48 protein-coding genes, 8 tRNA genes and 1 pseudogene (1 of these 57 only partly in view) are annotated in these 57,255 nt (G+C 61.3%); 10 read left to right on the top strand and 47 right to left on the bottom strand.

Annotation, left to right across the window (positions count from 1 at the left end; translation table 11 throughout):
* The 7 genes from rbsD to AAEZ05_RS23700 form a co-directional block, all read right to left on the bottom strand.
* On the bottom strand, positions 1 to 237 hold the 5' portion of the coding sequence (rbsD, locus tag AAEZ05_RS23730) for a D-ribose pyranase (RefSeq protein WP_045057913.1). It extends 168 nt beyond the left edge of the window; 237 of the gene's 405 nt are visible here — the first part of the coding sequence; it begins with the start codon at positions 235 to 237; its stop codon lies off the left edge, out of view.
* On the bottom strand, positions 234 to 1,151 hold the full coding sequence (gene rbsK, locus AAEZ05_RS23725) for a ribokinase (protein WP_350649175.1): 918 nt from the start codon (positions 1,149 to 1,151) through the stop codon (positions 234 to 236). The genes rbsD and rbsK overlap by 4 nt, the downstream gene beginning before the upstream one ends.
* 46 nt (positions 1,152 to 1,197) lie before the next feature.
* Positions 1,198 to 2,211 (bottom strand): LacI family DNA-binding transcriptional regulator, encoded by a 1,014-nt coding sequence (locus tag AAEZ05_RS23720; protein WP_045057915.1) that lies wholly within the window; start codon positions 2,209 to 2,211, stop codon positions 1,198 to 1,200.
* Positions 2,212 to 2,214: 3 nt separating this feature from the next.
* Positions 2,215 to 3,192 carry an ABC transporter permease gene (locus AAEZ05_RS23715; protein WP_205893187.1) on the bottom strand — a complete coding sequence of 326 codons (978 nt, stop codon included), beginning with the start codon at positions 3,190 to 3,192 and terminating at the stop codon, positions 2,215 to 2,217.
* The gene (locus tag AAEZ05_RS23710) at positions 3,189 to 4,742 is read right to left on the bottom strand and encodes a sugar ABC transporter ATP-binding protein (protein ID WP_350649172.1); all 1,554 of its coding nucleotides are present in this window, start codon (positions 4,740 to 4,742) and stop codon (positions 3,189 to 3,191) included. The genes AAEZ05_RS23715 and AAEZ05_RS23710 overlap by 4 nt, the downstream gene beginning before the upstream one ends.
* Positions 4,743 to 4,798: 56 nt before the next feature.
* Complete coding sequence (locus tag AAEZ05_RS23705) at positions 4,799 to 5,755, bottom strand: sugar ABC transporter substrate-binding protein (protein ID WP_122838297.1); 957 nt, start codon at positions 5,753 to 5,755, stop codon at positions 4,799 to 4,801.
* A gap of 176 nt (positions 5,756 to 5,931) precedes the next feature.
* On the bottom strand, positions 5,932 to 6,369 hold the full coding sequence (locus AAEZ05_RS23700; protein ID WP_350649170.1) for a hypothetical protein: 438 nt from the start codon (positions 6,367 to 6,369) through the stop codon (positions 5,932 to 5,934).
* A 353-nt stretch (positions 6,370 to 6,722) separates the two neighbouring features.
* On the opposite strand from AAEZ05_RS23700, the gene AAEZ05_RS23695 reads away from it, so the two are divergent.
* From AAEZ05_RS23695 to AAEZ05_RS23685, 3 genes are all read left to right on the top strand, one after another.
* The gene (locus AAEZ05_RS23695; protein ID WP_045057920.1) at positions 6,723 to 7,817 is read left to right on the top strand and encodes an asparaginase; all 1,095 of its coding nucleotides are present in this window, start codon (positions 6,723 to 6,725) and stop codon (positions 7,815 to 7,817) included.
* 167 nt (positions 7,818 to 7,984) lie between these two features.
* A complete protein-coding gene (locus tag AAEZ05_RS23690) occupies positions 7,985 to 8,254 on the top strand; it encodes a DUF1654 domain-containing protein (protein WP_502947791.1) in 270 nt (89 codons plus the stop codon).
* A 4-nt stretch (positions 8,255 to 8,258) separates the two neighbouring features.
* A complete protein-coding gene (locus tag AAEZ05_RS23685; RefSeq protein ID WP_350649166.1) occupies positions 8,259 to 8,948 on the top strand; it encodes an endonuclease in 690 nt (229 codons plus the stop codon).
* Positions 8,949 to 9,091: 143 nt separating this feature from the next.
* On the opposite strand, the gene AAEZ05_RS23680 is transcribed toward AAEZ05_RS23685, so the two are convergent.
* On the bottom strand, positions 9,092 to 9,457 hold the full coding sequence (locus tag AAEZ05_RS23680) for an SPOR domain-containing protein (RefSeq protein ID WP_205893190.1): 366 nt from the start codon (positions 9,455 to 9,457) through the stop codon (positions 9,092 to 9,094).
* 250 nt (positions 9,458 to 9,707) lie between these two features.
* Between AAEZ05_RS23680 and csrA the strand changes: the two genes are divergently transcribed.
* The gene (gene csrA, locus AAEZ05_RS23675; RefSeq protein ID WP_045057924.1) at positions 9,708 to 9,899 is read left to right on the top strand and encodes a carbon storage regulator CsrA; all 192 of its coding nucleotides are present in this window, start codon (positions 9,708 to 9,710) and stop codon (positions 9,897 to 9,899) included.
* Between the two features lie 85 nt (positions 9,900 to 9,984).
* Here csrA and AAEZ05_RS23670 read toward each other — a convergent pair.
* Together AAEZ05_RS23670 and AAEZ05_RS23665 are read right to left on the bottom strand one after the other, a co-directional pair.
* Positions 9,985 to 10,216, bottom strand: a pseudogene (locus AAEZ05_RS23670) (DUF2214 family protein); the annotation flags it as partial.
* Between the two features lie 33 nt (positions 10,217 to 10,249).
* Positions 10,250 to 10,876 carry a biliverdin-producing heme oxygenase gene (locus tag AAEZ05_RS23665; RefSeq protein ID WP_350649164.1) on the bottom strand — a complete coding sequence of 209 codons (627 nt, stop codon included), beginning with the start codon at positions 10,874 to 10,876 and terminating at the stop codon, positions 10,250 to 10,252.
* 302 nt (positions 10,877 to 11,178) lie between these two features.
* Here AAEZ05_RS23665 and AAEZ05_RS23660 point away from each other — a divergent pair, with 302 nt between their 5' ends.
* From AAEZ05_RS23660 to AAEZ05_RS23650, 3 genes are read left to right on the top strand one after another with little or no spacing between them, the layout of a single operon-like run.
* On the top strand, positions 11,179 to 13,440 hold the full coding sequence (locus tag AAEZ05_RS23660) for an ATP-binding protein (RefSeq protein ID WP_350649162.1): 2,262 nt from the start codon (positions 11,179 to 11,181) through the stop codon (positions 13,438 to 13,440).
* 15 nt (positions 13,441 to 13,455) lie between these two features.
* Positions 13,456 to 13,917 (top strand): response regulator, encoded by a 462-nt coding sequence (locus tag AAEZ05_RS23655; protein ID WP_045057926.1) that lies wholly within the window; start codon positions 13,456 to 13,458, stop codon positions 13,915 to 13,917.
* 30 nt (positions 13,918 to 13,947) lie between these two features.
* On the top strand, positions 13,948 to 16,329 hold the full coding sequence (locus AAEZ05_RS23650; protein ID WP_350649160.1) for a response regulator: 2,382 nt from the start codon (positions 13,948 to 13,950) through the stop codon (positions 16,327 to 16,329).
* A 370-nt stretch (positions 16,330 to 16,699) separates the two neighbouring features.
* Here AAEZ05_RS23650 and AAEZ05_RS23645 read toward each other — a convergent pair whose 3' ends face one another.
* Positions 16,700 to 17,161, bottom strand: a complete 462-nt coding sequence (locus AAEZ05_RS23645) for a hypothetical protein (RefSeq protein ID WP_045057928.1) — start codon at positions 17,159 to 17,161, stop codon at positions 16,700 to 16,702.
* Between the two features lie 243 nt (positions 17,162 to 17,404).
* A tRNA-Val gene (locus tag AAEZ05_RS23640) sits at positions 17,405 to 17,481 on the bottom strand.
* Positions 17,482 to 17,664: 183 nt separating this feature from the next.
* On the opposite strand from AAEZ05_RS23640, the gene AAEZ05_RS23635 reads away from it, so the two are divergent.
* Positions 17,665 to 18,948 carry an NAD(P)/FAD-dependent oxidoreductase gene (locus AAEZ05_RS23635; protein ID WP_045057929.1) on the top strand — a complete coding sequence of 428 codons (1,284 nt, stop codon included), beginning with the start codon at positions 17,665 to 17,667 and terminating at the stop codon, positions 18,946 to 18,948.
* 46 nt (positions 18,949 to 18,994) lie between these two features.
* Here the strand turns inward: AAEZ05_RS23635 and AAEZ05_RS23630 are convergent, their stop codons facing one another.
* The 26 genes from AAEZ05_RS23630 to leuC form a co-directional block, all read right to left on the bottom strand.
* On the bottom strand, positions 18,995 to 19,966 hold the full coding sequence (locus tag AAEZ05_RS23630; protein WP_045057930.1) for an XdhC family protein: 972 nt from the start codon (positions 19,964 to 19,966) through the stop codon (positions 18,995 to 18,997).
* A gap of 1 nt (position 19,967) precedes the next feature.
* Positions 19,968 to 21,203 (bottom strand): c-type cytochrome, encoded by a 1,236-nt coding sequence (locus AAEZ05_RS23625; protein WP_045057931.1) that lies wholly within the window; start codon positions 21,201 to 21,203, stop codon positions 19,968 to 19,970.
* 1 nt (position 21,204) lies between these two features.
* A complete protein-coding gene (locus tag AAEZ05_RS23620) occupies positions 21,205 to 21,744 on the bottom strand; it encodes a (2Fe-2S)-binding protein (protein WP_045057932.1) in 540 nt (179 codons plus the stop codon).
* Positions 21,737 to 24,568: a xanthine dehydrogenase family protein molybdopterin-binding subunit gene (locus AAEZ05_RS23615; protein WP_350649157.1), complete on the bottom strand. Its 2,832-nt coding sequence runs from the start codon at positions 24,566 to 24,568 to the stop codon at positions 21,737 to 21,739. Before AAEZ05_RS23615 ends, AAEZ05_RS23620 begins: the two co-directional genes overlap by 8 nt.
* A 539-nt stretch (positions 24,569 to 25,107) precedes the next feature.
* Entirely contained in the window at positions 25,108 to 27,510 is a 2,403-nt protein-coding gene (locus tag AAEZ05_RS23610) for a TonB-dependent siderophore receptor (protein WP_350649155.1), read from the bottom strand.
* 68 nt (positions 27,511 to 27,578) lie between these two features.
* Positions 27,579 to 28,523 carry a FecR domain-containing protein gene (locus AAEZ05_RS23605; RefSeq protein ID WP_350649153.1) on the bottom strand — a complete coding sequence of 315 codons (945 nt, stop codon included), beginning with the start codon at positions 28,521 to 28,523 and terminating at the stop codon, positions 27,579 to 27,581.
* The gene (locus AAEZ05_RS23600) at positions 28,520 to 29,029 is read right to left on the bottom strand and encodes a sigma-70 family RNA polymerase sigma factor (RefSeq protein WP_045057936.1); all 510 of its coding nucleotides are present in this window, start codon (positions 29,027 to 29,029) and stop codon (positions 28,520 to 28,522) included. Before AAEZ05_RS23600 ends, AAEZ05_RS23605 begins: the two co-directional genes overlap by 4 nt.
* A 270-nt stretch (positions 29,030 to 29,299) precedes the next feature.
* Positions 29,300 to 29,376 (bottom strand) — tRNA-Asp (locus tag AAEZ05_RS23595).
* Between the two features lie 102 nt (positions 29,377 to 29,478).
* Positions 29,479 to 29,555: transfer RNA gene (locus AAEZ05_RS23590), tRNA-Asp, on the bottom strand.
* Positions 29,556 to 29,609: 54 nt separating this feature from the next.
* Positions 29,610 to 29,685 (bottom strand) — tRNA-Val (locus AAEZ05_RS23585).
* Positions 29,686 to 29,935: 250 nt separating this feature from the next.
* Positions 29,936 to 30,703 (bottom strand): SDR family oxidoreductase, encoded by a 768-nt coding sequence (locus AAEZ05_RS23580; protein ID WP_177328522.1) that lies wholly within the window; start codon positions 30,701 to 30,703, stop codon positions 29,936 to 29,938.
* 5 nt (positions 30,704 to 30,708) lie between these two features.
* Positions 30,709 to 31,920 (bottom strand): O-succinylhomoserine sulfhydrylase, encoded by a 1,212-nt coding sequence (locus AAEZ05_RS23575; RefSeq protein ID WP_045057938.1) that lies wholly within the window; start codon positions 31,918 to 31,920, stop codon positions 30,709 to 30,711.
* Between the two features lie 126 nt (positions 31,921 to 32,046).
* Positions 32,047 to 33,552, bottom strand: a complete 1,506-nt coding sequence (gene purF, locus AAEZ05_RS23570) for an amidophosphoribosyltransferase (protein ID WP_045057939.1) — start codon at positions 33,550 to 33,552, stop codon at positions 32,047 to 32,049.
* A 41-nt stretch (positions 33,553 to 33,593) separates the two neighbouring features.
* Entirely contained in the window at positions 33,594 to 34,154 is a 561-nt protein-coding gene (locus AAEZ05_RS23565; RefSeq protein ID WP_045057940.1) for a CvpA family protein, read from the bottom strand.
* A 98-nt stretch (positions 34,155 to 34,252) separates the two neighbouring features.
* Entirely contained in the window at positions 34,253 to 34,930 is a 678-nt protein-coding gene (locus tag AAEZ05_RS23560; RefSeq protein WP_045057941.1) for an SPOR domain-containing protein, read from the bottom strand.
* Complete coding sequence (gene folC / locus AAEZ05_RS23555; RefSeq protein WP_350649150.1) at positions 34,914 to 36,221, bottom strand: bifunctional tetrahydrofolate synthase/dihydrofolate synthase; 1,308 nt, start codon at positions 36,219 to 36,221, stop codon at positions 34,914 to 34,916. The genes AAEZ05_RS23560 and folC overlap by 17 nt, the downstream gene beginning before the upstream one ends.
* Positions 36,218 to 37,138: an acetyl-CoA carboxylase, carboxyltransferase subunit beta gene (gene accD / locus AAEZ05_RS23550; protein WP_045057943.1), complete on the bottom strand. Its 921-nt coding sequence runs from the start codon at positions 37,136 to 37,138 to the stop codon at positions 36,218 to 36,220. Before accD ends, folC begins: the two co-directional genes overlap by 4 nt.
* Before the next feature lie 177 nt (positions 37,139 to 37,315).
* A complete protein-coding gene (locus AAEZ05_RS23545; protein WP_350649148.1) occupies positions 37,316 to 37,942 on the bottom strand; it encodes a phosphoribosylanthranilate isomerase in 627 nt (208 codons plus the stop codon).
* A 63-nt stretch (positions 37,943 to 38,005) separates the two neighbouring features.
* Positions 38,006 to 38,830: a tRNA pseudouridine(38-40) synthase TruA gene (gene truA, locus AAEZ05_RS23540; protein ID WP_122838212.1), complete on the bottom strand. Its 825-nt coding sequence runs from the start codon at positions 38,828 to 38,830 to the stop codon at positions 38,006 to 38,008.
* 183 nt (positions 38,831 to 39,013) lie between these two features.
* Positions 39,014 to 41,674 carry a FimV/HubP family polar landmark protein gene (locus AAEZ05_RS23535; RefSeq protein WP_350649146.1) on the bottom strand — a complete coding sequence of 887 codons (2,661 nt, stop codon included), beginning with the start codon at positions 41,672 to 41,674 and terminating at the stop codon, positions 39,014 to 39,016.
* Between the two features lie 93 nt (positions 41,675 to 41,767).
* Complete coding sequence (locus AAEZ05_RS23530) at positions 41,768 to 42,778, bottom strand: aspartate-semialdehyde dehydrogenase (protein WP_350649144.1); 1,011 nt, start codon at positions 42,776 to 42,778, stop codon at positions 41,768 to 41,770.
* Between the two features lie 119 nt (positions 42,779 to 42,897).
* A complete protein-coding gene (gene asd / locus AAEZ05_RS23525) occupies positions 42,898 to 44,010 on the bottom strand; it encodes an aspartate-semialdehyde dehydrogenase (RefSeq protein WP_045057948.1) in 1,113 nt (370 codons plus the stop codon).
* 69 nt (positions 44,011 to 44,079) lie between these two features.
* Positions 44,080 to 45,162: a 3-isopropylmalate dehydrogenase gene (gene leuB / locus AAEZ05_RS23520; protein ID WP_350649142.1), complete on the bottom strand. Its 1,083-nt coding sequence runs from the start codon at positions 45,160 to 45,162 to the stop codon at positions 44,080 to 44,082.
* A 67-nt stretch (positions 45,163 to 45,229) separates the two neighbouring features.
* Positions 45,230 to 45,997 (bottom strand): class I SAM-dependent methyltransferase, encoded by a 768-nt coding sequence (locus AAEZ05_RS23515; protein ID WP_350649140.1) that lies wholly within the window; start codon positions 45,995 to 45,997, stop codon positions 45,230 to 45,232.
* A 146-nt stretch (positions 45,998 to 46,143) separates the two neighbouring features.
* Complete coding sequence (gene leuD / locus AAEZ05_RS23510; protein WP_350649138.1) at positions 46,144 to 46,788, bottom strand: 3-isopropylmalate dehydratase small subunit; 645 nt, start codon at positions 46,786 to 46,788, stop codon at positions 46,144 to 46,146.
* 11 nt (positions 46,789 to 46,799) lie between these two features.
* On the bottom strand, positions 46,800 to 48,218 hold the full coding sequence (gene leuC / locus AAEZ05_RS23505) for a 3-isopropylmalate dehydratase large subunit (protein WP_045057952.1): 1,419 nt from the start codon (positions 48,216 to 48,218) through the stop codon (positions 46,800 to 46,802).
* A 147-nt stretch (positions 48,219 to 48,365) separates the two neighbouring features.
* Between leuC and AAEZ05_RS23500 the strand changes: the two genes are divergently transcribed.
* Both AAEZ05_RS23500 and AAEZ05_RS23495 read left to right on the top strand, forming a co-directional pair.
* Positions 48,366 to 49,256, top strand: a complete 891-nt coding sequence (locus AAEZ05_RS23500; RefSeq protein WP_045057953.1) for a LysR family transcriptional regulator — start codon at positions 48,366 to 48,368, stop codon at positions 49,254 to 49,256.
* A gap of 66 nt (positions 49,257 to 49,322) precedes the next feature.
* Positions 49,323 to 52,601: an EAL domain-containing protein gene (locus tag AAEZ05_RS23495; protein WP_205893212.1), complete on the top strand. Its 3,279-nt coding sequence runs from the start codon at positions 49,323 to 49,325 to the stop codon at positions 52,599 to 52,601.
* Between the two features lie 144 nt (positions 52,602 to 52,745).
* Here the strand turns inward: AAEZ05_RS23495 and AAEZ05_RS23490 are convergent, their stop codons facing one another.
* From AAEZ05_RS23490 to AAEZ05_RS23450, 9 genes are all read right to left on the bottom strand, one after another.
* The gene (locus tag AAEZ05_RS23490; RefSeq protein ID WP_045057955.1) at positions 52,746 to 53,192 is read right to left on the bottom strand and encodes an Hsp20 family protein; all 447 of its coding nucleotides are present in this window, start codon (positions 53,190 to 53,192) and stop codon (positions 52,746 to 52,748) included.
* A 120-nt stretch (positions 53,193 to 53,312) separates the two neighbouring features.
* Positions 53,313 to 54,272, bottom strand: coding sequence for a tRNA dihydrouridine synthase (locus tag AAEZ05_RS23485; RefSeq protein WP_350649136.1), 960 nt, complete (start codon positions 54,270 to 54,272; stop codon positions 53,313 to 53,315).
* A 129-nt stretch (positions 54,273 to 54,401) separates the two neighbouring features.
* Positions 54,402 to 54,839 (bottom strand): acyl-CoA thioesterase, encoded by a 438-nt coding sequence (locus AAEZ05_RS23480; protein ID WP_205893220.1) that lies wholly within the window; start codon positions 54,837 to 54,839, stop codon positions 54,402 to 54,404.
* Positions 54,840 to 54,883: 44 nt separating this feature from the next.
* Positions 54,884 to 55,717 (bottom strand): alpha/beta fold hydrolase, encoded by an 834-nt coding sequence (locus tag AAEZ05_RS23475; RefSeq protein ID WP_045057958.1) that lies wholly within the window; start codon positions 55,715 to 55,717, stop codon positions 54,884 to 54,886.
* Between the two features lie 31 nt (positions 55,718 to 55,748).
* On the bottom strand, positions 55,749 to 56,288 hold the full coding sequence (locus tag AAEZ05_RS23470) for a TetR/AcrR family transcriptional regulator (RefSeq protein ID WP_122838200.1): 540 nt from the start codon (positions 56,286 to 56,288) through the stop codon (positions 55,749 to 55,751).
* A gap of 184 nt (positions 56,289 to 56,472) precedes the next feature.
* A tRNA-Glu gene (locus AAEZ05_RS23465) sits at positions 56,473 to 56,548 on the bottom strand.
* An 80-nt stretch (positions 56,549 to 56,628) separates the two neighbouring features.
* Positions 56,629 to 56,704 (bottom strand) — tRNA-Ala (locus AAEZ05_RS23460).
* Between the two features lie 53 nt (positions 56,705 to 56,757).
* Positions 56,758 to 56,833: transfer RNA gene (locus AAEZ05_RS23455), tRNA-Glu, on the bottom strand.
* Between the two features lie 79 nt (positions 56,834 to 56,912).
* Positions 56,913 to 56,988 (bottom strand) — tRNA-Ala (locus AAEZ05_RS23450).
* Positions 56,989 to 57,255 lie beyond the last annotated feature (267 nt).

Genomic DNA, 57,255 nt, shown 5'->3' with positions numbered 1-57,255 from the left:
CGTCGGTTGTTTATCGAGAATCTCCTGGGCCAGCACGTGGCTTTCAACCTGCATCTCGCTGAGCACCACCTTGAGGGTGCTGATGAAATCCGGCACGCCATGGGTCAGGGCCAGGTCGATCAGCTCGACGCCGGCGGGCACCGGCAGGCCGGCATCGCCGATCACCACCATGTCGCCATGCCCCAGGGAGGCGATCAACCGCGACAAGGCGACGTTGAGCAAAGGAGTCTTTTTCATGATGGTTTGAACGCCTGCACGTCGGACAAGGTGGGAATCGAAGGTTGCGCGCCGGCACGGGTCACCGACAGCGCCGCAGCCACCTGGCCAAAACGGATCGCTGCGGCTTCGTCCTGACCATTGGCCAGGGCCGCCGCGAAGCCGCCGACGAAGGTGTCGCCGGCTGCCGTGGTATCAATCGCCTTCACGACCGGTGCCGGGAAATGCTCCAGGCGGCTGCCACTGGCGAACAGTGAACCTTGGGCTCCCAGGGTAATGATGACTTTGCCGGAGCCCAGGGCGATCAACCGGGCGGCAGCTACCTTGGCGGAGTCCAGGGAATCCACGGGCACACCGCTCAGGGCCGTGGCCTCGCTTTCATTGGGGATCAGGTAATCGATGTTGGCGTACCAGTCTGCCGGCAGCGGACGACTGGCCGGCGCCGGATTGAGGATCACGGTCTTGCCCAGCTCACGGGCACGATTGAGCGCATGACCGACCGACGCATCGGGTATTTCCAGCTGGCAGATGATCACATCGGCCGCCTGCAATACCGCATCGAAGCAGCCGATGACTGCCGGGGTCAGCGCACCGTTGGCCCCGGCGACAATCACGATGGCGTTCTGGCTGTTGTCGTCAACCACGATCAAGGCCACACCGCTGGAGCCTTCGACGGTGCTGACCGCCTGGCAGTCGATCTGCTCGGCCACCAGTGCGTCGCGCAGCTCCCTGCCGTAAGCGTCGTTGCCGACACAACCGACCATGGACACCTGGGCGCCCAGCCGGGCGGCGGCGACGGCCTGATTGGCGCCCTTGCCACCGGAAACCGTGGCGAACGATTGGCCGATCAGGGTTTCTCCGCCACGGGGCAGCCGTGGCGCCCTGGTGACCAGGTCCATGTTCAGGCTGCCTATTACCGCTACTTTTGCTGGCATTCGTCACTACTCGTCAATTGTGTTTCAGTGATGCGGTTGGTTAGCGCTACTCGACAAAGACTCCCGCCAATGGCGCTGTCGATTCTCGCAGGACAATACTGGGGGTCACGATCCGCTGATCGGTAGCCATGGCCGGGCTGGCGATCCGGCGCAGCAGCACTTCCGCTGCCATTTCGCCCAGTTGCAGGATCGACTGGCCGACGGTGGTCAGTGCCGGGTACACGTAACGACTCATCTGGATGTCGTCAAAGCCGATCACCGACAGCTCGCTCGGTACGCGAATGTTGCGCTCGGCAGCGGCGCGCAGTACGCCGATGCCAATCATGTCGTTGCCGGCGAAAATGGCGCTGGGCGGATTGTTTTCCAGCAACAGCGCCGCCGCAGCGTAACCGCCGGTGCTGGTAAAATCGCTTTCCAGCATGCGCTCGCCCGGCACTTCAATGCCGGCCTCGCTCAAGGCCCTACAGAAACCGGCCAGGCGCATCTGCGCCACGCTGGTACTCGCCGGGCCGCCAATCGTGGCGATGTCCCGATGCCCGAGTTCCAGCAGGTGCCGGGTGGCCAGGTAGGCGCCGTACTCGTGATCGATGCGCACCATGTCGGCGTTCACGCCTTCCAGGCCACGGTCGACGATCACCATCGGCGTGCGCACGGCGGCAAGACCTTGCGCCAGCCCGGCATCACCGCCGGCCGAAGCCACGATCAGGCCGTCGATGCGTTTTTCCAGAAGCACCCGCAGGTAGCTGCGCTGCTTGTCCGGGTTATCGTCGGAGTTGCACAGGATCACGCAGTAGCCATTACGCTCGCAGTAATCCTCAATCCCCCGCGCCAGCTCGGCGAAGTACGGGTTGAGGCTGTTGGGCACCAGCAAGCCGATGGTTGCCGTGGTCTTGGCCTTGAGCGACCGCGCCACCGCGCTCGGCACATAGTCGAGGGTCTTGATGGCGGCCTCGACCTTGATCCGTACCTCTTCGCTGACCGGACGGCTCTTGTTCACCACGTGGGACACCGTGGTGTAGGAGATTCCCGCCAGTGCAGCGACATCCTTGATGGTTGCCATGACTCAGGTCCGCCGGCTTGCGCGCTGACTGCGATAAGTATCGAGCACCACCGCAATCACGATGACCGCACCGGTGATGATGCGTTTGGTTGGCTCGGTGGCGCCAATCTGCGCCAGGCCGGCCGCCAGCACGGAAATGATCAACACGCCAAAGAAGGTACTGATCACCGAACCCCGGCCGCCCATCAGGCTGGTCCCGCCGATCACCACCGCCGCGATCACCTGCAGCTCAAGGCCGGAACCGGCATTCGGGTCCGCCGCTTCCAGGCGCGAGATCTGGAACAGCGCGGCAATCCCGGCCAGCAACCCCATCAGGCTGAACACCAGTATCTTGTACGGCTTGGGATTGATCCCGGCCAGGCGTACGGCTTCTTCGTTGGTGCCGATGCCAATCAGGTAACGACCGAACACGGTGCGGGTCAGCACGGCTTGGGCGATGATAATGATCAGCAAGGCGATGATGAACGAGGGCGAGATGCCGAAGGCGATCGGGTTGGACAGCCAGGCAAAGGCGTCGCCGATGTAGGCGGTGCGCGAACCGGTCATCTGATACGCCACGCCCCGTGCCATCTCCAGCACGCCCAGGGACACGATGAACGACGGGATGCGCCAGGCTACCGTGATCGAGCCGGTAATGGTCCCGGCCAGTGCGGCAATGGCCATGCCGAGCAAGGCCGCCGGCAATACGCTCCAGCCCCAGCCGAGGATCGCCACGCTGACTGCCGATGCGGCCAGCGCCAGCACCGAGCCCACCGACAGGTCGATGCCGCCGATGATCAACACGAACGTCATGCCGACCGCCAGCACCATCAGGTCGGGGATCTGGTTGGCCAGGGTGCTGAAGGTGTCATAGGACAGGAAGTGGCTGCTGAGCACCGAGAACAGCGCGATCATTGCCAACAGGGCACCGGCCAGGCCCAGGTAAGTACCGAGGCCATAGAAGTTGCCACTTCGCTTGCCAACAGGCGTTGCAGTTTTCATTGAAGGTCCCTAGGCGCTGCTTCATTGAGCAACGCATCACGTTTTTGGTAGCCGGCAAAGGCGGCAGCAAGCAAATCATCCTGGGTCCAGGAATCGCGTTCGAACGTGTCGATCAGGCGCCCGGCGGACAGCACGCCGATGCGGTCGCAGATCAGCATCAATTCGCGCAGGTCGCTGGAAACCACCACCAGCGCCTTGCCCTGACGGGTCAATTCTCCCAGCAAGGCATAGATGTCGAACTTGGCGCCGACGTCGATGCCCCGGGTTGGCTCGTCGAACAGCATCACTGAGCAATCGCGCTCGAGCCAGCGGCCGATCACGACCTTCTGCTGGTTGCCCCCGGACAATTGCGACACCAGTTGCGTGGGGCTGGAGCTGCGGATACGCATCGCGTCGATCTGGCGCTGGGCCAGAGACATCTCGTCGCCGTTGTTGACGAAGCCGCCGCGGGAAATCACCGGCATGTTGCCCAGGGCGATGTTCGCGCTGATCGACTGGGTCAGCAGCAGGCCTTCGCCCTTGCGGTCCTCGGTGATCAGCGCAATGCCATGACCGACCGCGTCGGCCGGCGAACGGATACTCACCACCTGCGCCGGCGAACCCAGGGCCACCGTGCCGCTGTCGGCAATATCGGCGCCGAAGATCAGCCGCAGCAGTTCGGTGCGCCCTGCCCCGATCAGCCCGGAAATGCCGTAGATTTCGCCAGCGCGCACTTCAAAGGACACGTCGCGAACCTTGTCGGAACGGGTCAGGCCGCGGACCGTCAACGCCGGTGCGCCGACTTTGCGCGGGCCCATGTCCATGTGTTCGCCCAGCTCGCGCCCGACCATCAACGTGACCAGTTGCTCGCTGTTGTAGTTGGCCATGGGCTCAACGCACACCAGGTTGCCGTCGCGCAGCACCGCGATGCGCTGGGCCACACGGGCCAGCTCTTCGAGTCGGTGCGAGATATAGATGATCGACACGCCGCGTGCCTGCAGGCGTGTGATCTGCTCGAAGAGCATTTCGACTTCCCGGGCCGTGAGCATGGCCGTCGGTTCGTCGAGGATCAGCACGTGGCAGTCGCCGATCAGGTTGCGCGCGATCTCGACCATTTGCTGGTGGCCGATGCCGAGCTCGCCGACCAGGGTGTCCGGGTCGATCGCGTCGAGCCCGACCTGCGCCATGGCCTCGATCGCGGCCTTGCGTAATTGCTTGCGACTGATCCAGCCACCGGTGCTCGGCAGCTTGTGCAGGAACAGGTTTTCCGCCACCGACAGGGTCGGCAGCAGATTGAGTTCCTGCATCACCATGCGGATGCCCCGTTCTTCGGCCTGGGTGCGGCTGCCGGGACGGTAATCCTGGCCCTGGAACTGCATCTGCCCGGTAGTCGGCGTCACCAGCCCGCCGATGATTTTCGACAGCGTGCTTTTACCCGCGCCGTTTTCACCGGTCAGCGCTAGCACTTCGCCGCGCATCAGCGTCAGGTCGATGCCGGTGAGGACAGGCTGGGCGTAGGTCTTGCCGATACCGCTGACCGAAAGGACAGCGTTCACAGCGGAAACTGACATAAAAACTCTCCATGCGCTCGCTCACCAGGAGCGAGCACCTTGCGTCACCAGAAGGACTACTTGGTCACCAGCTCGACCGGGGTTTCGATCACGCCATTGGCGCCGCTGTCGACTTTCTCGCCCTTGATGATCTTCAAAGCAGTCTCGATGCCGAACACCGCCTGCTTGGCGGCAAACTGGTCAGCGGTGGCCAGGACGCGACCGTCCTTGAGCATTGGCTGGATGGCGTTGATGTTGTCGTAACCCACCACCTGGACCTTGCCCGCCTTGCCCGCAGCACGCACCGCAGACACCGCGCCAACGGCCATGCTGTCGTTACCGGCCAGCAGCGCCTTGACCTGCGGATACTCGCTGAGAATCGAAGCGGCTACCTTGTTGCCCTTGTCGATTTCCCAGTCGCCGGACTGCAGTGACACCACCTTGATTTGCGCTGCCTCCATTGCATCCTTGAAGCCTGCGGTGCGGGCCTGGGCGTTGGTAGTAGTGGACACGCCTTCGATGATGCCGACTTCGTCACCGGCCTTTAGCTGCTTGGCCAGGTACTCACCGACCAGGCGTGCGCCTTTGCGGTTGTCCGGCCCGACGAAGGGCACGCTGATGTTCTTGCTCTTGACCACGGCCGGGTCCAGCTGGTTATCGATGTTGATCACGGTGATACCGGCATCGATGGCTTTCTTGATCACCGGCACCATGGCCTTGGAATCCGACGGCGCGATCACCAGGGCATTGACCTTGGCCAGGATCATTTGCTCGACGATACGGGTTTGCCCAGCGGTGTCGGTTTCGTCCTTGATGCCGTTGGAGATCAGGTCGAAATCGGCGGAGTGTTCTTTCTGGTAAGCCTTGGCGCCGTCTTCCATGGTGAGGAAGAATTCGTTGGCCAGGGATTTCATGACCAGCGCGACTTTAGGTTTTTCCGGGGTTTCGGCGAAGGCCGAGGAGATGGGCAATGCGGCGGATGCGGCAGCCAGCATGGCGACAGCGAGAAGGCGTCCAGCGAATGGCAGCTTCATGGGTTCACTCCGATCTTATGATTATTCTGAGCAACGCTTGCGCTGGCGTAGGCTATACAGCGTTCTGTAGGAACAGGCTATCAGAACACTGCGCAAACGTTTGCGAAGACCGAACTATGCGAACCCTGCAAAGATTTGTCAACGCCCGGCAATGCTGATCGCATAAAGGACATAAGTCAGACCGAGGTGCTGACCATACTGCCACTGGTCGAACCCTCAGTCAGCGCCTTGGCCAGCGCGCCCGCCACCTGGGCGATTGCCCCTGCGGTGTCGGCAATGCGCTGCTGAACCGCCATGACCGCGGTCGCCTTGGCTTCTTCGTTGGCAAATTTGGTGGCCTCGGTCGCTGCCAGTTGCTGCTGTTGTTCGCGCAACTGTTGCTGCAGTTGCTTCATGCGCTTGAGCAACATCTGCACCGTAACACTTTGGCTGCTGCTACTGCTCTCGGCTTTTGCGTCTTGCTGGGCAGGCGCCACGCTCAAGGGTTTTTTATCGCCCTCTTCCGGGGTCGCAGCCTGCGCGGTGGCTTCGGCTGTTGTTTTAACAGCGGCGTCCGCAGGCTTGTTGCCAATATTGATCACACGCGCATTCGACAAAGCGACGGTCAACGACATTTCCAATCCCTCTTGAACGATCCATTACAGGGGCATCGACCGGGACTGCGGTTTCTTTAGGGGGGCGAGCAGCAATTGAGCACCTGAACGCGCATTTCAACAGCATGTGCAGGGACTTTCGGTAGACCGAACAAAAAAACCGTCACTGTTCGGAAGCCCGGACGAACTGGTTACGGACGCCTGCGCTCATGACACAAATATTTGTTACATATCATTAGCTTACAAATAGTTTCGTTACACATTACAGCTGGTATGGATCCTGCTCTCTCACTCCCACCCCGGCATTCAGGTGTGCCGGGGCCATTTGGAAGACCTGCAATCAGCACCGTCTCACCACAAGAGAGAAAAAAATAATGACATCTGCTCTTAAGTCCTTCGTTCCGGGCACTTTGGCCCTGCTCCTCCTCCTGCCTACCGCGCTCCAGGCTAAAGAAGCCCAGACCCAGACCGAACAGAAACTGGCCAACGTGGTGATCCTCGCCACCGGCGGCACCATCGCCGGCGCAGGCGCCAGCGCAGCCAACAGTGCCACCTACCAGGCGGCGAAAGTCGGCATCGAGCAATTGATCGCCGGCGTTCCGGAACTGAGCCAGTTGGCGAATGTGCGTGGCGAACAAGTGATGCAAATCGCCTCGGAAAGCATCACTAACGACAACCTCCTGCAACTGGGCCGCCGCGTGGCGGAACTGGCCGACAGCAGCGACGTCGACGGCATCGTCATCACCCATGGCACCGACACCCTGGAAGAAACCGCTTACTTCCTCAACCTGGTGGAAAAAACCGATAAGCCGATTATCGTCGTCGGCTCCATGCGCCCGGGCACCGCGATGTCCGCTGATGGCATGCTCAACCTGTACAACGCTGTGGCTGTCGCCAGCAGCAAGGACGCACGAGGCAAAGGCGTGCTGGTGACCATGAACGACGAGATCCAGTCGGGTCGTGACGTCAGCAAAATGATCAACATCAAGACTGAAGCGTTCAAGAGCGCCTGGGGTCCGCTGGGCATGGTAGTCGAAGGCAAATCCTATTGGTTCCGCCTGCCGGCCAAGCGTCACACCATGGATTCGGAATTCGACATCAAGGACATCAAGAGCCTGCCCGCCGTTGAAATCGCCTATTCCTACGGCAATGTCAGCGACACCGCGTACAAGGCCCTGGCGCAATCTGGCGCCAAAGCCATCATCCACGCCGGTACCGGCAATGGCTCGGTGTCTTCGCGCGTGGTTCCAGCCCTGCAGGCGCTGCGCAAGGACGGCGTGCAAATCATCCGTTCTTCCCACGTCAATGCCGGCGGTTTCGTATTGCGTAATGCCGAACAACCGGATGACAAGAACGACTGGGTGGTGGCCCACGACCTGAACCCGCAGAAAGCCCGCATCCTGGCCATGGTTGCGCTGACCAAGACCAATGACAGCAAAGAACTGCAGCGGATGTTCTGGGAGTATTGATCCCTCCTCGCCCGACCGATTCCGGTCGGGCAGCCCTGACTTCTCCTGAAGGGGTCAGGGGCCTGATAAAAAACCTGCCCCCTTCCTACACCAAAAAGCGAAAACCGCTGTCAGAGGAATTTCTTGAATTTTAAGCAGTTGCGATAATTCCTACAGTTTAATACTGTATGCACGTACAGCTTAATAAGGATAATTCCGTGACCACCGCCTCCTCCGCTCCCGATTCCTACGCACGCATGGGCATGCGCGTTCAGAAAATCATCAATTCCCCCACCGCGCAGAAAGCCAAAGCCGCGCTGATCTTCCGCCTGCCCGACGAACCCGTGAACGAGTGGGAGCAGTTGCTCGAAGAAATCGACGAAAACGATAACGTCACCCTCGCCTACCGCGACGATGGCGGCGTGCAGATTTTTTGGGTTGTGCCGAAGGAAGACTGAGTCGATGAGTGTCCGTTGTTTAGCTTTACTGATGCTGTTCTGCGCCATGGGCGCCCAGGCAGCAGCCCCGCGAACCTTTTCCGAAGCCAAGAAAGTCGCTTGGAAACTCTACGCACCGCAGTCGACCGAGTTCTATTGCGGCTGCAAGTACACGGGCAACAAGGTCAACCTGTCCGCCTGTGGTTACGTGCCGCGCAAGAATGCCAAGCGCGCCGCGCGCATCGAGTGGGAGCATATCGTGCCGGCCTGGCAGATTGGTCATCAGCGCCAGTGCTGGCAGGAAGGTGGGCGCAAGAACTGCACCCGATACGACGCGGTGTACCAGAAGGCGGAAGCCGACCTGCACAACCTGGTGCCGAGCATCGGCGAAGTGAACGGCGACCGCAGCAACTTCAGTTTCGGCTGGCTGCCGGTGCAATCGAGGCAATACGGCTCGTGCCTGACCCAGGTCGACTTCAAGGCGAAGAAAGTCATGCCGCGCCCGTCTATTCGCGGAATGATCGCACGCACTTACTTCTACATGAGCAAACAGTACGGGTTGCGCCTGTCCAAGCAGGATCGGCAGCTCTACGAAGCCTGGAACAAGACCTACCCGGTACAGGCCTGGGAAAGCCAGCGCAACCAGACGGTGGCGTGTGTGATGGGACGCGGCAATGAGTTCGTCGGCCCGGTCGACCTCAAAGCCTGCGGCTGATTGAACACCGAACTTTGTAGGAGCGAGCTCGCTCGCGAAGAACGTCAACGATAACGCGTGAAGCCTGGAAAACGCGGTGCCCGTTGGTTCTTCGTCGGAACGCCGCCTGCGGCAAGCTCGCCCCTGCAAAGTGCATGGGAGTCTTACTGACTCAGCGGACGCTCGATCACCAGCAATTCGATATTCTGTTTTTTCGCCCGCACCAGCGCGGCCTGCACCTCGGCTTGCTTGGCCTTGGCCTCAGCCTCGGAACCATAGGGGCCCATCAGGATACGCGTCTTGCCGTTTTCCCTGACCACGCTGGAAACAAAACTGTGCTCGATCAACCAGCCGCTCAGGTCGCTGACGGCCTGGGTGATCTCGCCCCGAACTTCCAGATCCCACTGTGGCGCGGCAGCTGCGGCGGGCGACGTGGCGACTGTCGGCTTCGGCGGTGGCACGTCGCCGCGCTTGCCTTGATCGCACCCTGCCAACGCCAGTATTGCCACTACCCAGACCCATTTGCGCACGAGTTGTCCCTCTAAATGCTTAAAGCAGGCATTTTAGCATTCATGAATAGTTCTTTAGGGCCGAAAAATCGAGATAAAACAACGAGAATGATGGGTGCGGCCTCTGTATAGTTACGCCTTGGGAATTAATGCTGCATCTGCGCGTCAGAAAGAGGCACCCAAATTGTGAGACTTCGCACTAATCTATACGTACCACCGACCTCTGCACTGTTCGAATCAGGTGCCCTACAAAGCAATCAAGGAGAAGACCATGCTGATACTCACCCGCAAAGTCGGTGAAAGCATAAACATTGGTGATGACATTACGATCACCATCCTCGGCGTCAGCGGCCAACAAGTCAGGATTGGTATCAATGCCCCAAAGGACGTCGCGGTTCATCGCGAAGAGATCTACCAGCGCATTCAGGCTGGCCTGACCGCACCGGACAAGCCACAGAACTGATCTTGCGACACCCAGTAGCCAGCCCGTTCGCCCCTGAGCTTCGGCTGGCTAGAATTCCAGTGCAACGCACCTGAACCAAAGCTGGCTAAGCAAAGGTCACCCCTCGCGCCATACCTGTGGCCACCACCATCAGCAATACCGGCATCGCCTCCACATGACTGATCCGTGCGAACAGCTTTGCACGCCCAGCGTCTACCGCCCCTTCCCCGTGCAATTCGCCATTTGATCAGCGTGATCATCGGCGCCAGTTCCAATAGCAGGATCAGCACGAAGAGCGTCATCTTCAGGTGAAACAACGGCTGGTGGAAATAGTCGGTCTGTCAGTAGTCGTTCCTCGAGGCCAAGCGTGCTTACTCCCCGGCGGGTAACAATACCGAGGCGCTGTCCAACCAGCTTTCGAAGCAGGCGAAGGTATGACGGGCTGCCGTCACTGCGCGGTCACGTGCGGGTGCCTCAAGGGTTGCAGCACCCAGGTGGCCGATGAACTCCCGCCAACGGCGTCCGGTCGCGGCGCCATAGACTTCGAGGAATGCCGCCCCCGTGCTGGCGTCGAGACCCAGCCGGGTCGCGATCTCGCGGCGCAGGATCTGACCACCTAAGGTGGCTCCTTCCAATACATACAGGACTCCCAGACAGTCTGCCCTGGATGTGATGGCGGGGAGCGCGGCGCACTGCGGCAGGTCGGCAATCGCGCTTTCAGTCAGCCCCAGCGCCAGTAAATCGAAGCACAGGGTCGGGGTTTTCAGTCTGTCCGCCAGACCGAATTCGCTGAGGATTTCGGCATGCTCCAGCAGGCGTCGCTCCAGGGGCTTATAAAAACCGCAGTAGGCCTGGATGATTCGCCGGTAGTGTGCAAGGTCCAGCGCCGGGGAAAAGAACGGCAGGCGTTTCTCAAGGGCGATGTGCAGCGTCCCGGTCCCGGAGCGTAAATCCTGGAGCAATGGGCACACGGCAGCACGACCAACAACTGAATTCATGGAGATAAGCCCTGGATTTGGGGCCTGATGCGGCCACAGGTAAAACGATTAACCTCCACTTAAGGGTACACGTCTGGAGTGCTGCGCGTAAAAGCCCCGTTTGGCAAAAATGGCACGCGCGCACCCAGGCGAACAAACGCGCAGGCGGCTGGTCGTAATCTTTACATGAGGACAGCCCGCCGCCACTGCTGGCCGGTTTTTTTTGCTAATGTATCGTGCACTTTTTAAAGCGAATGGATTTGGCGACCTAAAGCTCAGCCAGGTAAACGCCAACCGCTTTTAACGCCTTAAAGGGGAACATTTTGACCACAACCGCAATCGCTGCCGAGCTCCAGGCCGCTATCGACAACTGCGCCCGCGAACCCATAAGGACCCCGGGCAGCATTCAGCCCCAAGGGTTTCTGCTGGTGATCGACGAAGCCAGCATGACGGTGGTGCAAGTCAGCGAGAACGCGACTGACTGGATCGAAATAGCCCCTTCGCAACTGCTGGGCATGCACCTGGATGACCTGGTAAAGAGCGGTTCGGCCTTCGTCGATCAGTTGAGCGACCTGGAAGAGGAACAGCTGCAAGCGTTTCATGTCGGCGACACCACGCTGCTCCAAGGTGACCGGGCCGGTCAGTTGTTCGCGATGATGCTGCATCGTAACGACGGCGTGCTGATTGCCGAGTTCGAGCCCGCCAGTGATGCCTCCAGCGCCCATGGCCGGCTGTACCCGCTGATTCGTTCGTTCATCAGCCAGATGCGTGAAGACGAAAGCGTCGATGAATTGTGCCTGCGCTCCGTCGGGTTCATCAAGCGCATCACCGGCTATGGCCGGGTGAACGCGTACCGGTTCGATAAGGAAGGCAATGGCGTGGTCAACGCCGAACTGGCTGACGAGGGTTACGACAGATACCTGGGGCTATGCTTTCCGGCGTCCGATATTCCGCAGCAAGCCCGCGAACTCTACTGTTCCAACCGCATTCGCATCATCGCTGACGTCAACTACGTACCCTCGCCGATCATCCCCCCGCATAATCGCGCCACCGGTCAGCCGCTGGACTTGAGCTTTGCCACGCTGCGCAGCGTTTCACCGGTGCACCTGCATTACATGCGCAACATGGGCACCGGTGCCTCTATGTCCATTTCCATTGTCAAGGATGGCCAACTGTGGGGGCTGATTTCCTGCCACAACCATGCGCCACGGGATGTGAGTTTCCAGACCCGAACCGCTTGTGAACTGCTGGGCCGGGTGTTGTCGCTGCAGGTCGAGACCAAGGGCGCCCACCTGCGCAGCCAGAAAATGCTCAGCCTGAGAAAGCAGATCGTGCAGATGCTCGGGGCCATGGCCGATCACGACAGCGTGCTCAACGGCCTGAAATCCTTGCCCGACGTGTTCCTGGGTTTCGTCGGCGCCAGCGGCGCGGCAGTAGTGTCCGATACCGAGTGCGACCTGTATGGCCTCACCCCACCGCAAAACCAGATACAGTCTCTCGCCACCTGGCTGAACAATCGCCAGGGCTCGGACGTATTTCAAAGCGACAATGTCGGCCGCGACATCCCGAACCTGCCTGGCCTCGCCAAATCCATTGGTGGTGTGCTGGCGGTATCGATTTCCGAAGTCCACTCCAACTACATCCTGTGGTTCAAGCCCGAGCAGACCCATGTGGTGCACTGGGCGGGCAAGCCGGAGAAAGTGGTGGATGTCAGCGGCTCACTCTCGCCGCGCCAGAGTTTTGCCAAGTGGCACGAGACAGTAGAGGGCTACTCCACGCCCTGGGACGAAACCGAGATCGAAGGCGTCGCCGAGTTGCGCCTCGCGGTGCTGGGCATCGTCCTGCGCAAGGCTGAAGAGCTGGCGCAGATGACCACCGAATTGAAACGTTCCAACAAAGAGCTCGAGGCGTTCTCCTACAGCGTCTCCCATGACCTGCGCGCCCCGCTTCGGCATATCGCCGGTTACGCCGAGCTGCTCACGGACATGGAACAGGACAACCTGACCGAGCGCGGCCAACGCTTCCTCGGCACCATTGGGGAGTCGGCAAAATTTGCCGGGACACTGGTCGACAACCTGCTGAGTTTCTCGCAGATGGGCCGCTCGGCCATGCGCCTTTCCGAAGTCAATCTCGCCGCGATGATCGAGTCGATCAAGCGGGAAATGGAGCCGGAATACCAAGGCCGGACGATTGAATGGGAGACCGGCGAGCTGCCGATCATCGTCGCCGACCCCGCGTTCCTGCACCTGGCCATGCGTAACCTGGTCGCCAATGCCATCAAGTACACCCGCAACGAAGAAGTCGCCATGATTGAAATCACGGCGGCTGAGACCGCCGACACCGTGACTGTAAGCATCAGGGATAACGGAGTGGGCTTCGACATGCAGTACGCCGGCAAACTGTTCGGCGTATTCCAGCGCTTGCACCGCATGGATGAGTTCGAGGGAACCGGTATCGGCCTGGCAAACGTCAGGCGGATCGTTGAGCGCCACGGCGGAACCGTCAAGGCCGAGGGTGTCCTCGACCAGGGCGCCACGTTCTCGATGACCCTTCCAAAAAAACACCTGAGCCCAGTCGCTCGATGACACAGAGAAACCGCCATGCTTAAACCGATCCTGCTAGTAGAAGACGATCCCAACGACCTCGAGCTGACACTGGTCGCACTTGAGCGCAGCCAGCTAGCCAACGACGTAGTCGTCGTCAGGGATGGCGCCGAGGCGCTGGACTACCTGTTCCGCCGCAACGCCCACTCCGAACGTGCCGACGGCAACCCGGCGGTGCTGCTGCTGGACCTGAAATTGCCGAAAGTCGATGGCCTGCAAGTGTTGGAGGCGATTCGCTCGGCTGAAGAGCTGCGCAGCATCCCGGTGGTCATGCTGACTTCCTCCCGGGAAGAGCCGGACCTGTCGCGCGCCTACCAGTTGGGCGTCAACGCCTATGTGGTCAAGCCCGTGGAATTCAAGGAGTTCGTGGGCGCCATTTCCGACCTGGGTATTTTCTGGGCGGTGCTGAACGAACCGCCACCGGGCTCTGTCAGAACCGTGCGCCGCTCTAATTCCTGATCATTCGATGAACATGCACAGCTGAACTACATGCCACTGAACAAGCTGAAAATCCTCCTCATCGAAGACAGTCCTCACGACGCCGAGTTGACTGTATTGACCCTGGAGGCAAGTGGTATCGAGGTCGATTCGACCCTGGTTCACAACCATAAAGGGGCGAAACAGGCCCTCGACCACGGCAGCTACGATGTAGTGTTGTGCGACTACCTGCTGCCGGGGTCTTCCGGCGCAGATGTGCTGCAGATCGCACAGCAAATCGCCCCACAGACCCCATTCATCTTTCTCTCCGGCATGTTCGGTGAACACCAGGCCGTGGAGATGATTCGCCTGGGGGCGGTGGATTACGTCCTCAAGCAAAACCTCAAGATGCTGCCCAAGGCCGTGCGCCGTGCCGTTTCGGAAGTGCGCGAGCGCAAGCAGCGGCTGGTGGCGGAAGCCGCCTTGCAGGAGGTCGAGGCCCGTGCGCGGCTGGCGATTGAGGCGGCAGAGATGGGCGTGTGGGAGCTTGAACCCAGCACCGGCCGGTTGCTCTGGGACGAGCGCTGCAAAGCGCTGTACGAGCTGCCGCCGACTGCGTCGATTGACCTGGCTTATCTGCTGAACCGCTGCCACCCCGACGACCGCTTGCTGGTTGAAGGCAAAGTCCTGGAAGCCATGACCGCCCAGGCGGATTATCAGGTCGAGTACCGGGTCATCCTGCAGGGCGGCCGCCAGCGCTGGATTTTTTCCAATGGCCGCTCGGTGTTCGAGAACGGTCAATGCGTGCGATTCACCGGGGTCATGCAAGACATCAGCGAACGCAAACGCGCGACCGAAGAGCTGGTGGAGCTCAATGAGGCACTCGGGCAGCGGGTCGAGCAGCGCACTCGCGAACGCGACCGCACCTGGGAACTGTCCCGGGAGCTGCTGGCCGTGTTGCGCCTGGACATGACCCCCATTGCGTTCAACCCGGCCTGGAAAGCCGCGCTGGGCTGGTCGCATGAACAGATCAGCCAGATGCGCTTGTGGGAACTGATTCACCCCGAGGACCTCGAGGCGACCGTACGCGAAACTAAAAGCATCGCGCGCGGAAACGTCTCCACCCGCTTCGTCAATCGCATGCGCCACTTGTGCGGCGACTATCGCTGGCTGTCCTGGACCATCGTGCCGGAAAACGGACTGATGTATGCCGCCGTTCGCGACATCACCGAAGAGCGCGCTGTCGTCGACGAACTGGCCGCGGCCAACCAGCGGCTGCGCGACCAGATCCAGGAACGCGAGCGGGTTGAGGCCGCACTGCAACAGATGCAGCGCCTGGAGGTCGTCGGGCAACTCACCGCTGGCGTTGCGCACGATTTCAACAACTTACTGACGGTGATCCTGACCAGCACCGCTTTTGCCATCCGCGACGTCGAGAAAGGCACGCTGGACAAGACCACCCGCCGCCTGCAAAACGTCATCGAGGCCGGCGAGCGTGGCGCCCGGCTGACCGCACAACTGCTCTCGTTCTCGCGCCGGCAACGCCTGGAACCGGTGGTTCTGAGCCTCAACGACACCATTCGCGGCATGGGCAGCCTGTTGGCGCGGGCACTGGGCGGCAGCATCTGGATCAAGAGCGAATTGTGCCCCGAGCTGTGGCACGCCATGGGCGACCCAACCCAGACGGAAATGATCATCCTCAACCTCGCCATCAATGCCCGGGATGCCATGGCAATGGGAGGCACGCTGTGCTTTTCGACCTTTAACGCCGAAATCACCGAGCCTGCGGTTCGCCCTGAAAACCCTGAGCCAGGCCGCTACGCAGTCCTGTCCATCCAGGACTCGGGCAGCGGTATGAGCGATGACACCTTGCTCAAGGCCTTCGAACCGTTCTTTACCACCAAGGAAGTCGGCAAGGGCTCGGGCCTTGGCCTGGCGCAGGTGTTCGGTTTTGCCAAGCAGTCCGGCGGCGGCGTGAGAATCGAGACACAACTGGGTGTGGGCACCAAAGTCATGGTGTACCTGCCCAGCGTGGAAAAAACCGCTGCAGCTGCGGTAGAAGCTCAGCCGGACGTGGCGCATCAAGCCGTGGTGGAGGGGCGCACCGTACTGCTGGTCGACGATGACCCCGCAGTCCGCGCGGTCACCGTGCAGATGCTCGAATCACTGGGCTACAGCGTTGAAGAGGCGAAGGACGGGATACAGGCCCTGGAAAAGCTCGGACCTGGGATTGACGTGGTAGTAACCGACTTCGCGATGCCTGGCATGACTGGCGGCGAGCTGGCGCAACTGATCAGGGAACGCACCCCCGAAGTGCCCGTACTGTTCGTCACCGGCTACGCGGACGTGGACGTACTGGGGCTGGAAGCTTCAGCCGTGGTGCAGAAGCCATTCAGTGGGCGGGAGCTGCGGGACAAGCTGCACCAGGCGTTGAGCAAGGCCCGAATCGACTGAGGCGTGTCGCCCTTTCGTCGCCCACGCCTCTGAGGATACCGAAATGGTCTGCTCGGACAGCCTCAATGTGCAGAAGTTCAACTAGCCTGAGTCTACGTCCCGCCAAGAGGAGTGGTAACGATGATCCTGCGCATGGTGGTTTCAGATTGGGTTTGCCTCGTATTCGCGGGCGCCTGCGGTTTGGCATTGATTTCCATGGTGTTCTGGTGGGATCAATGGCTGGCCCTGATTCTCAATTAACCGAGACTTCCACCCCATACCCTCGGCCCCCACCCAGGTCGCCATCGACGTCGCCTGTACCGGCACCAGAACATCTATCCCACGCGGGTGATAAATAGATTTGTGGCCTTAGGGGTATGCCGGGTCTGTCTTAAGATAAATCTGGCTCTGGGCAGGCCTGGTCGAAACAATCTTTAAGCCGACGAACCGCCGAGAGCTGTTTTTCCTTCTCGTCAGCGCTCAGTGACCGTTCGCAATATTCCCGACTGAGAAAAATAATGACGTCATTACCGTCAGGGTTGTCGGAATAACCAGGGTGATTTGATATCTCTGCCAGCAACGCTTCCGAGACTGGAGCGACATGAAAATGGACGTTGAAACCAGGCGAGAACCCTAGCTTATAGAACACTACTTTGTAGGGTGCGTAGGCCCTTGTCAGCAGAAGCTCTACCGCTTTCATTACCGGACCTAAAGACGCCAGGGCTTCATGACTCAGACCGCCGAGCCCTGATGCCGTCTCTTCTGATGAAATAATCAAATAGCCGTCGTAACGGGCATCTCTTCGATGAGTCACCGTCCAGTGGGTATTATTGAAAACTCTCAGCTCGTCCATATAGCTCCCACCCTCTCGTCAGGTGCAGTCGGGTTGACTAGTCGCCCCCCATCTTTTCAGCTAATTGCCCGCGGTCGGTTTAAGGCCGTCTGCGCTACCATCGGCAACCCACTGTCTGAAGGTGGGCGCCGAACTGGTGTTCTGAGGCGGGACTTTTACAAAAGTTTTGCAAATCCCAGGCAACAAAAAAAGGCCCACCTTTCGGTGAGCCTTTCTAGACCGCCCAGCAGAGCGGATTTTGTTTGGTAGGCGCGATTGGACTCGAACCAACGACCCCCACCATGTCAAGGTGGTGCTCTAACCAACTGAGCTACGTGCCTGCTGTGAGGCGGCATTCTACGGAATTCCGGAGGGGTGTCAACACCTTTTTTCGCGCTAACCCTATGAATATGCAAAATATTTAATTTTGCTGCTGCGAGGAAGATTTTCCGGTGGCTGGCGAGGGTTTTTCAACTCGGGTAGGATCGGGGGACTCGTAAAATATATTAAACAGAGGCAGCAGGATGGCGAACACTCCTTATCCAGAGTCCTATTACGCCGCATCGGCCAATGCGGCTCCGCCGCGCCCGGCTTTGCAGGAGGAAGTAGAGACTGATGTCTGTGTGATCGGCGCCGGGTATACCGGCTTGTCCTCTGCCCTGTTCCTGCTGGAGAACGGTTTTAAGGTCACGGTGCTGGAGGCGGCCAAGGTTGGTTTTGGTGCTTCCGGGCGCAACGGTGGGCAGATCGTTAACAGTTACAGCCGCGATATCGATGTGATCGAACGCACCGTCGGGCCCAAGCAGGCTCAACTGCTGGGGCAGATGGCGTTCGAGGGCGGACGGATCATTCGCGAGCGGGTGGCCAAATATAATATCCAGTGCGACCTGAAGGACGGCGGCGTGTTCGCCGCCATCACGGCCAAGCAGATGGGCCATCTGGAGGCGCAGAAGCGTTTGTGGGAGCGCTTTGGGCATACGCAGCTGGAGCTCATGGATCAGGCGCGTATTCGCCAGGTGGTGGCTTGCGATCAGTATGTCGGTGGCATGCTTGATATGAGTGGCGGACATATTCATCCGCTTAACCTGGCCTTGGGTGAAGCCGCTGCGGTGGAGTCTCTGGGCGGGACTATTTATGAGCAATCGCCGGCGGTGCGGATCGAGCGCGGCGCCAGCCCGGTGGTGCACACGCCGCAGGGCAAGGTCAGGGCCAAGTTCATTATCGTCGCCGGCAATGCCTATCTGGGCAACCTGGTGCCGGAACTGGCGGCCAAGTCGATGCCCTGCGGGACTCAGGTGATTACCACTGCCCCATTGGGCGATGCGTTGGCCAGCAGTTTGCTGCCGCAGGACTACTGCGTGGAGGACTGTAATTACCTGCTCGACTACTACCGCCTGACCGCCGACAAGCGCCTGGTTTTCGGCGGTGGCGTGGTGTACGGGGCGCGGGATCCGGCGAACATCGAGGCGATCATTCGGCCGAAGATGCTCAAGGCGTTTCCGCAGCTCAAGGATGTGAAGATCGATTACGCCTGGACCGGGAATTTCCTGCTGACCTTGTCGCGATTGCCACAGGTGGGGCGACTTGGGGACAACATTTACTACTCCCAGGGCTGCAGCGGCCATGGGGTGACGTATACGCATCTGGCGGGCAAGGTGCTGGCCGAGGCGTTGCGCGGCCAGGCTGAGCGTTTTGATGCGTTTGCCGACCTGCCCCATTATCCGTTTCCGGGTGGGCAGCTGTTGCGCACGCCATTTGCGGCGCTGGGGGCCTGGTATTACGGGTTGCGGGACAAATTCGGGTACTGACTGACGCGAGCAAGCCGGCTCCCACTGGTGTTGTCCCACAGGGCGTTTAGAGTTGATCCCGGGCGATGCCGCTGCGGATTCGCAGGATGTCGGCGAGCACCGCCAAGGCGATTTCTGCGGGTGTTTTGCTGCCTAGGTTGAGGCCGATGGGCGCGTGAATTCGTGCCAGTTCGGCTTCCCCCAGCCCGCCAATGCGACGCAAGCGTTCGAAGCGTTTTTGAGAGGTTTGCACCGAGCCCATAACGCCAATGTAGAACGCGTCGGTACGCACCGCTTCCATCATCGCCAGGTCATCAATGCGCGGGTCGTGGGTTAATGCAACCACCGCCGTATCGCTATGGCAGCCGCCGTCAGCGATGAAGACCGAAGGCAGCTGCCGGCGGATCTCGACGTTGTTAAGCACCACACCTTCAAGCACTTCATCCCGGGGGTCGCAGAGGATCACTTCGAACCCAAGCCCCACCGCAAACTCCGCACAGGCCTGGGCGACACTGGAGTAACCCGCCAGCAACAAGCGCTGGGCAGCGCCGATGCGCACACGAACCCGATCGACTTCGCGCTCGATACGCGCGCCCTGCTCCCGGTCCACGAACACGTCACGGGCGCCGCTGGCCAGATCGATTTCGCGGATCAGGCGACGCTGGCCCAACAAGGCCGATTCCAGCTCCCGCAGATGCGCCTGAACCTCGCAAGCCGGCTCAAGCTTCTCCACCAGCACGTCAAGAATCCCGCCACACGGCAGGCTGATGCGCGAGCGGGGGTCATCTCCTTCGCCGTACCGAACCACGCACACGGCTTGCTCGAATGCGCCTTCGGCGACGCGCTCGAGAAAGTCTTCCTCGACGCACCCACCCGACAGCGAACCTATCCACTGCCCCCCGCCGTTCACCGCCAGCAGCGAGCCCGGCGCGCGAGGCGCCGAGCCGTAGGTGGCGAGCACCGTGCACAGCCAGACCTGCTGGCCGGCGTTTGACCATTGCAGCGCGCGCCGTACCACTTGCAGATCCAGATGCTGCATATCAATGCACCTTGTGTTCGGTTGGAGGGGCGTCCGCTTGTAGCTTCTGCACGTCGCCGATTGTCAGTTCACCCGACTGACCACCCCACCCTTGACGCAGGTAATTGAGCAGGTCGGTCAGCTGGCCAGGGCTGAGTTTGTCGGCAAAGCCCGGCATCGGTTGCATGCGTTCGAAGCCGACAAATTGCTGCTCGCCGATGCCGTCCTCGATCACCCGTAGCAGGTTGCGCGCATCATCCAGGCGCAGCGTGGTGTTGCCACGCATGGCCACTGCGATGTGCGGCTTGCCCTCGCCCTCTACCGCATGACAACCGGCGCAGACGTTGAGGTATTCCTGGCGACCGCGCCGGGCGCTGGCACTCAACTGCTCCAGGGGCACTTCGCTCAGCACTTTCGCCGCTGGCGGTTGATCGCCAAGCAGGTAGGTGGCCATCGCTGCCAGATCCGGATCAGTGAGGCCCTGGGTGCTGTTGTGGAACACCGGGAACATCTCGTTGAACATGGTGCCCTGGGCGCTCATGCCGTGCTTGAGGAACGAACTCAGGTCCTGGTGATTCCAGCCACGGTTTGCCAGGTCTTCGGCCAGCAGGCTGGGCGCCAGGTAGCCATTGAGGACGCCACCGGTCATGCGCTTGTCCTGCTGCATCGCACCGGGCAAACCGCGCGGGGTGTGGCATTCGCCGCAGTGGCCGAGCACGTCGACCATATACTGGCCGCGCTTGAACGCCTCGCTCTTGCCCGCGGTGGGCGACAGCTTGACGTCTTTACCGTACAGCATGTTCCAGCCCGTCAGGCCCAGACGTACGTTGAACGGAAAACTCAGGCTGGTCACCGGCGCCGCGCGCTCGATCGGCTCGACGGTTTTCAGGTAAGCGTGAATCGCGTCGGAGTCGGCCCGGGGCATCAGGTGATAGGAGGTGTACGGCATCGCCGGGTACAGGTTAGCCCCGTCGCGACGCTTGCCTTCTGTGAGCGCAGCGAAGAATTCCTCATCGCTGTATTGACCGATGCCGTGCTCCTTGCTCGGGGTAATGTTGGTGCCATAGATGGTGCCAAACGGCGAAACGATCGGCAGGCCTCCCGCATAGGGAGCGCCACCCGGGGCGGTATGGCAGGCCATGCAGTCGGCCGCGCGGGCGAGGTATTCGCCGCGCTTGACCTGATCGTCGGCGTGCGCCATCAAGACCGGCGCAGCCAGGCCGACCGCCAATGCCAGGCGGGAAAATAGATGCTTCATGTTAGCCCTCCTTGACCAGGCCGAGATCGGTCAGCACGTTGCGCGTGGCGCTGTAGTAACGCACATAGCCGGTGCAGCGGCAGACGTGGTGGCCGAGGCTGTCCTCGATCACCTGTTCCAGCTGGCTCTTGACGATCGGCTGGCGCTGCAGCTTTTCTACCAGCACGGTCGCGGCATTGACGAAACCGGGCGCGCAGTAGCTGCACTGGAAAGCGAACTCATCGACGAAGCGTTGCTGGATCGGGTTGAGCTCAGTGACTTTGCCCTGCTCATCGCGGGTGGCATGGCCTTCGATGGTCCGTACTTTCTTGCCTTCGAAATAGTGCGCACCGGTGATGCAGGTGCGCACTTCCTCGCTGGTGCCGTCGGGGTTGTCGACGATCACCACGCAGGCATGGCAGATGCCCTGGCCGCAGCCCAGGCGGGAACCGGTGAGGTTCTTGTATTCGTGCAGGTAGTCGATCATCGGCAGGTCATCAGGGATGTCCACCGGGCCGACGGTTTGACCGTTGAGGGTCAGTTGAAGCGGACGGTTAGCCATTGAGGGCCTCCTTGATGCGGGCAGAAGTGATAGGCAGGTCGCGAACGCGCTTGCCGATGGCGTGGGCCACGGCGTTACCGATGGCACCCACGACCGGGATCATCACCACTTCGGCGATGCCTTTGGAGGGGTCGCTCGGGGACAGCGGCGGCAGGATTTCCGCCGTCTGCTTCCAGACCGCGACGTGGCGCGCCATGGGCAGGCGATAGCGGTTGAAGTTCCAGTCACCCTCCCCCGGTCCGCCTTCGTACAGCGGCATTTCTTCCAGCAGCGCATGGCCGATGCCCATTGCAATGCCACCTTCAAGCTGGCCCCTGACCAGTTCTTCCACCAATACCCGACCGCACTCGACCCACGAGTGATGGTTGAGCACCTGCACTTCGGCCGAGCCCTTGTTCACTTTCAGCTCAACCAGGGTTGCCACCGGGCTGTAGTAAGTCACTGCGGCGTTGTTCAATTGGGTGTCCGGGTAGTGCACGTTCTGCCGATCAAGCAGATGGAAGCCAGCGCTGTTCATCTGCGCCTTCTTCGCGCTCGGGGCGCCGTCGCCGTACTTCACCGCCAGGCTGTCGAGCGGCAGGCGCTCGCGCACGCCATCGATGCTGAACTCGGCCTCGGCCCAACTCCAGCGGTTAAAACCGTGCACGGTGGCGCCGGTGACCAGACCTTTTTCGTGAGCGTGTCTGGCCAACTGCTCGAAGCTCAGCGGCTGCATGCCGTTGGCGGTGAGTTTGCCGTCGACCCAGTGCGCGTCTTCCCGGCGCACCACGTAGGGGTTGGCCTGGCCGCCATAAGGTCCCTGGCGCCAGATCTGCAGCGCGGCCGGCCACAGGCCGTGGTTGAACAGCACGCGTGCCGCTTCGCGGGTGGCGTGGCTGAAATAGTAGGCCGAGTTGGTGGCCGACGAGGCCGAGGCCAGTTTGCCGACCCAGCGCGGGTTGCGCAGCAAGGTGTCCTGCTCGGCCTGGCTCATGATGTACGGGTTGCCGCCGGTGATCAGCTGCAGCTCTTGCCATTCAGTCTCGCCGGTCTTCACTTCGTGAGCCGGGCTGCCGAGGAAATCGGCCACGACCATGGCTTGGGAGGTGGACATGCCGGTGCCGATTTCAATCCCGATATGGCGCAGGTGAATGCGCCCTTCGGCGTTGAATTCGATGCTCGCCATCGGCGCTTCGGAACCGGTGCCGAAGTCCTTTTGGCAAATGGCGAAGCCGACGCCGTACCAGTGGTCCGGGTCCTGGGCTTCGCGTTGCTGCTTGAGCTTGTCGCGGTTTTTCCAGACCTCGTGCACAGCCGCTTTGTCGAGAATCTCGTGCAGGCGCAAGGCACCCGCCGGCACCGCACCCTGGGTATTTTTCATGCCCGAGACCATGGCGTTTTTCTTGCGCAGGTCGATGGCGTCGATGCCCAGGCGACCGGCAATTTCGTCAACCATCATCTCGGTCGAAGCCATGCTCTGCAGGGTGCCGTAGCCACGCATCGAGCCGGCTTCCACAGCGCGGGAATGGTAGGCCGTGACCTGCAGATCGTTCTGCGGCATGTAGTAGATCGACTGCGCCGCTGTGGCGCCAACCGCCGCTACCGACGGGCTGTAGTTGACGCGTCCGCCACCGTCGACGCTCATTTCGGCGCGGAAAATCTTGAAGCTGTGATCGGTCTTGTCCACCGCCAGTTGATAGCGGATATCGAACGGGTGGCGCTTGATGCCGCTCTGGAACTGCTCGTAGCGGTCGTTGGCCAGGCGCACCGGCACACCAGCCCCGTACAGGGCGGCGAGGGCGGCGTAATAGACAAAAATATTGTGGTCTTTGGAACCGTAACCCACGGTGTAGCCCGGGTGCATGTTGAGGTTGGCCAGGCCGAAACGCGACGGCGCGATCATCTTCGCGGTCTCGGTGGCGGTCTCCAGCGGGCACTGGGTGGCCACCACGAAATGCAGGGTCTTGGTCGCAGGGTCGTACCAGCCGTTGCCGTTGTCCGGCTCCATGGCTGCAGGCTCGATGGACGGCGTCTTGTAGCGCTCGTCGAACACCAGCCAGTTGTCGGGCGGGGTGTCGATCTGCTGCTTCATGCGATCGGCATAGAACAGCCCGCGCTCGGTCAGGTTGCCGTGCAGGTTGGGCTGCGAATCCCAGACCGGACGACGGTTGCGCAGCATCGGGAACAGGATCGAATCCTTGAGGCTGGCGAATTCATCTTCGTCCGCCGAAGTCGCACCGCCGACCCGCACGTAGCGGAAGCTGCCGTAGGGATCACCTTCGTAGTACGGCACCTGGGCACCGTAGCGAATGGCATTGTCGTTGAACTTGAGTTTGGCCTTGGCCTGGCGGAAGCGCTCGAAGTCATTCCAGATGAGTATCGCGACCGGATGACCGATGAACATCGGCACCTTGCCGACTGGCAGCAGCGGGTCCGGGGCATGCTCTTCGGGGAAGACGATGCCGTCTTTCTCCAGGTCTTCTGCGGTGACGATACGGTCCGGCTGCAAGTCGGCACCGAGCCACGCCAAGTCATAACCGGCGTATAGGCGGTCGGCCTTGGTGATTTTCAGCAGCATGGCGTGACCTTGCTGTTCGGGCCAGCCCGGCATGTCCTTGGCGCGGATGTCGCGAGCAAAAACCTTGCTGCCGCACACCTTGGACAGGGCATCGTTACGCGAGCGCGCCTTGCCGTTGTTGCCGAGCCATTGCTCGGACGGCACGGTCACGCTGTTCTCCATCAAGGCGGCCAGGGCCTGGGAGCTGAGCGGCGTAAGCGTCACGCTCACCCCCGCCACCAGCCCGCCCTGTAGGAACGAGCGCCGGGATATATCACGGTTGGACATGGATCATCCTCTGAGCGGTTATGGGCCCGCCCTTCTGGTTATGTTCTGGGAATCTCGAGTCTTGCAGGAACCCTTTTAGGACGGAGCAAAGGGCTGTGGTGACAGTGCAAAGCTGACCGAAAGGTTAACTTTAAAGGTTTATGCGCTCGGGGCAAACAACCAGTTACAAAAAACTGACTGGAAGATCAAAATTTCCGGATTTGCGGGGGTGTCTGGGCAGTCAAATTGCTGTCGGATGCACCATCGTCTTCGCGGGCAAGCCCGGCTCCCACAGAGATATCTGCCGTACATAAATGCTGCGCCCACCACCAATACCTGTGGGAGCGGCGGTGCGACGATTCGACTTGACCGCGATGGCAATCTTCCTGCCACATCAATGTCGAATATGCAGATGCCATCGCCAGCAGGCTGGCTCCCACAGTGGTCTGCGCCGAACACAAATACTGCGTCCACCACCATTCCACTGTGGGAGCAACTGTCTTCCCCCTGCCGATGACACCTGAACCGGGGTCATCGCAGGCAAAGGCGCGTGAGCGATCCTAGAAATCCACTGTCGCCGAAAGCAGGTACGTGCGTGGCGTGGATAGCGTCAAGCCAGGCTCGCTGTCATCTGAGGCGCCTGCGGAGCTCCAGTAGCGTTTGTCCGCGACGTTCTCGACGTTGCCGCGCAGGGTGATGGTCTTGTCGTCGACCTTGAACGCGTAGCGGGCGCCCACGTCGAAGCGTTCCCAGGAGTCGATTTCCTTGTTGTTGGACTGGTCCAGGTACTGCGAGCTGGAGTAGATGCCACGCGTGGTCAGGGTCAGGCCCTGGACGGTGGGCACGTCCCACTCGGCACCGAGGTTGACGTTGTATTTGGGCGTTGCGGGCGCGCGGTTGCCGTCGAAAGCGCCGTTGGTGGTGTGGGTCAATTCGCTGTCGATGTACATCACCCCACCGAGCAGGCGAAAGCCATCCAGGGGTTCGCCGAACACACTCAGCTCCACACCTTTGTTCTCGCGTTTGCCGTTCGGGCCGAAGACCCGTGTGGTCGCGTTGGTTTCGTATGCCGGCTGCTTGATGCGGAAGACCGCCGCCGTAACCGCGAACGGGCCGGCGTCGTATTTGGCGCCGACCTCGACCTGGCGGCTGACAAAGGGCGGGAAGATTTCGTCTTCGTTGACCGAGGTCGACGGGGCGATCTTGCCCTGGCTCAGGCCCTCCATGTAGTTGGCGTACAGCGACAACTTGTCAGTGGCCTTGAACAGGATACCGCCCGACGGCGAAACTTTTTCTTCGTCATAGGCAGTGGCGCCCTTGATGTTGTCGGACCAGTCATCGACCTTCACCCGCTGCCACCGCGCGCCGAGGGTCAACAGCAGGCGATCCTCGAAGAACCCCAGGGTGTCGGACAAGGCCACACCGCTGAAGCGGTTCTCGGTGTAGACCTTGGCATCCTGGCGGGTTGGCCTGGCCGGGGTGGGGGTTTGCACCGGATCGTAGAGATTGCTGGGCGCGGCAGCATAACGGGCGCCGCCGTTTTCGAAATCCATGTAGAAGTAGCTGGCCGCGAGATTGACCTCGTGGCTGACCGGGCCGGTTTTAAACCAGTTACGCACGCCGGCCGTGGCCGTGCGCACATTCTCGTCGCGGGTGAAGTCGCGGGGTTGGACGCTGAAATCGCCAGCATCGTTGGTGACCGAAACCGCATGCCGGAGGAAGTCATGATTACTTTTGCGTGCGCCAACTCCGCCATACAGCATGACCGAATCGTTGACGTCGAACTCGCCATTGACGGTGCCGAACGTGTCTTCGGTGCGCGCCTTGCTCCAGGCCTGCGCGTAGTTGTGGCGGACATCGCCTGCCTGCGGGACCTGGGCATTGACGCCAACCTGCACCCGTTCCTGGGGCGCATCGGTATTGCGCTCGGTGTGGCCGATGTCTGTCGAGAGCCGCAGGCGCTCTGCGCGAAAGTCCAGGCCGAGTACGGCCATCTCGCGGTCGATGCTCTGGTGATCCCACTCGGTGTCGCCGGACTGTTTCACGCCGTTGAAGCGCAGGCCGAACTTGTCGTCTTCACCGAAGCGTCGACCGACGTCCACCGCGCCACCGAGCTGGTTGTTGGACGCGTAGCTGCCGGTGAATGAAGTGATCGGCTTGTCGGTGGCACGCTTGGGTACCACGTTGATCCCGCCCCCCACGCTGCCCCGCGGCGAGATGCCGTTGATGAGCTGGCTGGGGCCCTTGAGGATGTCCACGCGATCAGCCATTTCCATGTCGATGGTGTAAGTGGGCAATACGCCATAGAGGCCGTTGTAGGCGACGTCACTGTTGAACAGGCTCAGCCCGCGAATGGTGAATTGCTCGTAACGCCCGCCGGCAGGGTTAGTGGCGCGAACCGATGGGTCGTTGGCGATCAGGTCACCCAAGGTCCGGGCTTGCTGGTTCTCGATCACCTCGCTGGTGTAGGTGGTCATGCTGAAGGGCGTTTCCATGAAGTCTTTCGAGCCGAGCAAGCCTTGGGACCCGCGACGCGCAACCTGGCCGCCGGCGAACACCTCGCTGCCCTCCCCGCCGGTGGCGCCGAGAATCGAGGTGGGGGCCAGCTGCAAGCTGCTGTTTTCCGGGGCCGGGGTGAGAATGTACGCTTGCTCACCTACCGCCTGCAGTTGCAGACCGGAACCCTGCAACAACCGGGCAAAGCCCTCCTCGACGGCGAACTCACCGGACAGCCCGCCACTGCTGCGGCCGCTGACCAGGGCCGGGTCCACCGACAGATTGACCCCGGACAGACCGGCAAACCGGGTCAATGCATCGCTCAAGCTGCCGGCCGGCACCTGATAGCTGCGCCGGTTACCGTCCTCGGCCCAGGTTGGGGAGATCAACCATGGACTGGCACTCAGGCCCAGCATCAGGCTGAGGTGCAACAACGGTCGCAGGCGCGGGGAAGAAGCGTTAGGCATTTGAATAGGCTCTCTTGATTCGTTCACATGCCTTCAATGACAGGCGAGTCGAAAAAAGGGGCCAGGGTTTACACACTATTTTTGCGCGGCAGCAACGTGACCCAGTAGCGAGTCCGGGAATGCACCTCCAGGGGCAGACTGGCGGCGAGCAGCGCGAGTACCCGGTCAGTGTCGTCCAGACGGAAGCTGCCGGTGACTCGCAGGGTTTCCAGCTCCGGCTCCCAGCGCAGGACACCCGGTCGATAGGTGCTCAGTTCACGCAGGAAGTCCCCCAGCGGCTGGTCCTTCGCCATCAGCACGCCCTCGCGCCAACCCGGCGCCAAGGTGTCGAATGCGCTGATGGATCCGGCACCGGCGGCCTGCAGGCTGACCTGCTGGCCCGCGCGCAAGGCCAGGGCCGCCCCATGCAAAGGCTGTAACTGGACGGCGCCGTTGTAGACCGAAACCCGACAGCCGCGTGCGTCCTGGCGAACGCAGACTTCACTGCGGCTGACGATGACATTGCCAAAACGGGTCTGGATCGTCAGCGGCGAATCACCGGGCACTGTCAGGGACATTTCGCCCTCGATCAGCTTGACGCGGCGTGCCTGCAGGTCCACATCGACCGCGCTGGCCGTGTTGAGCTGCAGCGCGCTGCCGTCGGCAAGCCGGGTCTGCTGACGCTCGCCGGTGGCGGTGTGCAAATCGGCGCGCCAGGCATCCAGCGGCAGTTGCCGACTGATCAGCCACGCCGCCGGCACCAGGGCCACCGCGCCCAGGGCGCGCTTGAGCACTTTGCGCCGCGCCGGATCCGGACGATCCAGGCTGCTCAGTGCCAGCCCCGATGGCAGGTCGGCAAAACGCTGGCGCAGCGCCTGGGCTTTCTGCCAGGCCTGCTCGTGGGTGGCGCAGGTATCACGCCAGCGCTGCAAGTTCACGCGATCCTGCTCGTTGGCACCGCCTGATTCCAGAAACGCAAGCCATTGCGCGGCTGCACGAACGGCCTGGCGCGAGTCGGACGCCTGAGTGTTCACAGGTCCACCAACAGGCAATGTTCATAAGCCTGAGCCATGTAACGCTTGATGGTACGTTCGGACACTTGCAGGCGTTCCGCGATTTGCCCGTAGGTCAGGCCTTCGAGCTGGCTCCACAAAAACGCCCGGCGCACCGCCCGCGGCAAGCCGTCGAGCAGCTCATCCAGCGCTTGCAGCGTTTCCAGCAGCAGCCAGCGTTGCTCGGGGGATGGCGCACAGTCCTCCGGCATCGCCGCCAAGGCGGCGAGATAGGCCTGTTCCAGGCTCCGGCGCTGATAGAAGTTGCTCAGCAGGCGTTTGCCCACAGTCAGCAGATAGGCACGGGGCTCTTGCAGGTCCGCGATCCGCTGCGAACTGGCAAGCACCCGCAGGAAAGTGTCCTGGCTCAGATCAGCCGCATCGCAGCCGTTGCCCAAGCGCCTCCCCAACCAGGTTTCAAGCCAGCCACGGTGATCGCGGTACAGGTCGTGAAGCGTTGGCTCCTTCGGCATCACTGCATCACTCATCTAGAAGCCCTGTGCCAGGAGTTATCGTAAATGAGAGTGATTCTAATTAATGTCGGTGCCGGGAAGGAAGCTCTTTATGCATTGAGCGCGCAGAAAGGCCCTCCTGCAGGGGCGAGCTTGCTCCTACAGGACGGGGGCAGCAGTTCAGGAAAATGGCAAATCGCAGACACAAAAAACCCCGGTCTTTCGACCAGGGTTTTTGCTATCGACTCGAAGTCACCAACGGCTTCTTCGTAGCTCCAAGGCGTTCAGTGGGCCTTGTAGCAGATATGGCGCAGCGGACGGGACTCGAACCCGCGACCCCCGGCGTGACAGGCCGGTATTCTAACCGACTGAACTACCGCTGCGTATCGCTTTGGACTTGCGTCCTAACTCGTCTGATCAGAAGCTCCGAGATTTTTCAATCTCTCTTTTGATCTCGAATCAGGTCAGACCTGACTCGGAAAATATGGCGCAGCGGACGGGACTCGAACCCGCGACCCCCGGCGTGACAGGCCGGTATTCTAACCGACTGAACTACCGCTGCGCGTCGGTGGAGGCTTTTAAGGCTTCCATCTTGCTTTCGCAAGACTCTCGGAAGTGGTGGGTGATGACGGGATCGAACCGCCGACATTCTGCTTGTAAGGCAGACGCTCTCCCAGCTGAGCTAATCACCCGTTTGCATCTCCGAGGCCGCGAAATTTACGCAGGTAGCGAACCTAAGTCAATAGCAGGATTGAAGTTTTTCTGAAAAAGACAAAATCGTGTCAGTGGCGAATGGTTATGCCGTCAGACCGCTTTCGCGAGCAAGCCCGCGCCCACAGCGGATTGTGAGTGAACACAGGCTATGGGTCCGACACAAAGCCACTGCGCGAGCGGGCTTGCTCGCCAAAGCTGCAGAGCATCCAGCATCAATGCTGCTGCCGGTCACTCGCTGTAAATCATCTTCTTGGTCATGCCGCCGTCCACCACAAACTCCTGCCCCGTGACAAAGCCGGCGTTCCTCGACAGCAACCAGGCCACCATTGCCGCGACATCCTCCACCGTCCCTACCCTGCCCGCCGGATGCTGGGTATGGTCGGCGTCGGACAACGGCTCGGCGCGGCGCGCTGAAGGGTCGCGTGCATCGATCCAGCCCGGGCTGACGGCATTGACCCTGATCTCCGGCCCCAGGCTGATCGCCAGCGCATGAGTCAGGGCCAACAGGCCGCCCTTGCTCGCCGCGTAGGCTTCACTGTCGGGTTCCGACTGGCTGGCGCGGGTCGAGGCCAGGTTGACGATCGAGCCGCTGTGAGCACGCAGGTACGGCGCACAGTGCTTTGCCAGCAACATAGGGCCACTGAGATTGACCGCCAGCACCCGATTCCAGTAGGCCAGATCGAGACTTTCCAGGGTGATGTTGTGTGGCTCGGCTACTGCCGCGTTGCACACGAGCGCATCGAGCCGCCCGAACTGCCCGAGCACCTCGGCCACCCCCAGCGCTACCTGACCCTCGTTCGAGACGTCCATGGCGATGAACCAGGCGTTATCACCCAGCACCTTCGCCACTTTCGAACCACGGACCCGATCCAGGTCGGTCAGCACGACTTGCCAGCCTTCGCTAATCAACCAGGCCGAAATGCCCAGGCCGATGCCGCGCGCAGCACCCGTGACCAGCGCGACGCGGCCATTGGTGCCCGTGCCGGGCGCAGACATTTCGATCACAGCGCAGCCAGGCCGCGCGTCAGATCGGCTTGCAGGTCCGCCACGTCTTCCAGACCCACCGCGACGCGGATCAGGCTGTCGCGGATCCCTGCGGCTTCACGCTCCTGCGGCGCCAGGCGGCCGTGGGAGGTGGTGCTTGGGTGGGTAATGGTGGTTTTGCTGTCCCCCAGATTGGCGGTGATCGAGATCAGGCGAGTCGCATCGATAAAGCGCCACGCACCCTCTTTGCCCCCCTTGACCTCAAAACTCACCACCGCGCCAAAGCCCTTCTGCTGGCGCAAGGCCAACTCATGCTGTGGATGGCTCTTGAGACCGGCGTAATGGACTTTCTCGATACCGTCCTGCTGCTCCAGCCATTCGGCCAGTTGCTGGGCGTTGGCGCAGTGCGCCTTCATGCGCAGGCCGAGGGTTTCCAGGCCCTTGAGGAAGATCCAGGCGTTGAACGGGCTCAGGGTTGGCCCGGCGGTGCGCAGAAAGCCGACGACTTCTTTCATGTGCTCGCCGCGACCGGCAACCACGCCGCCCATGCAACGCCCCTGGCCATCGATGAACTTGGTCGCCGAGTGCACGACGATGTCCGCGCCCATCTTCAGCGGCTGCTGCAACGCCGGGGTGCAGAAACAGTTGTCCACGACCAGCATCGCGCCCTTGGCATGGGCGATTTTCGCCAGTTCGGCGATGTCCACCAGCTCTGCCAGCGGATTGGACGGCGACTCGACGAACAGTAATTTGGTATTGGCCTTGATGGCCGCATCCCAGCCGGACAGTTCCGCCAGGGGCACGTAATCGACCTCTACGCCGAAACGCTTGAAATATTTTTCAAACAGGCTGATGGTCGAACCGAATACGCTGCGCGACACCAGCACATGATCACCGGCGCTGCACAGGCTCATGACCACAGCCATGATCGCTGCCATGCCGGTGGCAGTGGCCACGGCTTGCTCGGCGCCTTCAAGCGCGGCAATGCGCTCTTCGAACGCACGCACGGTCGGGTTGGTGTAGCGCGAGTAAACGTTGCCCGGCACTTCCCCGGCAAATCGCGCCGCGGCGTCGGCAGCGGTGCGGAAGACGTAGCTGGAAGTGAAGAACATCGGATCACCGTGTTCGCCTTCCGGCGTGCGGTGCTGGCCGGCGCGTACGGCCAGGGTATCGAACGCTACGCCTTCGAGGTCGCTGTCCAGCCGACCGGCATCCCAATCCTGACTCATGCTGTCACTCCTTGCCTTACTCGGTAATGGATACTAAACCGGCCTGTGGGAACAACGCTCGCCCGCGATGGCGTCTTTACAAACGCCATCGCGGGCAAGCCTTGCTCCCACAGGCCGGCCAGTTACTCAGTTGTTGTACAGATCAATGATCGCGCTGACTGCCTGGGTCTTGACCTTGGAGGCATCGTTGCGTGCCTGCTCGATCTTGTTCAGGTAAGCCTCGTCGACATCACCTGTGACGTACTGGCCGTCGAACACCGCGCAATCGAACTTGTCGATCTTGATCTTGCCGCCACCGACCGCTTCGATCAAGTCAGGCAGGTCCTGGTAGATCAGCCAGTCAGCACCGATCAGGTCAGCCACGTCCTGGGTCGAACGGTTGTGGGCGATCAGTTCGTGCGCGCTCGGCATGTCGATGCCATACACGTTCGGGTAACGAACGGCCGGTGCCGCGGAGCAGAAGTAGACGTTCTTGGCGCCGGCTTCGCGGGCCATCTGGATGATCTGCTTGCAGGTCGTGCCGCGAACGATCGAGTCGTCCACCAGCATGACGTTCTTGCCGCGGAATTCCAGTTCGATGGCGTTAAGCTTCTGGCGTACGGATTTTTTCCGCGCTGCCTGGCCCGGCATGATGAAGGTCCGGCCGATGTAGCGGTTCTTCACGAAGCCTTCGCGGAATTTCACGCCCAGGTGGTTCGCCAGTTCCAGGGCCGCGGTGCGGCTGGTGTCCGGAATCGGGATGACCACGTCGATGTCGTGATCCGGACGCTCGCGCAGGATCTTCTCGGCCAGCTTCTCGCCCATGCGCAGGCGGGCCTTGTAGACCGATACACCGTCGATGATCGAGTCCGGACGCGCCAGGTAGACGTGTTCGAAGATGCACGGGGTCAGGGACGGGTTGTTTGCGCACTGGCGGGTGTGCAGCTTGCCGTCTTCAGTGATGTAGACCGCTTCGCCGGGTGCCAGGTCGCGAATCAGGGTGAAACCGAGCACGTCCAGGGACACGCTTTCGGAGGCGATCATGTATTCGACGCCCTCGTCGGTGTGACGCTGGCCGAAGACGATCGGACGGATGCCGTGCGGGTCACGGAAACCGACGATGCCGTAGCCGGTCACCATCGCCACGACCGCGTAGCCACCGACGCAACGATTGTGCACGTCTGTGACCGCGGCGAACACGTCTTCTTCGGTTGGCTGCAACTTGCCGCGCTGGGCCAGTTCGTGAGCGAACACGTTGAGCAGTACTTCCGAATCGGAATTGGTATTGACGTGGCGCAGGTCAGATTCGTAAATCTCCTTGGCCAGCTGTTCAACGTTGGTCAGGTTACCGTTGTGCGCCAAGGTAATGCCGTAAGGCGAGTTGACGTAGAACGGTTGAGCTTCGGCCGAAGTCGAGCTGCCAGCGGTCGGGTAACGGACATGGCCGATACCCATGTGACCGACCAGGCGCTGCATGTGACGCTGATGGAACACGTCACGCACCAGGCCATTGTCCTTGCGCAGGAATAACCGGCCATCATGGCTGGTCACGATACCGGCAGCGTCCTGGCCGCGGTGCTGGAGGACGGTTAGCGCGTCATACAGCGCCTGATTGACGTTCGACTTACCGACGATACCGACGATGCCACACATGCGACGCAACCCCTACTTAATGGATCTGAACTGAGCAACACTCACTGCGGCGTTTTGGCCGTCGGCAAGAGTTGCTCCTTGAACGGTATCTCAGCGGGTACGCTGATACCGCTGGCAAGCCACTGACTGCTCCACCCGAGAATCAGGTTCTTGGACCAGTCTGCGACCAATAGAAACTTTGGTACGAGCTGTGATTCTTTCCACCACCCGTCCTGCTGTACCGGCCCCAGGCTCAACAGCCCGACCGCCACGACCACCAGCAACACGCCACGCGCAGCGCCGAAGGCCATGCCGAGGAATCGATCGGTCCCGGATAACCCGGTGACACGTACCAACTCGCCGATAAGATAATTGATCATTGCGCCTACTATCAAAGTGGCGACAAACATGATGGCACAGCCCGCGATCACGCGAGCCGATGGCGTTTCGATGTATCCGGCGAGGTACTCGGACAATGAACCACCGAACATCCAGGCGACGACTCCTGCGATGATCCAGGTCACCAGCGATAATGCTTCCTTGACGAAGCCGCGGCTAAGACTGATCAATGCGGAGATGGCGACAATTGCAACGATCGCCCAATCAACCCAGGTAAATGGCACAGTGCAGCCTACAGACGGATAAGGCGGCGCATTTTAGCAGAGCGCATGCCTGTCGGTAAGCTGCGATTAGCAGTGCATTTCAATCGCAGCGATAGTTTTTAACCGCGCTCGGGCTGGAAACGCACCACAAACCCCTTGAGGTTCTGCTGGCGGCTCAACAAATCGCGCAAACGGTCGGCCTCGGCGCGCTCGATCAGCGGCCCGACAAATACCCGATTCTTGCCATCAGCGGTGCGAATGTAGGCGTTATAGCCCTGGGCTCGCAGGGATTTCTGCAGGCTTTCGGCACTGGCACGGTTCGACAGGCTGGCCAGTTGCACCGACCAGCTGACCGACAGGCCATTGGCATCGACGCGGCTTTGGCTGGTGTCCGGCTTGCCGGGCGTCGCCGTGATTGGCTGGGCCGGTGGCGTGCTTGGCTTGGCGGCCAATGCCGGCACGGGTGCCGGGGCTGGCGCGACTGGCTTGGCTGCCGGGGCCGGCGCAGGGGCGACGGGCACCACAGGGGCGATTGGCGTCGACGGCGCTTGCTGCTCGGCGATTTCTTCGTCGCTCGGCACCGGCTCCTGCGGCAGCACCTGAGGCTCAGGTACGACCACCGGCTCGATCTGCACCTGAGGCACCGAAGGCGCTTGCGGGGCAGCAGGCGCCTCGACAGTCACCTGGCGCTGCTCATCCTGACGGGAAAACAGCATCGGCAGGAAAATCACTGCCAGCGCGACCAGCACCAGGGCGCCGACCATGCGTTGTTTGTAAGCCTTATCCAGCAATGCCATTTGCCGCTTCCTCCGTGGAGCGCCGGGCCAACCACTCAAGGGCCTCGGCGACACAATAAAATGATCCGAACAACAGAATTTCGTCGTCGCTCGTCGCTCGTGCGCACTGCCCTTCCAGGGCGGCGGCCACGCTGGCATAGGACGTTACTGAAGCGCCAAGGTTCTGCAGCACCTCTTCTAAATCAGCCACCGGGCGCGCCCGGGGCGAATCCAGCGGTGCAACCGCCCAATGCTCGACACTGGCATTCAACTGGCCAACGACACCGTCCAGATCCTTGTCCGCGAGCAAGCCGAACACTGCCAGACGCTTGCCGACTGGCGGACGACTGGACAGACGGCGAGCCAGGTATTCGGCCGCATGAGGATTATGCCCCACGTCGAGCAACAGGTGCAGACGTTTGCCCTGCCAGTCGAACGCCCGACGTTCCAGGCGCCCCACCACGCGAGTCGCCTTCAAGGCTTCAATGATCTGTGCCTCTACCCAATGCAGACCCAGCAGCAGATAAGCCTGCAAGGCCAGCGCAGCGTTCTCCATCGGCAGGTCCAGCAGGGGCAGGTCCCGCAGTTCGACTACCCGGCCCTGGCTGTCAAGACCGCGCCATTGCCAGTGGTGATCGGTGACACCCAGGTCGAAGTCACGCCCACGCAGGAAAAACGGGCAGGCCAGCTCGCGGGCTTTGTCCAGCAGAGGTTGCGGAGGATCCAGATCGCCACAGAGCGCGGGGGCGCCCTGGCGGAAGATGCCGGCTTTTTCGTAGGCCACGGACTCGCGGGTATCACCCAGGTAATCGGCGTGGTCGACGCCGATGCTGGTGACCAGCGCCATGTCCGCGTCCACCACGTTGACCGTATCCAGGCGCCCGCCCAGGCCGACCTCGAGCACCACGGCATCCAGCCCCGACTGCTGGAACAGCCAGAACGCCGCCAGGGTGCCCATTTCGAAATAAGTCAGGGAGGTATCGCCACGGCCTGCCTCGACTGCCGCGAAGGCCTGGCACAGCTCGGCGTCAGTCGCTTCGACGCCGTTGACCTGCACCCGCTCGTTGTAACGCAGCAGGTGCGGAGAATTGTAGACACCGACTTTAAGGCCCTGCGCGCGCAGCAATGAAGCCACGAACGCACAGGTAGACCCCTTGCCGTTGGTGCCGGTGACCGTGATCACCCGAGGCGCCGGCTTGCCCAGTCCCATGCGGGACGCTACCTGTTGCGAGCGCTCCAGCCCCATGTCGATGGCCGAAGGGTGCAACTGTTCCAGGTAGGCGAGCCACTCGCCAAGGGTACGTTGGGTCATATGTTGGCAGGCACCGGCGGAACCACGATTGGCTCGATTGGCGCGGCGACGAACTTCGGCGTCGGCAGGCCCATCATCTGTGCCAGCAGGTTGCCCAGGCGTGGACGCAGTTCCTGACGGTGAATGATCATGTCGATCGCACCGTGCTCCAGCAGGAATTCGCTGCGCTGGAAGCCTTCCGGCAGTTTTTCGCGCACGGTCTGCTCGATCACGCGCGGGCCGGCGAAGCCGATCAGGGCCTTTGGCTCGCCGACGATCACGTCGCCCAGCATCGCCAGGCTGGCGGAAACACCACCGTACACCGGGTCGGTCAGTACGGAGATGAACGGAATGCCTTCTTCACGCAGACGCGCCAGTACCGCGGAGGTCTTGGCCATTTGCATCAGGGAAATCAGCGCTTCCTGCATCCGCGCGCCACCGGAAGCGGCAAAGCAGATCATCGGGCATTTGTTTTCCAGGGCGTAGTTGGCGGCGCGAACGAAGCGCTCGCCCACGATGGCACCCATGGAACCGCCCATGAAGGAGAATTCGAACGCCGAAACCACCACCGGCATGCCCAGCAGGGTGCCGCTCATGGACACCAGCGCATCTTTCTCGCCGGTGGCTTTCTGGGCTGCGACCAGGCGGTCCTTGTACTTTTTGCCGTCGCGGAACTTGAGACGGTCCACTGGCTCCAGGTCAGCGCCCAGTTCGGCACGGCCTTCAGCGTCGAGGAAGATGTCGATGCGTGCGCGTGCGCCGATACGCATGTGGTGATTGCACTTTGGGCAAACATCCAGGGTCTTTTCCAGCTCCGGACGGTAAAGCACCGCCTCGCAAGATGGGCATTTGTGCCATAGACCTTCAGGCACCGAGCTCTTCTTGACCTCGGAACGCATGATCGAAGGGATCAGTTTGTCTACCAACCAGTTGCTCATGCTTTCTTTCTCCAGTACCGGCGGCTCGAACGCTTTGGTTCGCAGCCCCGCGTATGCCCTTGAGCTAAATTCATATGTGCGGCGATGATCCATGGATGGCCGGATCAGAGAATCGTGACCTGCGTACCACCCAAAAACCCTCAGCCATGCCTGTGGACGGCGGCAGTCTGCCAGCCGTCACATCAACGTGCCGCGTACCGCGTTGATGAATGCGTGAATCCTTGCGTGATCCTTGATGCCTTTGCTCGCTTCCACCCCGCCGCTGACGTCCACCGCGTAAGGCCGCACTCGGCTGACCGCCTCGGCGACGTTATCCGGTGTCAGGCCGCCCGCCAGGATGATCGGCTTGCTCAGGCCTTGGGGAATCAGAGACCAGTCGAACGCCTGCCCGGTTCCGCCCGGCACGCCTTCGACATAGGCATCGAGCAGAATACCGCTGGCGCTCGGAAATGCATTGCAGGCTGCCGCAATATCATCGCCGGCCTTGACCCGCAGCGCCTTGATGTACGGTCGATGCCAGCCCTCACACTCGGCCGCGGTCTCATCGCCGTGGAATTGCAGCAGGTCCAGCGGCACGGCGTCGAGGATTTCCCCCAGCTCGCAGCGACTGGCGTTGACGAAAAGGCCAACGGTGGTCACGAACGGAGGCAGTGCCTGGATGATCGAGCGTGCCTGCTGAAAGGTAACGGCGCGCGGGCTCTTGGCATAGAACACAAAACCTATGGCATCCGCCCCCGCCTCGACCGCTGCCAGCGCATCCTCTAAGCGGGTGATCCCGCAAATCTTGCTGCGAACGGCTGACATGTCGATATAACCCCAAGCTAATTCCGGGAAAGTCCCGGATGGTAACAAATGCGTTCGAGGGCGTCAGCCGTCAAGTTCGGCGAAACCGGTAAGGAAGTGTGGGCCAATGTAACGCTCGGGCAACTGGAACTCGTCGCGGTATTCCACCTGCACCAGATACAGCCCGAACGGATGTGCTGTTACCCCGCCAGAGCGACGGATGCGGCTTTCCAGCACTTCCTTCATCCACTCCACCGGACGCTCGCCGGCGCCAATGGTCATCAACACGCCGGCAATGTTGCGCACCATGTGGTGCAGGAACGCGCTGGCACGGATGTCCAGCACGATCATCTTGCCGTGGCGAGTGACGCGCAGGTGGTGCAGTTCCTTGACCGGAGACTTGGCCTGGCACTGGCCGGCGCGGAAGGCGCTGAAGTCATGAGTGCCGACCAGGTATTGCGCCGCTTCGGCCATGCGTTCGACGTCCAGCGGCCGGTGGTTCCAGGTGATCTCTTCGTTCAGGTGGGCCGGGCGGATCTGATCGTTGTAGATAACGTAGCGATAGCGCCGGGCGATGGCCTTGAACCGCGCGTGAAAATGCGCAGGCATGACCTTGGCCCAGCTGACGCTGACGTCGTGGGGCAAGTTGATGTTGGCGCCCATGACCCAGGCTTTCATCGAGCGCTCGACCTGGGTGTCGAAGTGCACCACCTGGCCACAAGCGTGCACACCGGCATCAGTGCGCCCGGCGCAGAGCAGCGAGACTGGCGAGTTGGCGACTTTCGACAGGGCATTTTCCAGGGTTTCCTGCACGGTGAGCACACCGGATGCCTGGCGCTGCCAGCCGCGATAGCGCGAACCTTTGTACTCGACGCCCAGTGCGATGCGGAAAAAACCTTCAGGCACCATTTCGGCGGCCGGATTATCTATATTTGCCAAGGGGTGACAGCCTGCTGATGTGCGCAAAGGCGGGCATTATAAGGCTGTGGGACGGGGATGCCAGCCAAAGTCAAAAGATCGATCTTTTGATTTTCTTCCAACAACAAAAAACGGCAGCCTCAATGGCTGCCGCTGTTGTTCACGCCCTATTCATCAAACCAGCCGCGACAGCATGTCCTTCGCTTCGCTCTTCTGCCCGTCATCGCCTTCGCTCACGACCTCATTGAGGATATCGCGCGCACCATCGCTGTCGCCCATGTCGATGTAGGCCTGGGCCAGGTCGAGCTTGGTTGCGACTTCGTCGGTGCCCGAGAGGAAATCGAACTCGGGCTCGTCGTCTGCGGAAACCAGCGCGTCGTCGGCGGTAAAGGTCGGCGCGCTGATATCCCGGGACAGACGATCCAGTTCGGCGCTCAGGTCGTCCGGTTCGGCAGGCAAGGCTTCAGACGTACCCTGCGCATCCATCTCGTCAGCCAGCGACAGGTCGAAGTCATCCGGCAGTTCCAGGTCGTCCTGCGGCACTTCGGGAGTACCTGGCACGTCAGCGACAGGCAGGTCCTTGGCGCCTTCGTCCAGGTCCAGGAGGAAGTCATCCTCGGCCAGGATCGCCGGGGAGGTATCACCGCCGAGGTCCATGTCCAGATCGAAATCCGACAGGTCGTCGAGGTTTTCCTTGATCTCGGTCTGCTGTTGCAACACCGACTGGAAGCTCAGGTCATCGTCGGACGGGAATTCGTCCAGCTCACCGAGGGCATCCGGCTCAATTTCGGGTGCAACCACTGCTGGAGAGGCGGCTTCCCGGTCATCCAGGCTCAGGTCGAAGCTTTCGTCCAGCGCCTCATCAGCCACCGGCGCCGGCTCTGCGGCTGGTTCCTGTGGCTCGTCCAGCATCAGGTCCTTGACGTACTGCGCATCCATTTGCGCAGCCAGGGCTGCGGCAGCAATACCGCCTGCGGCGACCATCGCCATGGCCGGGAAGCGGCTTTTGAGCTGTTCGACCTGGGCGTAGTTATCGCCATTGGCTACCAGCTTGCGCTCCTGAGCGACGAAGGCTTCGCGATCGCCCTGCCGGCCGTAGATTTCCATCAGCTTGAGGCGCAAGTCGCTGCGCTGAGGCTCTTGCTTGATGCCGTCTTCCAGTAACGCGCCCGCCTGGTTGAACCGACCGGCGTTGATATGCGACTGAGCCCGGGGCAAGACGTCGTCGGAGTGCTCTGCAGCTGGCGAGATCAGTGGCGCTGCGATGGGTGGAGTAACGATCACCGGAGCGATTACCGGCGCGGGTGCAGGTGCTGGCGCCGGAGCCGGCTCTGGCATGGTCGCCATTTTCACGCTCGGCGGTGGAACTTCCAGGCCTTCGAAGCTGCTTTCCGGCAGATCGTGATCGACCGAGAACTCTTGCTCTTCGGACAAGGCGCGAGCCATGCGCAGGTGTTTCTCAGCTTCCTGCTGGGCCTTGCGGCGACGGGCCAGCAGCAACAGCAGGAGCAGCAGAACGATTGCCCCACCGCCAACCATGCCCAGAAGCCACGGGTTGGTCAGCAGGTCGTTGTATTTCTGCTCGTCCGTGGCAGTCGCTGGTGCAGGCTCGACCGGCTTGTCCTCGACCACCGGTGTAGCTTCGGGGGTCGCTGCGGGTGCTGGTGGCACGGTTTCTGGTGCCAGGCCCTGTTCCGGAGCAGTCACTGCAGGATCGGTGGCCAGTTCGGCGTTGATCGCCGGGGCAGCCGCCACATCCGCAGGCGCGTCCTGACCTCCTTCTGCCTGCAACTTGGCCAGCTGATTGTTCTTCAGTTCGATCAGCTTCTGCAGCTTGTCCAGCTGGCTCTGCAGATCGGCCATGCGGCTTTTCAGTTCTTCGTTGTCCCGACGGGTGGTGTCGAGGCTTTCCTGAGTCACCGCCAGCTTGTTGCTCAAATTCTTCGCGTCGCCCCCCGCGCCTTTCGCACCGGCCTTGCCGGCTTCGGCCGAGACCAGGCTGAGGTTATCCCGGGCAGCCTGCGTTGAAGGAGCGTCACCGCGAGGACGATTGGTCGCGTCGAGCTGCTGCTGCCCGGCACCGGGCTGCGGCGCATAACGACGGCCCTGACGCCAGGCGGTGTTCTGCGCGGCGACTTCGGCGATGGCTTTGGATTGCGGCAGGCTGGTGCTCTGCCCCTGGTCCGGCAGACGCAGCACCTGCCCGGTTTTCAACCGGTTGATGTTGCCGTCGATAAACGCATCCGGGTTGAGCGCCTGGATCGCCAGCATGGTCTGCTGCACCGAACCGCCATTGCGCGCCTTCGCGGCGATTTCCCACAGGGTGTCGCGGCGAGTGGTGGTGTACTCGGTCGGCTTGGTCGCACCCGTGACCGGTGCGGTGACAGTTTGGCTCGGCGCTGGCTGCGCAGCGGCATCAGCGGTCTGCGGAGAGAACTTGGATGGGTCGAGCAATACGCTGTAGTCGCGCAGCAAGCGGCCGTTGGGCCACATGACCTGCACGAGGAATTTCACCATCGGCTCGGACAATGGCTTGCTCGACGTGACGCGCAGGATGCTTTTGCCGCCGGGGTTGAGCACCGGGGTAAAGGTCAGGTCGTTGAGAAACGCCTGGCGATCGACCCCGGCCTTGGCGAAATCTTCTGCCGAAGCAAGGCTAGGCACCACTTCGGCCGCTGTCAGCTCCTTGATATCGAGGAGCTCGATCTCCGCGACCAGCGGCTGGTTCAGGGTGGACTTCAGGGTCAACTCCCCGAGCCCGAGGGCATGCGCCATACCGGAGGACAGCGCCGAGGCGGCCGCTATTGCTAACACCAGTTTGCGAACTTGAACCATAGCCTCATCCTTAGTTTGAACCGCGCTGTCGACCACTGCGGGCAAGCATAGCGCCCGACAGCATTCAGTCGACAAATTATTGGCAAGTATCTTTTACGAAAGGTCTTTTATCAACAATTCGGCCACCTGCACTGCATTGAGGGCCGCACCTTTGCGTACGTTATCTGACGTCAGCCACAGATTTAGTTCCGACGGGTCGTCGATTCCCCGGCGAACCCGGCCGACATAGACAACGTCCTGCCCTACTGCGTCACCGACCGCAGTCGGGTAATCACCGGCCTCGACCAGCTCAATCCCGGGCGCATCGTCCAGGGCCGCGTTGACTTGCGCCAGATCGACCTCGCCTGCAGTCTGCAGGGTCACGCTATAGCTATCGCCGAAAAACACCGGGGCTTGAATGCAGGTGACGGAAATTTTCAACGAAGGCAGCGCCATGACCTGACGCACTTCGCGTACCAGGCGTTTTTCCAGCTGCGTGTGGCCCTGCTCGTCAGGCTTGCCGACCTGGGCCAGCAGGTTGAATGCCATCTGCCGATCAAAGAAGCTGGGCTCCAGAGGGCGCACATTGAGCAGCTCGGCGGTCTGCCGGGCCAACTCGGTGACGGCTTCGCGGCCCTGGGCTGACACAGCGAGGCAAGCGGTCAGATTAATGCGCTGCAGGTCGATAATGCCCAGCAAGGGTGCCAGCACCACGGCCAGCGTGGTGGCCGACGGGCTAGGGCTGCTGACCTGAAACGGAGTTTTCATCCCGTCGAGCAGGTGGACGTTGGCTTCGGGCACCACTTGCGGAGCCTGATCGGCCGGCAAGGCGCCGGACAAGTCGATCACCGAGCACCCGGCAGCCGTGGCGCGCGATGCGAAACTGAGGGTGACAGCGGGGCCGGCGGCGAAGAACACCAGTTGGACCTTGCTGAAGTCGAACTCGTCGACTTCACGCACCCGCACGTTCTTGCCGCGAAACGGCACCGAATGCCCGGCTGACTCGCTGCTGGCGAGCAGGTGCAGGTTGCCCACCGGGAAGTCGCGCTCTTCGAGGATCTGCACCAGCGTTTCGCCGACCGTTCCGGTGGCGCCAATTACGGCAATATCAAAGGACTGGGTCATGGTGCTACCTCTGGCGGAACGGGGGGAGCGGCACTTTACCGGGTGGTGGGGGCGCAGGCAATTTCATAAAAAAACCCGCACCTCTTTCAAGGCACGGGCTCTTTGTTTACTTCAGTCGATCAACGCTCAAGCAGGATCCGCAGCATGCGACGCAGCGGCTCCGCGGCGCCCCACAACAGCTGGTCGCCCACGGTGAATGCGCCGACGAACTGCGAACCCATGTTCAGCTTGCGCAGACGGCCCACCGGTACATTCAGGGTGCCGGTGACCTTGGTCGGGCTCAGTTCCTGGATGCTGGCTTCACGGTTGTTCGGCACCAGCTTGACCCACGGGTTGTGCTGGCTGATCAGCCCTTCGATATCGGCGATCGGCACGTCTTTGTTCAGCTTGATGGTCAGCGCCTGGCTGTGGCAGCGCATGGCGCCGATGCGCACGCAGATGCCGTCCACCGGGATCGGGCTCTTGAAGCGACCGAGGATCTTGTTGGTCTCGGCCTGGGCTTTCCACTCTTCACGGCTCTGACCGTTCGGCAGTTCCTTGTCGATCCACGGGATCAGGCTGCCGGCCAGCGGTACGCCAAAGTTTTCGGTCGGGTACGCGTCGCTGCGCATCGCTTCGGCCACACGACGGTCGATGTCGAGGATCGCGCTTGCCGGGTCAGCCAGTTGATCGGCGACAGCGGCGTGGGTCGCGCCCATCTGCTTGATCAGCTCACGCATGTTCTGCGCGCCGGCACCGGAAGCCGCCTGATACGTCATGGCGCTCATCCACTCCACCAGGCCGGCTTCGAACAGGCCGCCCAGGCCCATCAGCATCAGGCTGACTGTGCAGTTGCCGCCGATGTAGTTCTTGGTGCCCGCATCGAGCTGCTGGTCGATGACCTTGCGATTCACCGGGTCCAGCACAATCACCGCGTCATCCTGCATGCGCAGGCTGGAAGCGGCGTCGATCCAGTAACCCTGCCAGCCGGCTTCGCGCAGTTTCGGGAAGACTTCGCTGGTGTAGTCGCCACCCTGGCAGGTCAGAATCACGTCGAGGGTCTTCAGCTCTTCAATGCTGTAAGCGTCCTTGAGCGGAGCAATGTCCTTGCCCACGGACGGGCCTTGGCCACCGACATTCGAAGTGGTGAAAAACACCGGCTCGATAAGATCGAAATCCTGCTCTTCCAGCATCCGCTGCATGAGCACGGAACCGACCATACCGCGCCAACCGATCAGACCTACACGTTTCATCGCAACTACACCTTCTTTAAAAAGTGGGCCGCTGCTTTCGAAGTTGAAAGTGGCAGCGGGCCCGAGAGATTACAGATTCCGCAGCGCGGCGACTACTGCGTCACCCATTTCCTGCGTTCCGACTTTAGTGCAACCGGTCGACCAGATGTCGCCGGTGCGCAGCCCCTGGTCCAGAACCAGGCTGACTGCTTTTTCGATGGCATCGGCCGCAACCTGCTGGTTGAAGCTGTAACGCAGCATCATCGACACCGACAGGATGGTCGCCAACGGGTTGGCAATGCCTTGGCCTGCGATGTCCGGCGCCGAACCGTGGCAAGGCTCGTACATGCCCTTGTTGTTGGTGTCCAGGGACGCCGATGGCAGCATGCCGATGGACCCGGTGAGCATCGACGCCTGGTCGGACAGGATGTCGCCGAACAGGTTGTCGGTGACGATCACGTCGAACTGCTTGGGTGCGCGCACCAGCTGCATGGCAGCGTTGTCGACGTACATGTGGCTCAGCTCGACTTCAGGGTAGTCCTTGGCCACTTGCTCGACGATTTCACGCCACAGCTGGCTGGATGCCAGAACGTTGGCCTTGTCCACCGAGCACAGCTTCTTGCCACGCACCATGGCCATGTCGAAACCGACACGGGCAATACGGCGGATTTCGCTTTCGCTGTATGGCAGGGTGTCGTAGGCCTGGCGCTCGCCGTTTTCCAGGGTGCGGGTGCCGCGTGGCGCGCCGAAGTAGATGCCGCCGGTCAGTTCGCGAACGATCAGGATATCCAGGCCCGCGACGACTTCCGGCTTCAGGCTCGAAGCCTCGGCCAGTTGCGGGTAGAGGATCGCCGGGCGCAGGTTGCCGAACAGGCCCAGTTGCGCACGGATTTTCAGCAGGCCGCGCTCAGGGCGGATGTCACGCTCGATGGTGTCCCATTTCGGGCCGCCCACGGCGCCCAGCAGCACAGCGTCGGCCGCGCGGGCACGCTCCAGGGTTTCGTCAGCCAGGGGCACGCCATGCTTGTCGATGGCAGCACCGCCGATCACGTCGTGGCTCAGCTCGAAACCCAGGTTGAACTTGTCGCTGGCCAATGCCAGGACCTTGACCGCTTCGGCCATGATTTCCGGGCCAATACCGTCACCTGGGAGAATCAGAATCTGCTTGCTCATGCTTTCCTCTTGTCATCAGTCGGTGCGCCCTTGGAGCACACCCGGAAAAATTCTATCGTTGCGTGACTCATTTTTCGGCGAACAGCACCAGCACGTCGGTGCTGAACGAACCATCCGCCTCAATCTCGAAATACTCGCGCACCTCGCTGCCCATCGCCTGCTGCAACTCGCGGATCGCGGCGCGCATCACCTGGGGTGTGCGCATGCGCTCAACCCAGCTGCTGTATTCCAGGCGCAGGCGTTGACGCGTTGTGCTGCGGGTGTGCAACCCTGCCTCGCTGACCTGGCGCAACCACTCGCCGGCGGAATAATCGCGCACATGGCTGGTGTCGCGCAGCACTTCAACGCTTTGCAGGTAAGTGTCGAACAACGGACTGCCCGGTGACAACACATCGATGAACGCGGCCACGCCACCCGGTTTCAGCACCCGCCAAACTTCCCGCAACGCCACACCGAGATCGCTCCAATGGTGCGCCGAGTACCGACTGAAGACGAATTCGAACTCGCCATCGGCAAACGGCAGGCGCTCGGCGGCACCATTGACGGTGGTGACATTGCCCAGACCACGATCGACAGCCGCGGCGGTGACCACATCGAGCATTTGCTGCGACAGGTCGTACGCCACTACTTCCTTGACCAGTGGCGCCACCTGGAAGCTGACATGACCGGCACCGCATCCCAAGTCCAGCACGCGGGCGTTGCCCTGCCCCGCCAATTCAGCCTGTAGCAAAGCGAATTCAGTGCCTTGAGCGTGGACGGCGCTACTCAGATAGGCCGAGGCCTGTTCACCGAATTGCTTCTGGACTACCTGGCTGTGCTGGGCGGTGCTGGTCATGGGGACTTCCTTTTTGGGATGAGTCTTTGTGTTGTTTATTCGGGCCTCATCGCGAGCAGGCTCGCTCCCACAGGGTTTTGTGAACGCCGCACATCCAATGTGGGAGCCAGCCTGCTGGCGATGGCGTCATCACGCCTTACGCAAACTTATGCGTCGCGAAACAACCAAGGCTGGCTCGCGCGGTGCTTGGCTTCAAACGACGCAATTGCCTCATGGTCCTGCAAGGTCAGGCCAATATCGTCCAGGCCATTGAGCAGGCAATGCTTGCGGAACGCATCGATCTCGAAGCTCAGCACCTTGCCATCCGGGCGAGTCACCGTCTGCGCTTGCAGATCAACCTGCAACTGGTACCCAGGGTTGGCTTCAACCTGCTGGAAAAGCTCATCGACTTCAGCGTCGCTCAAGATGATCGGCAACAAGCCATTCTTGAAGCTGTTGTTGAAGAAAATGTCGGCGTAGCTCGGCGCGATGATGCTGCGAAAGCCATATTCTTCAAGGGCCCAGGGCGCGTGTTCACGGCTGGAGCCGCAACCGAAGTTCTCACGGGCCAGCAGTACACTCGCGCCCTGATAACGTTCGGCGTTAAGCACGAAGTCCTTGTTCAACGGTCGCTTGGAATTGTCCTGATACGGCTGCCCCACATCCAGGTAGCGCCATTCGTCGAACAGGTTCGGGCCGAAACCCGTGCGCTTGATCGACTTGAGGAACTGCTTCGGGATGATCTGATCGGTGTCGACGTTGGCACGATCCAGAGGCGCGACAAGTCCAGTGTGCTGGGTAAAAGCTCTCATTCTGCGCTCCTTTAGATCAATTCACGGACGTCGACGAAACGACCGTTTACTGCGGCGGCGGCGGCCATGGCCGGGCTCACCAGGTGAGTACGACCACCGGCACCCTGACGGCCTTCGAAGTTGCGGTTCGAGGTGGACGCGCAATGCTCGCCCGACTCCAGACGGTCCGGGTTCATCGCCAGGCACATCGAGCACCCTGGCTCGCGCCATTCAAAACCGGCCTCGAGGAAAATCTTGTCCAGGCCTTCGGATTCAGCTTGCGCCTTCACCAGGCCCGAGCCTGGCACCACGATGGCCTGCTTGATGGTCGACGCCACTTTGCGGCCCTTGGCGATCACGGCAGCGGCGCGCAAATCTTCGATGCGCGAGTTGGTGCAGGAGCCGATGAACACGCGGTCCAGCTGGATATCAGTAATCGCCTGATTGGCAGTGAGGCCCATGTATTTCAAGGCGCGCTCGATGGAGCCGCGCTTGACCAGGTCCGGTTCCTGAGCCGGGTCTGGCACGTTCTGATCAACGGCCAGGACCATCTCCGGCGAAGTGCCCCAGCTGACTTGCGGCTTGATCTGCGTGGCATCGAGCTCGACGACGGTGTCGAACTTCGAGTCCGCGTCAGACACCAGGTCTTTCCACGCCTCGACAGCCAAGTCCCACTCCGCGCCTTTCGGAGCAAATGGACGGCCCTTGACGTAGGCCACGGTTTTTTCATCCGCCGCCACCAGGCCCACGCGTGCGCCGGCTTCAATGGACATGTTGCAGATGGTCATGCGCCCTTCAACCGACAGGTCGCGGATCGCGCTGCCAGCGAACTCGATGGCGTGGCCATTACCGCCGGCCGTGCCGATCTTGCCGATCACGGCGAGCACGATGTCCTTGGCCGTCACGCCGAACGGCAATTCGCCTTCGACCGACACCAGCATATTCTTCATTTTCTGGGCGACCAGGCACTGGGTGGCGAGCACGTGCTCGACCTCGGAAGTGCCAATACCGTGAGCCAAAGCGCCGAATGCGCCGTGGGTCGAGGTGTGGGAGTCGCCGCAGACCACCGTCATGCCCGGCAAGGTGGCGCCCTGCTCCGGGCCGATGACGTGGACGATACCCTGGCGCACGTCGTTCATCTTGAACTCGACAATGCCGTATTCATCGCAGTTGTCGTCGAGGGTCTGAACCTGCAGACGCGAGACCTGGTCCGCAATCGCTTCGATGCCGCCCTTGCGCTCCGGCGTGGTCGGTACGTTATGGTCCGGGGTCGCGATATTGGCATCGATGCGCCAAGGCTTGCGCCCGGCCAGGCGCAGGCCTTCGAAGGCTTGCGGCGAGGTCACTTCATGGATGATGTGACGGTCGATGTAGATCAGCGCAGAACCATCGTCGCGCTGTTTGACCAAATGCGAATCCCAGAGCTTGTCGTAGAGCGTTTTGCCGGCCATCAGACGGTTTCCTCATCATTTGTTTCTATGCCCCGGGTTTTGAACGACTCAATAACCCTTTGGCTTGTGAGGTCGATCCTAGGGGGTTACATTAAATAACTCAAATTCATATTTTTTATGCTTTGGATAACCATCTGGAATACCGCAATGGACCTCGCCAACCTTAATGCTTTTATCGCGATTGCCGAGACCGGCAGCTTCTCTGGCGCGGGAGAACGACTGCACCTGACGCAACCGGCGATCAGCAAACGCATCGCCGGGCTGGAACAACAGTTGAAAGTGCGGCTGTTCGATCGGCTGGGCCGCGAAGTCGGCCTGACCGAAGCTGGCCGCGCCCTGTTGCCGCGGGCTTACCAGATTCTCAACGTGCTGGACGACACCCGCCGCGCCCTGACCAACCTGACCGGCGAAGTCAGCGGGCGCCTGACCCTGGCCACCAGCCACCACATCGGCCTGCACCGCCTGCCGCCTTTATTAAGGGAGTTCACCCGACGCTACCCGCAAGTAGCGCTGGATATTCAGTTCCTCGATTCGGAAGTGGCCTACGAAGAAATCCTCCATGGCCGCGCGGAACTGGCGGTCATCACCCTGGCCCCCGAACCTCACTCCCTGGTCAAAGCCACCCCGGTGTGGGACGACCCGCTGGATTTCGTGGTCGCACCGGAACATTCGCTGATCAGCAATGGCGCGGTGAGCCTGGCAGACATCGCCCTGCACCCGGCGGTGTTCCCCGGCGGCAACACCTTTACCCACCACATCGTCCAGCGCCTGTTCGAGGCTCAAGGGCTGACGCCGAACATCGCCATGAGCACCAACTACCTCGAAACCATCAAGATGATGGTGTCCATCGGCCTGGCCTGGAGCGTGTTGCCGCGCACCATGCTTGATGAGCAGGTGGCGCGCATCCCTTTGCCGGGCATACAGCTCACTCGCCAGCTAGGCTATATCCTGCACACAGAACGGACGCTGTCGAACGCGGCACGGGCTTTCATGGCTTTGCTGGACGCACAAATCGATCAGCCAGGGACACATGGCTAACTTGTGCTACTCCTATAGTGCCGCGAGACCCAGCGCCTAACGCCCTATTCAGTCTAAGGCTTGCCAATGCCGAAATCTGTTGACCGTATTCCGCCGATGCCGCGTATCCAGGCGCTGGACCCCAAACGGTCCGAGCAAAGTTGGGAAAGCGCGCCACAGTTGCTCGCGGCCCTCAACGGTGCCCGCCTGGGCGCCTGGTATTGGGACATCGAGCGTGGGCAGATCAGTTGGTCTCGGGGTACCCAGGCGCTGTTTGGCTTCGACCCCCATACGCCGCTGCCCGCCGACCTGGAATACCTCGACCTGCTGCCGCCGGAAGACCGGGCAAAAACCGTGCGCGCCTTCCATGCAGTGATCGCCGGCGCGCCGCTGGAGCAGGCGATGCACCACCGCATTCGCTGGCCCGATGGCAGCCTGCACTGGCTGGAGATCAATGGCAGCCTGCTGCCAGACAAGGACGGCCGCCCGCGAATGATCGGCGTGATCCGCGAAATCACCCACCAGCGCCAGCGCGAACAGGCCCTGAGCAGCTCGGAGAAACGTTTCGCGACGCTGTTTCACCTGTGCCCGAACATGGTGCTGCTGACCCGCCAGGAAGACGGCCTGATCACCGAGGCCAACCAGTATTTTGAAAGCCTGTTCGGCTGGCCGGTACAGAACGCCATCGGCCGAACCACCCTGGAGCTGGGCCTCTGGGTGCATCCCGAGCAGCGCGAGCGACTGGTCAAGGCGACCAAGGCCAAAGGGGAACTCATCAGCATGGAGGTGCAGTTTCGCGCCAGCAACGGGCAGATCCACGACGGCATTCTCAGCGCGCAGAAGGTCGAACTCGAAGGCCAACCCTATCTGCTCAGCACCTTCCTCGACACCACCGAACGCAAAGCCGCCGAGCTCGCCCTCAAAGACAGCCAGGAGCGCCTGGACCTGGCGCTGGATTCGGCGCAACTGGGTACCTGGGATTGGCACATCCCCAGCGGCATGCTCTATGGCTCGGCACGCGCTGCGCAGTTGCACGGGTTGGAGGCAATCCCTTTCCACGAGTCCTTCGACGAGTTTTTCGAAGGCGTACCCGATGAAGAGCGCGGCAGCATGCGCGACGCCTACCGCAGCTTGCGCGAGGGCCCGGCCGGCAATTATCAGCTGACCTACCGGGTGCAACTGGCCGACGGCAGCTCGCGCTACCTGGAAAGCCGCGCGCGGCTGTACCGCGACGAAAACGGTGCCCCGCTGCGCATGGCCGGCACCCTGCTCGACATCACTGATCAGGTGGAGCGTGAGCAACAGCTGGTAGCGTCGGAAGAGAAATTTGCCAGCCTGTTCCAGGTCAGCCCCGATCCAATTTGCGTCACTCGCCAGGACAGCGGCCAGTTCATCGAGATCAACTCCAGCTTCACCCAGGCATTTGGCTGGAGCGCCACCGATGTGATCGGGCACAGCGCCGACGAAATCGGCCTGTGGGACGCCTCGGCGAAAAGCCTGCACCGCATTGAACAGGTGATCCGCGAACAGGGCCTGAGTAACGTGGCCATCCAGGTCCAGCACAAAGATGGGCATTCGCTCACCTGTGTGATCTCCAGCCGCCAGATCAGTGTCAGCGACCATCCCTGCGTGGTCACCACCCTGCGCGACATCACCCAGCAGCAGCGGTCTGAAGCGGCACTCAAGGCCAGCGAAGAGAAATTTGCCAAGGCGTTCCACTCCAGCCCGGACGCCATCACCATCACCGAGCGCGACACCGGACGTTACCTGGAGGTCAACGACGGCTTCTGCCGCCTCACCGGCTACCAGGCCGATGAAGTCGTCGGGCGCACGGTGTATCAGGTCGGCATCTGGGCCGAGGAGAAACAGCGCTCCTCACTGCTGGCCGAACTGCAGCTCAACGGCCGGGTGCATCACCAGGAAATGCTCGGGCGCAACAAGCGCGGCGAGTTGCTCACCGTTGAAGTGTCGGTAGAGCCCATCACCCTCAACGAAACCGCCTGCCTGCTGCTGACCGCCCGGGACGTCAGCCTGCTGAAAAACGCCGAGGCGCAGATTCGCCACCTGGCCTACCACGACCCCCTGACCAACCTGCCCAACCGCGCATTGCTGATGGACCGCCTGAGCCAGCAGATCGCCCTGCTCAAGCGCCACAACCTGCGCGGCGCCCTGCTGTTTCTCGACCTCGACCACTTCAAGCACATCAATGATTCCCTCGGGCATCCCGTGGGCGACACCGTACTGAAAATCATCACCGCGCGCCTCGAAGCCAGCGTGCGCATGGAAGACACCGTGGCACGCCTGGGGGGTGACGAGTTCGTGGTGCTGCTCAGCGGCCTGGAAGGTTCGCGCGAGGAGGTCAGCACCCAGGTGCGCAGCCTGGCTGACACCCTGCGCGAACTGCTGTCGGAGCCCATGTTCCTCGACGGACAACGCCTGCAAGTCACGCCCAGCATCGGCATCGCACTGATTCCCGACCACGGCTCGACCCCCACCGACCTGCTCAAGCGCGCCGACATCGCCCTGTACCGGGCCAAGGACTCAGGCCGCAATACCGCGCAGATGTACCACAACACCATGCAAAAGGCCGCCAGCGAACGCCTGCGCATGGAAACCGACCTGCGCCTGGCGCTGTCGCGCAACGAATTTCGCGTGCACTTCCAGCCCCAGATCGACGCCCGGGACAACCGCATCGTCGGCGCCGAGGCACTGGTGCGCTGGAATCACCCCGCACTGGGTGCCCAGTCACCCAGCGAGTTCATCAAGGTGCTGGAGGACAGCGGACTGATCCTGGAGGTCGGCAGCTGGATCATCGACGAAGCCTGCCGCGCATTCCAGCACCTGATGGCCGAAGGTCTGATCGACCCGCTCGACTTCAGCCTGTGCGTCAACATCAGCCCGCGCCAATTTCGCCAGAACGACTTCGTCGAACGCGTCGAACACAGCCTGCGCAGCCACGGCCTGCCCTGCTCGCTGCTGAAACTGGAAATCACCGAAGGCATCGTCATTCAGAACCTGGAAGACACCATCAGCAAGATGTGCCGCCTGAAGAAACTCGGCGTGAGCTTCGCCATGGACGATTTTGGCACCGGCTACTCGTCCCTGACCTACCTCAAGCGCCTGCCGGTCGACACCCTGAAAATCGATCAGTCCTTCATCCGCGACGCCACCACCGACCCCAACGACGCCGAAATCATCCGTGCCATCGTCGCCATGGCCCGCAGCCTGGGGTTGAAGGTGATCGCCGAAGGGGTGGAAACCCTGGAGCAGCTGGAGTTTCTGCAGGGACTGGGGTGTTATTTTTACCAAGGGTATCTGCACAGCCGGCCGTTGCCGGTGGAAGCCTTCCAAAAGCTCCTTCAATAACCGCTGAACGTGTAGGAGCTGCCGCAGGCTGCGAACTTTTGATCTTGGCCTGCCAAAAAATCAAAAGATCGCAGCCTGCGGCAGCTCCTACGGGGGAACGCGCATAAAAAAGGGCGCCAATGGCGCCCTTTTCATTGCTCGGCCTTAGTGCTGCAAAGCCGGCTTTTCCATCCCGTTGATCGGGATGCGTTTGGCTTTCGCCTCCTCCGGAATCACCCGCAGCAAATCAATGCTCAGCAACCCGTTACGCAGGTCAGCGGCCTTGATTTCGATGTGATCCGCCAGGCGGAACGACAGCTTGAAAGCACGTTGGGCGATGCCCTGGTGCAGGAAGGTCACGCCTTCGGTAGCGTCGCGTTTGCCGCCACTGATGGTCAGCACGCCCTTCTCGACTTGCAGGTCCAGGTCTTCTTCCTGGAACCCGGCTGCGGCGACCACGATGCGGTATTGGTCGTCACCGTGTTTTTCCACGTTGTAGGGCGGATAGGTGCTGCCTGGCTCATTGCGCAGGGCGGTTTCGAACAGGTCGTTAAAACGGTCGAAGCCTACCGAGGAACGGAACAGTGGGGCCAGGGAAAATGCAGTACTCATGATTCAAATCTCCTGAAAACAATCAGCAAGGTTTATGTCTCCGCGACCCGAATTCGGCATCGCGTACCCCTTAGATAGGGACCGCTGATTACATTTCAAGAGATTATCTGAAGATTTTTTTCAGGCCGCTTCGGACACCTGAAGACCCAGTAAACGCGAGACATTATCCAGCTCTGTCTCGCGGCGCAGCACCGTAAACAGCTCGATCGCTTCCGGATAATTGCGGGTCAGCATTGCCAGCCACTGCTTCAAACGCCCCGGCGATTGGCGCGCTGTCATTTGCGCCTTGGCGTGCAGCCAGAAGTCCTGGATCAACGGCAACAACTCGGCCCAGGTCATTTCGACCACCTCCTCACCCGCCCGCGCCGCCGCGATTTGCCGCGCCAGGTCCGGGCGCGAGACAAGACCGCGACCGAGCATGATGTCTTCGACGCCGCTGATTTCGCGGCAACGACGCCAGTCTTCGACATCCCAGATATCGCCGTTGGCAAACACCGGCACCTTGACCACCTCTTGCACCCGCGGGATCCACTCCCAGTGGGCCGGTGGCTTGTAGCCATCGGTCTTGGTGCGCGCATGCACGACGATATGCGCCGCGCCACCTTCGGCCAGCGCGGTGGCGCAGACCAGCGCGCCGTCGGGGCTGTCGAAGCCCAGGCGCATTTTTGCGGTCACAGGAATGTGCGCCGGCACCGCGCGGCGCACGTGCTCGACGATCTGGTTGAGCAGTTCCGGCTCCTTGAGCAATACCGCGCCACCGCGGGACTTGTTCACGGTCTTGGCCGGGCAGCCGAAGTTCAGGTCGATCACCTCGGAACCCAATTCGCAAGCGAGCGCGGCATTTTCTGCCAGGCACACAGGGTCCGAGCCGAGCAATTGCACGCGCAGCGGCACGCCAGAGGCCGTGCGCGCTCCGGTCAACAATTCAGGGCCGAACTTGTGGAAATAGGCAGGCGTGAGCAGCTGGTCGTTGATGCGGATGAACTCGGTCACACACCAATCGATACCACCGACACGAGTGAGCACGTCCCGCAGGATGTTGTCGACCAACCCCTCCATGGGCGCCAAGGCAATTTGCATGAAAAACACACTCTACGAAAAACGTGCGGCAGTTTACAGGTTTCCCCATGTAGGAGCTGCCGAAGGCTGCGATCTTTTGACTTTGATCCTTAGATCGTCCTATCGCGGCCAGAGCCTTCGGGACGGATGTCAGGCGGGGACTTGCAACGCCGGGCCATAGCCGTCGATGAACTCCGCTGGCATGCGCTTGGGCTTGCCCGTGGAGAGTTCGATACACACGAAAGTGGTCTGCGCACGCAGCAGCGTGGTGTTGTCGCTCGGGCGCTTGAGCTGGAAGTGCCGAGTCATTTTCAGGCGTTGGTCCCAGTCGACGATCCAGGTCGCCAATTGCAAGCCGTCGCCTTCGTAGGCGGCCGCCAGGTAATCGATTTCGTGCCGCACCACCGCCATTGCCCGATCCAGGCGTCGATACTCGACCAGGTCCAGGCCCAGGCGCTGGGAGTGGCGCCAGGCGCAGCGTTCGAGCCAGGTGACATACACCGCGTTATTCGCGTGCCCCAGCCCGTCGATGTCCTCGGCGCCCACTTCCAGGTCAATGATGAACGGCGTTGCCCGATCCCAGCCCATGCCCCACTCCAGTCAGATAGTCACCTGGGCAGTGTAACGGATGCTCAGGCCGATTGGCGCGATTGCAGGCTGCGGCCCGCCAGCAGTGACAGCACGCCATCAATGACTCGTGGGTCGGCCAGCACCCGCTGATGACCGCCTTCTTCAAGGCGCAGCAGACGGCTGTCGAACCAGGCCTCGTTGATCAGCTGGGACTCCTTGACCGAGACCAGACGGTCATCTTCGGCATGCACGATCAGCCCGGGCATATCGAGCTGATAGTGCGCGACATCCAGCGTCGCGGCGCGCATGCCGACGTCTTGCTCGACCTGGCGAATGAACGCCGAACGGGCCTTGGGCGGCAGGCCCACATACCGGGCAAATCCGCGCAAAACGCCGAGTATTCGCGATGGCGCGGCAATGGTCACCAGGGTTTCGGTACGCAGACCCAACTGCACTGCCAGCATCGCACTGGCGCCGCCCATGGAGTGGCCGATCACGGCTTGCAGCGGCGGCAGCTCGGCGGCGGCTTCAAGCATGGCGCGGGCGAACAGGACAACATTCGCTTCGCTGCCCGGCGAGCGCCCGTGGGCGGGACCGTCGAGGGCGACCACGGTGTAGCCGGCGTCCACCAGTGCGTTAATCATGCTGGCGAACTGGGTTGGGCGCCCTTCCCAGCCATGCATCAGCAAGACCGTCGGCCCTTTTCCCCAGCGCAGTGCCGAGAGACCGAAGCGCAAGGTGATGCGCTCCGACCTGGCCAGCAAGGGCAGCTCCCAATCCCGCGGGGGCAGCTCTCGCGGAGTCATGAACGCCAGTCGCATCCTGCTTGCGACCAGTTGAGGGGCAAACCAGCCCAAAGTGCCGTTGACGCCACGAACCCACTTTAACCCGCTCATCGCTCTCACTCCCCAGGCCCAGGCCTTCAGGTCATAGCACCGCCGATTTGGCGGCGCGCAACAGTCGATCGGATAACTCTCCTGGCCCCAGCGCCCGCGCCAGTGCCAGGCCACCCACCATCAAGGCCATGTCGGCCAGGGCCTTGTCGGTTTCTTCCGGGCTGGCCGCCAACTGCGCGACCATCATTTCCACGTGCTCATTCAAGGCCACCCGAAACTCATCGGGCAGCCGGCCCAACTCGCCGACAGACGCCGGGATTGGGCACGCGGAGTCAGACGAATCGCGGTGCTTGCGTGACAGGTAGAACGCGGCCACCAGGGCGCGGCGCTCTTCGCCGGTCAGTTCGGCGTCCATGTCGGCGATCAGGCCACGACGGTGACCCAGCAACTGCTTGAACGCTTCCAGCATCATTGCGTCCTTGCTTTCGAAGTGCGCATAGAAGCCGCCAACCGTCAGGCCGGCTGCGCCCATCACTTCGCCCACGCTCGGTTCGGCCGGGCCGCGCTGGATCAGCGCTGCACTGGCGGCCTTGAGAATGCGTTCGCGGGTTTGAGCTTTTTTATCGTTCATCGTTGCCTCCGAATATTACGACTAGAATATTATTCTCATAATAATTTTCCGCAAGTCGTGGATGTGACCGCTGGTCTGAAGATCAGTTTGAGGTAGAGAGGGGGATTTGGCCAAACGCCAGACAAACAAAAGGGCCATTCAATAATTGAATGACCCTTATAAAATCCCGCAGAGCGGGTAATCGTGGCGTCCCCTAGGGGACTCGAACCCCTGTTACCGCCGTGAAAGGGCGGTGTCCTAGGCCACTAGACGAAGGGGACGCAAAACCTTCTATACAACTGATCAGTGCTGAGTACTGATCGATTCAAGGCCGGTGTGGCCAGACCTTGAACTGTAAAATTGGTGGAGCTTAGCGGGATCGAACCGCTGACCTCCTGCATGCCATGCAGGCGCTCTCCCAGCTGAGCTAAAGCCCCGGATTTTTCGCCTCGCGGCGGAGTGACGTCTTGCAACATCACTTCTGTAAAACTGGCGTCCCCTAGGGGACTCGAACCCCTGTTACCGCCGTGAAAGGGCGGTGTCCTAGGCCACTAGACGAAGGGGACGTAAACCCTTCTATACAACAGATCAACGCTGAGTGTTGATCGCTCCAAGGCCGGTGTGGCCAGACCCTGAAGTGTAAATTGGTGGAGCTAGACGGGATCGAACCGTCGACCTCTTGCATGCCATGCAAGCGCTCTCCCAGCTGAGCTATAGCCCCTCATCGCTGAGGACGGGGCGAATCTTAATGGCGGATCGAAAGGCTGTCAAACTTATTTTTAAAATATTTCAAAGTTTTTTGCCGGGATAACAATCACTTACCGCTCCCCCCCATAAAATGGGGGTACTGGCAACAGCCAGATCAAAAGATCGTCCGATCGCGGCCCGAGCCTTCGGCAGCTCCTACGGGATGAACTGACCCCCAAATGTTGGACGGTCTTTGTTGCTAGCCAGCGGACTGTGTTCTGTATTCCACAGGGCTCATTCC

The sequence above is a fragment of the Pseudomonas sp. HY13-MNA-CIBAN-0226 genome (assembly GCF_040310305.1).
Lineage (GTDB): Bacteria > Pseudomonadota > Gammaproteobacteria > Pseudomonadales > Pseudomonadaceae > Aquipseudomonas > Aquipseudomonas gregormendelii.
This window is presented reverse-complemented; position numbering and strand designations above follow the sequence as displayed.

Bases quoted from the DNA above. Each gene is read 5' to 3' on its own strand.
- rbsK (WP_350649175.1), bottom strand. From the start codon at position 1,151: ATGCCAGCAAAAGTAGCGGTAATAGGCAGCCTGAACATGGACCTGGTC.
- AAEZ05_RS23720 (WP_045057915.1), bottom strand. From the start codon at position 2,211: ATGGCAACCATCAAGGATGTCGCTGCACTGGCGGGAATCTCCTACACC.
- AAEZ05_RS23715 (WP_205893187.1), bottom strand. From the start codon at position 3,192: ATGAAAACTGCAACGCCTGTTGGCAAGCGAAGTGGCAACTTCTATGGC.
- AAEZ05_RS23710 (WP_350649172.1), bottom strand. From the start codon at position 4,742: ATGTCAGTTTCCGCTGTGAACGCTGTCCTTTCGGTCAGCGGTATCGGC.
- AAEZ05_RS23705 (WP_122838297.1), bottom strand. From the start codon at position 5,755: ATGAAGCTGCCATTCGCTGGACGCCTTCTCGCTGTCGCCATGCTGGCT.
- AAEZ05_RS23700 (WP_350649170.1), bottom strand. From the start codon at position 6,369: ATGTCGTTGACCGTCGCTTTGTCGAATGCGCGTGTGATCAATATTGGC.
- AAEZ05_RS23695 (WP_045057920.1), top strand. From the start codon at position 6,723: ATGACATCTGCTCTTAAGTCCTTCGTTCCGGGCACTTTGGCCCTGCTC.
- AAEZ05_RS23690 (WP_502947791.1), top strand. From the start codon at position 7,985: ATGCACGTACAGCTTAATAAGGATAATTCCGTGACCACCGCCTCCTCC.
- AAEZ05_RS23685 (WP_350649166.1), top strand. From the start codon at position 8,259: ATGAGTGTCCGTTGTTTAGCTTTACTGATGCTGTTCTGCGCCATGGGC.
- csrA (WP_045057924.1), top strand. From the start codon at position 9,708: ATGCTGATACTCACCCGCAAAGTCGGTGAAAGCATAAACATTGGTGAT.
- AAEZ05_RS23665 (WP_350649164.1), bottom strand. From the start codon at position 10,876: ATGAATTCAGTTGTTGGTCGTGCTGCCGTGTGCCCATTGCTCCAGGAT.
- AAEZ05_RS23655 (WP_045057926.1), top strand. From the start codon at position 13,456: ATGCTTAAACCGATCCTGCTAGTAGAAGACGATCCCAACGACCTCGAG.
- AAEZ05_RS23650 (WP_350649160.1), top strand. From the start codon at position 13,948: ATGCCACTGAACAAGCTGAAAATCCTCCTCATCGAAGACAGTCCTCAC.
- AAEZ05_RS23645 (WP_045057928.1), bottom strand. From the start codon at position 17,161: ATGGACGAGCTGAGAGTTTTCAATAATACCCACTGGACGGTGACTCAT.
- AAEZ05_RS23635 (WP_045057929.1), top strand. From the start codon at position 17,665: ATGGCGAACACTCCTTATCCAGAGTCCTATTACGCCGCATCGGCCAAT.
- AAEZ05_RS23630 (WP_045057930.1), bottom strand. From the start codon at position 19,966: ATGCAGCATCTGGATCTGCAAGTGGTACGGCGCGCGCTGCAATGGTCA.
- AAEZ05_RS23625 (WP_045057931.1), bottom strand. From the start codon at position 21,203: ATGAAGCATCTATTTTCCCGCCTGGCATTGGCGGTCGGCCTGGCTGCG.
- AAEZ05_RS23620 (WP_045057932.1), bottom strand. From the start codon at position 21,744: ATGGCTAACCGTCCGCTTCAACTGACCCTCAACGGTCAAACCGTCGGC.
- AAEZ05_RS23615 (WP_350649157.1), bottom strand. From the start codon at position 24,568: ATGTCCAACCGTGATATATCCCGGCGCTCGTTCCTACAGGGCGGGCTG.
- AAEZ05_RS23610 (WP_350649155.1), bottom strand. From the start codon at position 27,510: ATGCCTAACGCTTCTTCCCCGCGCCTGCGACCGTTGTTGCACCTCAGC.
- AAEZ05_RS23600 (WP_045057936.1), bottom strand. From the start codon at position 29,029: ATGAGTGATGCAGTGATGCCGAAGGAGCCAACGCTTCACGACCTGTAC.
- AAEZ05_RS23580 (WP_177328522.1), bottom strand. From the start codon at position 30,703: ATGTCTGCGCCCGGCACGGGCACCAATGGCCGCGTCGCGCTGGTCACG.
- AAEZ05_RS23575 (WP_045057938.1), bottom strand. From the start codon at position 31,920: ATGAGTCAGGATTGGGATGCCGGTCGGCTGGACAGCGACCTCGAAGGC.
- purF (WP_045057939.1), bottom strand. From the start codon at position 33,552: ATGTGTGGCATCGTCGGTATCGTCGGTAAGTCGAACGTCAATCAGGCG.
- AAEZ05_RS23560 (WP_045057941.1), bottom strand. From the start codon at position 34,930: ATGGCATTGCTGGATAAGGCTTACAAACAACGCATGGTCGGCGCCCTG.
- folC (WP_350649150.1), bottom strand. From the start codon at position 36,221: ATGACCCAACGTACCCTTGGCGAGTGGCTCGCCTACCTGGAACAGTTG.
- accD (WP_045057943.1), bottom strand. From the start codon at position 37,138: ATGAGCAACTGGTTGGTAGACAAACTGATCCCTTCGATCATGCGTTCC.
- AAEZ05_RS23545 (WP_350649148.1), bottom strand. From the start codon at position 37,942: ATGTCAGCCGTTCGCAGCAAGATTTGCGGGATCACCCGCTTAGAGGAT.
- truA (WP_122838212.1), bottom strand. From the start codon at position 38,830: ATGGTGCCTGAAGGTTTTTTCCGCATCGCACTGGGCGTCGAGTACAAA.
- AAEZ05_RS23535 (WP_350649146.1), bottom strand. From the start codon at position 41,674: ATGGTTCAAGTTCGCAAACTGGTGTTAGCAATAGCGGCCGCCTCGGCG.
- AAEZ05_RS23530 (WP_350649144.1), bottom strand. From the start codon at position 42,778: ATGACCCAGTCCTTTGATATTGCCGTAATTGGCGCCACCGGAACGGTC.
- asd (WP_045057948.1), bottom strand. From the start codon at position 44,010: ATGAAACGTGTAGGTCTGATCGGTTGGCGCGGTATGGTCGGTTCCGTG.
- leuB (WP_350649142.1), bottom strand. From the start codon at position 45,162: ATGAGCAAGCAGATTCTGATTCTCCCAGGTGACGGTATTGGCCCGGAA.
- AAEZ05_RS23515 (WP_350649140.1), bottom strand. From the start codon at position 45,997: ATGACCAGCACCGCCCAGCACAGCCAGGTAGTCCAGAAGCAATTCGGT.
- leuD (WP_350649138.1), bottom strand. From the start codon at position 46,788: ATGAGAGCTTTTACCCAGCACACTGGACTTGTCGCGCCTCTGGATCGT.
- leuC (WP_045057952.1), bottom strand. From the start codon at position 48,218: ATGGCCGGCAAAACGCTCTACGACAAGCTCTGGGATTCGCATTTGGTC.
- AAEZ05_RS23500 (WP_045057953.1), top strand. From the start codon at position 48,366: ATGGACCTCGCCAACCTTAATGCTTTTATCGCGATTGCCGAGACCGGC.
- AAEZ05_RS23495 (WP_205893212.1), top strand. From the start codon at position 49,323: ATGCCGAAATCTGTTGACCGTATTCCGCCGATGCCGCGTATCCAGGCG.
- AAEZ05_RS23490 (WP_045057955.1), bottom strand. From the start codon at position 53,192: ATGAGTACTGCATTTTCCCTGGCCCCACTGTTCCGTTCCTCGGTAGGC.
- AAEZ05_RS23485 (WP_350649136.1), bottom strand. From the start codon at position 54,272: ATGCAAATTGCCTTGGCGCCCATGGAGGGGTTGGTCGACAACATCCTG.
- AAEZ05_RS23480 (WP_205893220.1), bottom strand. From the start codon at position 54,839: ATGGGCTGGGATCGGGCAACGCCGTTCATCATTGACCTGGAAGTGGGC.
- AAEZ05_RS23475 (WP_045057958.1), bottom strand. From the start codon at position 55,717: ATGAGCGGGTTAAAGTGGGTTCGTGGCGTCAACGGCACTTTGGGCTGG.
- AAEZ05_RS23470 (WP_122838200.1), bottom strand. From the start codon at position 56,288: ATGAACGATAAAAAAGCTCAAACCCGCGAACGCATTCTCAAGGCCGCC.